This is a genomic window from Allobosea rubneri (genome assembly GCF_032464875.1).
Classification (GTDB): domain Bacteria; phylum Pseudomonadota; class Alphaproteobacteria; order Rhizobiales; family Beijerinckiaceae; genus Allobosea; species Allobosea rubneri.
On the sequence record NZ_JAWDID010000018.1, the window covers coordinates 56,065 to 100,520 of the forward strand.

At 69.4% G+C, this 44,456-nt stretch carries 36 protein-coding genes, 1 pseudogene and 1 riboswitch (1 of these 38 running past the window's edge); of the genes and pseudogenes, 25 read left to right on the top strand and 12 right to left on the bottom strand.

What is annotated here, in order from left to right:
• Nucleotides 1-67, top strand: partial view of a Cu(I)-responsive transcriptional regulator gene (cueR, locus tag RKE40_RS13830; RefSeq protein ID WP_316018816.1) — the 3' portion only. Its footprint begins 320 nt before the window's first position; only the last 67 of its 387 coding nucleotides appear in the window; its start codon lies beyond the left edge, outside the window; the stop codon is at nt 65-67.
• Between the two features lie 139 nt (nt 68-206).
• On the opposite strand, the gene RKE40_RS13835 is transcribed toward cueR, so the two are convergent.
• Complete coding sequence (locus tag RKE40_RS13835) at nt 207-488, bottom strand: hypothetical protein (RefSeq protein WP_316018817.1); 282 nt, start codon at nt 486-488, stop codon at nt 207-209.
• A gap of 207 nt (nt 489-695) precedes the next feature.
• Between RKE40_RS13835 and RKE40_RS13840 the strand changes: the two genes are divergently transcribed.
• From RKE40_RS13840 to RKE40_RS13855, 4 genes are all read left to right on the top strand, one after another.
• Nucleotides 696-2,120 (top strand): cytochrome P450, encoded by a 1,425-nt coding sequence (locus RKE40_RS13840; protein WP_316018818.1) that lies wholly within the window; start codon nt 696-698, stop codon nt 2,118-2,120.
• 262 nt (nt 2,121-2,382) lie between these two features.
• Complete coding sequence (locus tag RKE40_RS13845; protein ID WP_316018819.1) at nt 2,383-2,511, top strand: hypothetical protein; 129 nt, start codon at nt 2,383-2,385, stop codon at nt 2,509-2,511.
• A gap of 19 nt (nt 2,512-2,530) precedes the next feature.
• A complete protein-coding gene (locus RKE40_RS13850; protein ID WP_184231736.1) occupies nt 2,531-2,968 on the top strand; it encodes a glycine zipper domain-containing protein in 438 nt (145 codons plus the stop codon).
• Between the two features lie 101 nt (nt 2,969-3,069).
• Complete coding sequence (locus RKE40_RS13855) at nt 3,070-4,866, top strand: hypothetical protein (RefSeq protein WP_316018820.1); 1,797 nt, start codon at nt 3,070-3,072, stop codon at nt 4,864-4,866.
• 8 nt (nt 4,867-4,874) lie between these two features.
• Here the strand turns inward: RKE40_RS13855 and RKE40_RS13860 are convergent, their stop codons facing one another.
• Nucleotides 4,875-5,465 (bottom strand): hypothetical protein, encoded by a 591-nt coding sequence (locus RKE40_RS13860; RefSeq protein WP_316018821.1) that lies wholly within the window; start codon nt 5,463-5,465, stop codon nt 4,875-4,877.
• 256 nt (nt 5,466-5,721) lie between these two features.
• Between RKE40_RS13860 and RKE40_RS13865 the strand changes: the two genes are divergently transcribed.
• The 5 genes from RKE40_RS13865 to RKE40_RS13885 all read left to right on the top strand — a co-directional run bounded on the left by RKE40_RS13865 (nt 5,722) and on the right by RKE40_RS13885 (nt 18,965).
• Nucleotides 5,722-8,109 (top strand): hypothetical protein, encoded by a 2,388-nt coding sequence (locus tag RKE40_RS13865; protein ID WP_316018822.1) that lies wholly within the window; start codon nt 5,722-5,724, stop codon nt 8,107-8,109.
• Nucleotides 8,106-11,645, top strand: a complete 3,540-nt coding sequence (locus RKE40_RS13870; RefSeq protein ID WP_316018823.1) for a hypothetical protein — start codon at nt 8,106-8,108, stop codon at nt 11,643-11,645. Before RKE40_RS13865 ends, RKE40_RS13870 begins: the two co-directional genes overlap by 4 nt.
• Before the next feature lie 140 nt (nt 11,646-11,785).
• Entirely contained in the window at nt 11,786-13,276 is a 1,491-nt protein-coding gene (locus RKE40_RS13875; protein WP_316018824.1) for a hypothetical protein, read from the top strand.
• Complete coding sequence (locus RKE40_RS13880; protein ID WP_316018825.1) at nt 13,273-15,930, top strand: penicillin-binding transpeptidase domain-containing protein; 2,658 nt, start codon at nt 13,273-13,275, stop codon at nt 15,928-15,930. Before RKE40_RS13875 ends, RKE40_RS13880 begins: the two co-directional genes overlap by 4 nt.
• On the top strand, nt 15,927-18,965 hold the full coding sequence (locus RKE40_RS13885; protein ID WP_316018826.1) for a hypothetical protein: 3,039 nt from the start codon (nt 15,927-15,929) through the stop codon (nt 18,963-18,965). The genes RKE40_RS13880 and RKE40_RS13885 overlap by 4 nt, the downstream gene beginning before the upstream one ends.
• Nucleotides 18,966-19,295: 330 nt before the next feature.
• Here the strand turns inward: RKE40_RS13885 and RKE40_RS13890 are convergent, their stop codons facing one another.
• The 5 genes from RKE40_RS13890 to RKE40_RS13910 all read right to left on the bottom strand — a co-directional run bounded on the left by RKE40_RS13890 (nt 19,296) and on the right by RKE40_RS13910 (nt 24,732).
• Nucleotides 19,296-20,777, bottom strand: coding sequence for a hypothetical protein (locus tag RKE40_RS13890; protein WP_316018827.1), 1,482 nt, complete (start codon nt 20,775-20,777; stop codon nt 19,296-19,298).
• A 75-nt stretch (nt 20,778-20,852) separates the two neighbouring features.
• Nucleotides 20,853-21,410: a hypothetical protein gene (locus RKE40_RS13895; RefSeq protein WP_316018828.1), complete on the bottom strand. Its 558-nt coding sequence runs from the start codon at nt 21,408-21,410 to the stop codon at nt 20,853-20,855.
• A complete protein-coding gene (locus RKE40_RS13900) occupies nt 21,407-22,960 on the bottom strand; it encodes a hypothetical protein (RefSeq protein ID WP_316018829.1) in 1,554 nt (517 codons plus the stop codon). Before RKE40_RS13900 ends, RKE40_RS13895 begins: the two co-directional genes overlap by 4 nt.
• A 195-nt stretch (nt 22,961-23,155) precedes the next feature.
• Nucleotides 23,156-24,082 carry a hypothetical protein gene (locus RKE40_RS13905; RefSeq protein ID WP_316018830.1) on the bottom strand — a complete coding sequence of 309 codons (927 nt, stop codon included), beginning with the start codon at nt 24,080-24,082 and terminating at the stop codon, nt 23,156-23,158.
• A 50-nt stretch (nt 24,083-24,132) separates the two neighbouring features.
• Nucleotides 24,133-24,732: an OmpA family protein gene (locus tag RKE40_RS13910; RefSeq protein ID WP_316018831.1), complete on the bottom strand. Its 600-nt coding sequence runs from the start codon at nt 24,730-24,732 to the stop codon at nt 24,133-24,135.
• A 262-nt stretch (nt 24,733-24,994) separates the two neighbouring features.
• Between RKE40_RS13910 and RKE40_RS13915 the strand changes: the two genes are divergently transcribed.
• On the top strand, nt 24,995-26,011 hold the full coding sequence (locus RKE40_RS13915; protein WP_316018832.1) for a hypothetical protein: 1,017 nt from the start codon (nt 24,995-24,997) through the stop codon (nt 26,009-26,011).
• 31 nt (nt 26,012-26,042) lie between these two features.
• On the opposite strand, the gene RKE40_RS13920 is transcribed toward RKE40_RS13915, so the two are convergent.
• Entirely contained in the window at nt 26,043-26,531 is a 489-nt protein-coding gene (locus tag RKE40_RS13920; protein WP_316018833.1) for a MarR family winged helix-turn-helix transcriptional regulator, read from the bottom strand.
• A 307-nt stretch (nt 26,532-26,838) separates the two neighbouring features.
• Here RKE40_RS13920 and RKE40_RS13925 point away from each other — a divergent pair, with 307 nt between their 5' ends.
• The 3 genes from RKE40_RS13925 (at nt 26,839) to RKE40_RS13935 (ending at nt 29,455) form a co-directional block, all read left to right on the top strand.
• The gene (locus tag RKE40_RS13925; RefSeq protein ID WP_316018834.1) at nt 26,839-27,693 is read left to right on the top strand and encodes an ABC transporter ATP-binding protein; all 855 of its coding nucleotides are present in this window, start codon (nt 26,839-26,841) and stop codon (nt 27,691-27,693) included.
• Nucleotides 27,694-27,697: 4 nt separating this feature from the next.
• Nucleotides 27,698-28,453, top strand: coding sequence for an ABC transporter permease (locus RKE40_RS13930; RefSeq protein WP_316018835.1), 756 nt, complete (start codon nt 27,698-27,700; stop codon nt 28,451-28,453).
• A 78-nt stretch (nt 28,454-28,531) separates the two neighbouring features.
• Nucleotides 28,532-29,455, top strand: coding sequence for a LysR family transcriptional regulator (locus RKE40_RS13935; RefSeq protein ID WP_316018851.1), 924 nt, complete (start codon nt 28,532-28,534; stop codon nt 29,453-29,455).
• A 15-nt stretch (nt 29,456-29,470) separates the two neighbouring features.
• Here the strand turns inward: RKE40_RS13935 and RKE40_RS13940 are convergent, their stop codons facing one another.
• A complete protein-coding gene (locus tag RKE40_RS13940; RefSeq protein WP_316018836.1) occupies nt 29,471-30,442 on the bottom strand; it encodes a D-2-hydroxyacid dehydrogenase in 972 nt (323 codons plus the stop codon).
• A 193-nt stretch (nt 30,443-30,635) separates the two neighbouring features.
• On the opposite strand from RKE40_RS13940, the gene RKE40_RS13945 reads away from it, so the two are divergent.
• The 4 genes from RKE40_RS13945 (at nt 30,636) to RKE40_RS13960 (ending at nt 34,564) form a co-directional block, all read left to right on the top strand.
• The gene (locus RKE40_RS13945) at nt 30,636-31,628 is read left to right on the top strand and encodes an ABC transporter substrate-binding protein (protein ID WP_316018837.1); all 993 of its coding nucleotides are present in this window, start codon (nt 30,636-30,638) and stop codon (nt 31,626-31,628) included.
• Between the two features lie 101 nt (nt 31,629-31,729).
• A complete protein-coding gene (locus RKE40_RS13950) occupies nt 31,730-32,692 on the top strand; it encodes an ABC transporter substrate-binding protein (protein ID WP_316018838.1) in 963 nt (320 codons plus the stop codon).
• 124 nt (nt 32,693-32,816) lie between these two features.
• On the top strand, nt 32,817-33,614 hold the full coding sequence (locus RKE40_RS13955; RefSeq protein ID WP_316018839.1) for an ABC transporter permease: 798 nt from the start codon (nt 32,817-32,819) through the stop codon (nt 33,612-33,614).
• Entirely contained in the window at nt 33,611-34,564 is a 954-nt protein-coding gene (locus RKE40_RS13960) for a DMT family transporter (RefSeq protein ID WP_316018840.1), read from the top strand. The genes RKE40_RS13955 and RKE40_RS13960 overlap by 4 nt, the downstream gene beginning before the upstream one ends.
• 1 nt (nt 34,565) lies before the next feature.
• On the opposite strand, the gene cobD is transcribed toward RKE40_RS13960, so the two are convergent.
• On the bottom strand, nt 34,566-35,582 hold the full coding sequence (gene cobD / locus RKE40_RS13965; RefSeq protein WP_316018841.1) for a threonine-phosphate decarboxylase CobD: 1,017 nt from the start codon (nt 35,580-35,582) through the stop codon (nt 34,566-34,568).
• On the opposite strand from cobD, the gene cbiB reads away from it, so the two are divergent.
• A complete protein-coding gene (gene cbiB, locus RKE40_RS13970; protein ID WP_316018842.1) occupies nt 35,566-36,546 on the top strand; it encodes an adenosylcobinamide-phosphate synthase CbiB in 981 nt (326 codons plus the stop codon). The two genes, cobD and cbiB, sit on opposite strands and share 17 nt — an antisense overlap.
• On the opposite strand, the gene cobO is transcribed toward cbiB, so the two are convergent.
• Both cobO and cobU read right to left on the bottom strand, forming a co-directional pair.
• Complete coding sequence (gene cobO / locus RKE40_RS13975) at nt 36,543-37,154, bottom strand: cob(I)yrinic acid a,c-diamide adenosyltransferase (protein ID WP_316018843.1); 612 nt, start codon at nt 37,152-37,154, stop codon at nt 36,543-36,545. The genes cbiB and cobO overlap by 4 nt on opposite strands.
• 12 nt (nt 37,155-37,166) lie before the next feature.
• The gene (gene cobU / locus RKE40_RS13980; protein ID WP_316018844.1) at nt 37,167-37,679 is read right to left on the bottom strand and encodes a bifunctional adenosylcobinamide kinase/adenosylcobinamide-phosphate guanylyltransferase; all 513 of its coding nucleotides are present in this window, start codon (nt 37,677-37,679) and stop codon (nt 37,167-37,169) included.
• 120 nt (nt 37,680-37,799) lie between these two features.
• A riboswitch (cobalamin riboswitch) is annotated at nt 37,800-37,981 on the top strand.
• Nucleotides 37,982-38,019: 38 nt separating this feature from the next.
• Between cobU and RKE40_RS13985 the strand changes: the two genes are divergently transcribed.
• From RKE40_RS13985 to RKE40_RS14010, 6 genes and pseudogenes are all read left to right on the top strand, one after another.
• Complete coding sequence (locus RKE40_RS13985) at nt 38,020-38,193, top strand: CbtB domain-containing protein (protein ID WP_291636049.1); 174 nt, start codon at nt 38,020-38,022, stop codon at nt 38,191-38,193.
• Nucleotides 38,194-38,205: 12 nt separating this feature from the next.
• Nucleotides 38,206-38,961, top strand: a complete 756-nt coding sequence (locus tag RKE40_RS13990; protein WP_316018845.1) for a CbtA family protein — start codon at nt 38,206-38,208, stop codon at nt 38,959-38,961.
• Between the two features lie 48 nt (nt 38,962-39,009).
• A complete protein-coding gene (locus tag RKE40_RS13995) occupies nt 39,010-39,435 on the top strand; it encodes a DUF1636 family protein (protein ID WP_316018846.1) in 426 nt (141 codons plus the stop codon).
• Nucleotides 39,432-40,481 (top strand): cobalamin biosynthesis protein CobW, encoded by a 1,050-nt coding sequence (gene cobW / locus RKE40_RS14000; RefSeq protein ID WP_316018847.1) that lies wholly within the window; start codon nt 39,432-39,434, stop codon nt 40,479-40,481. Before RKE40_RS13995 ends, cobW begins: the two co-directional genes overlap by 4 nt.
• A 61-nt stretch (nt 40,482-40,542) precedes the next feature.
• Nucleotides 40,543-43,977: a cobaltochelatase subunit CobN gene (gene cobN, locus RKE40_RS14005; protein ID WP_316018848.1), complete on the top strand. Its 3,435-nt coding sequence runs from the start codon at nt 40,543-40,545 to the stop codon at nt 43,975-43,977.
• Nucleotides 43,974-44,456: pseudogene (locus RKE40_RS14010) on the top strand (precorrin-3B synthase); the annotation flags it as partial. The gene cobN and the pseudogene RKE40_RS14010, both read left to right, overlap by 4 nt.

Consider the following 44,456-nt stretch of genomic DNA (forward strand, 5'->3'; position numbering starts at 1 on the left):
TCTCGCCAGCCATTGCCATGGCGACGGCCGGCCGGACTGCCCGATCCTGGACGAGATCAGCAGCTGAATTCCCCGGCGATCGGCTTGAAGCCGACCGGTCGCCGTTTTTCAGCGTGCGATGAAAAAAGCAGTGCCGGCCTTTCGGGCCGGCACTGCTTCAATTGTCTCGGGTGCTGCGAAAGCCCGTTTCCGGGCGGCAGCGAAGCTCAGCGGCGCATCGCCTCGGCCAGGCGCGGCGAGAAGGTGCGGACCGGCCGACGGACCACGACGACCGCGCGATTCGGCGTCGTCACCATGGTGCGGTTGGCGGCCTTGCGAACCAGCGGCACGACATCGGAAACCGGCACGCCCATCAGATTGGCGGCGATCTCGGCCTGCTCCTCCGGCGAATCGCTCAGGCCCTGCGCGGCGGTGATCGCCTCGTCGAGGGTCGGCAGTTCGACGCGGGGCCGCAAAATGCGCGGCGGGGGGTTCTTGTAAGCAGGCATTAGGGTCGCTCCTTAGGGGCGAAGATAGGCATCCATTGTGCATCGCACAAGATTATGTCGGAGTTTGGCCGCAGCGCAGCAAAGCGAACAGCCCTGCACCGTTTGCATGACGGCGACCGAAAACGCGCCGTGACATGTCATCGCGCCTTCATCCGGCCCGAAAGTCCCGACAGGCTGCCTGACCTCGCCGCGGGAGAATCGTCACCGATGACCGCTCCAAACGCCGCAAACACCGCTAGGAACGTGCATGGCAGGCGCCCGCCCGCCCCGGTGCCGGGCGACCGCGAACTCAGCCGGCTGGAACTGCTGCTGCGCCTGCGTCAGAATCCCCTGACGATCTGGCGCCAGCGGCATTTCCGCGAGCCGATCGTCGCGGGCGAAGGGATATTCGGCTATGGCGTCGTCCTGTCCGCCCCCGTGGCCATTCGCCATGTCCTGGTCGAGAACGCCGCGAACTACCGCAAGGACGACCTGCAGCGCACCATCCTCGCGCCCGGCCTCGGCGAAGGCCTGCTAACCGTAGAAGGCGAGGCCTGGAAGCGGGCTCGCCGCACGCTGGCGCCGCTTTTCACGCCGCGCGCCGTCGCCGCTCTCGCTCGCAGGATGCTGGGCCCGGCTGAAGCGACCGCGCAGCGCATGGCGCGCCGGCGACCCGGCCGCGTCGTCGACATCGCGCAGGACATGACCCGCGTGACCTACGACATTCTCGCCGAGACCATGTTCTCCAATGCGATCGCCGGCGGTGCCGACGCTTTCGGCAAGGCGCTGACCCGCTATTTCGAGACCCAAGGAAAGATCGATCCGCTCGACATTCTCGGCGCGCCCGCCTGGGTGCCACGGCTCGGCCGCTGGATGGCGCGCCCGGCGATCTCGTTCTTCGAGACGCAGGTCGCCGCGATCATCGCCGAGCGGCAGGCGTTGCGCAGGCACTCTCCGCCACCCGACGGCGCGCCCGACCTGCTCGACGCGCTGCTCGCCGCGCGCGACCCCGAGACCGGGACCGGCCTTTCGGAGGCCGAGATCGGCGCGAACATCATCACCTTCATCGGCGCCGGGCACGAGACGACCGCCAATGCCTTGACCTGGTCACTGTTTCTGCTGTCGCAGGCTCCCGAGACGCAGGAGGCGCTGGAAGCCGAGGTCGACGCCGCCGGCGACGACCTCGCAGCGGCCGCCCTTTCCGGCTCCGGACTGGCGCTGACACGCGCCGTGATCGAAGAAGCGATGCGGCTCTACCCACCGGTACCGTCGCTGTCGCGCACCGCGCTGGCGGACGACGCGGTCGGCGGGCGCTGCTTCATTCCCAAGGGCGCGCTCGTGGTGATCTCGCCCTATCTGCTCCACCGTCACAAAACGCTATGGCGCGAGCCGGACCGCTTCCACCCCGAGCGCTTCATGCCCGGCGCGCGCGAGACGATCGAGCGCTACGCCTACCTTCCCTTCGGCGCGGGCCCGCGGGTTTGCATCGGGCAGCAATTCGCCATGGTCGAAGCGTCGATCGTGCTGGCGACGCTGGTGCGCACGCTGCGTTTCGAGCATGCCGGCGAGCCGCCGACGCCGGTGCACCATGTCACGCTCCGGCCGCGCCACGGCATGCCGATGCGCGTGACGTCGCGCAAAGGAATAGAGTAGGAAGCGCTGCGGAAGGCACTTGATTACCTTGCGTAATATCAGCAGATCGAGCGCGACCAATTAACCACAGAGGCCAAGAAAAAGACATTCCACAGACAAGATTTCGCCCTGTTCTGAGCAGGCCATAGAGGCAGCAGGCTTCCGCGGCAACGCCGCCCTGCACGGCCTCTGCTTCGTCAGAACCCGATTTTCAAGAGCGGTTCCGCCACTATTGGCACAAGTGACTGCCACATTTTGCACCACTTGCCCAGAAATGGGCGATATGGAACAGATGGCGCGTGTGGTGCTGCGTAATTTTTTGGTCGGCTTGGCGAAAGACGCCCTGCCGGCCGCAAAGGCTGTGACAGCTGCAAGCGCCATGTTTCAAGAAGCAACTTTTGCAGTGGGGTGACGTAATGCATGCCAAGACCATGAAAGTCGGAACCATCCTCGTCGCCGGCGCCCTTGCGCTGGGCGGCTGCACCGCGTCCCAGGAACGTGTCGCCACCGGCGGCGCTCTCGGCGCCGGCGCCGGCGCCCTGATCGGCGGTGCGGTCGGTGGCTGGCGCGGGGCGGCGATCGGCGCCGCGATTGGCGGCCTTACCGGCCTCGTCATCGCCGACGCGATCGAGCGTGAGCGCGCCCGCGAGGCCGCCTACATCGCCGCGCGTTCGGGCGCGAACACCCAGCGTTTCCGGAATTCGAGCGGCCAGGACGTGGTCGTGAAGGCGCGCACGGTGAAGACCTACAACAACAGCGCGGGCCAGCGCGTCCGCGTCGTCGAGCGCACCGTGACCCGCAACGGCCAGGCCGCCGGCACCGACACGGTCGAGGTCAACCTGGCGACCAACGAAGCCTCCGGCATCTGAGCCGGGCATAGCCGAGAAGAACGGCCCTCCCTCGCCTCGCGCGGGAGGGCCCCATGGGGACAGGGATGACGGGCAGAGCGTTGCCGAAGTTGGCGAGCTGGATGGCGACGGTTTGGCTGGCAGCCGCGTCACCGACCGTGACGGCGGCGCAGACTCAGACCTTCCCGGGATACAATCCGCAGGACCCGATCGGTTCGGCTGCGCAGGCCTTGTGGCAGCGCATCGAGAAGCAGTGCGGACCGCTGAAGCTTCCGGTCCGGATCGGCACGGCCTCGCGCCCGCAGCCCGAGAACGCGTTCTCGCGGGACCAGGGCAACAACGTGATGCAGCAGGTCCATGCCGCGTTCTCGCGCCTGGACGGCGTCCGGATGGCGCCCTTCCTCGACATCGGCCCGGTCCTGAACATCAGCGACACCGGCATCCTCGACAGCGCGCTCGCGGGCAACGCCAAGGAGCAGCTCAGCAAGATCGAGATCGAGATTAGGGCCACCGGCCAGCGCATCGGCCCCTCGACCCGGCTTTTGCTGTCGGCGCATGGCTGGAACGGCTATGAGAGCTGCTCGCCGAGCCTCGATCCCTTCACCGTCTCCGAGGAATTCATCGGCGAGATCTACCGCCGGACCGAAAACATCTTCGACGAGGTCGCCGAAGCGATCTGGGAGCAGTCGACCGAGACCTCCAACACCCTGGCGCTGTCGGCCCACATGCTGAACGGCGCGCCGGTCAATCCGGGCTGGCTCGAATTCTTCTCCGACCGCATGCGCCGGGCGCTGAGCAAGCAGGCCGACGAGGAGAAGAAGTCGCGGATCCGTGCGCCGCGCCACGTCTCCTTCGCCATGCTGCACGATCCTTCCTCGGAGGAAGCGCGGCGCTGGAGCGCTTCGGTCTCGGTCGAGCAGCGGCACAACGGCTTCCGCATCGCCGTCAGCGCCAACCGCAAGGACACGACCCCGGTGTTCAGCGGCGGCCTCGTCGCCTTCGACGACCTGCCGACCGCGACCCAATGGGCGGCACTCGGCTCCTCGCGCAACCAGAACGCCGTCTCGGCGCCGCGCCTGAGCGAAACGCCGCTGCGTATCGACGGGCGGGTCGAGGGTGGGCGCGGCCTGCAGCAATACGCCTTCTCGATTCTCCGCGAATCCTATGTCGAGGTCGACATCCCGCTGCCGAGCCTGCGCGGCCCCGGCAAGCTGCTCGTCGAGGTCTTCGCGCCGGGCCACCCGCCGCTGCGGACGATCCACATCGCCAATCCGAGCCGGCCGAATCTGCGCCGCTACCGACTCGGGGCGGGCCAGTACACCATCCGCGTCGCCAATACTGGACCGAGCCGACAGGAATACCAGCTGCGTGCCCGCGCGGTCGACACCAGCGACATGCTGCTGCCGGAAGCGCCGGGCCGCCTGATCCGTCGCTTCCAGAACTGGTATGCCAGCGTCGTCGAGGATGCGGCCACCGGCAAGCGCACCTGCTACGCCTACACCGCCGCCGCCGAAGCCGGGCCGACCAACTGGCGCGAGCAGGCGCCCTTCATCCTGCTCTCGGCCGAGAGCGAGGGCAGCGGCGCGATCCAGCATCTGCTCGACGACAAGCGCTACTACCGCCCGGGCGCGCCGATCGAGGCTTCGGTGACCGAAGGCGGCGATGTGCGCCCGCTCAACGCCAGCGCGCCCGGCAACTTCATCCGCCCGATGAAGGAGGGCTCCAACGGCCAGCCGATCCTCGATATGGACGCGGTCGCCGGCTACAACAAAGGCACGACCCTCGAACTCAACGGCACCACGCCCGACGGCAGGCCCGCCCATGTGGTCTATTCGCTGCAGGGCTACCGCGCCGCCGTCAACGCCATGTCGCTCGAATGCGGCCGCCGCGACCTCGCCAACGCCCTCGTCTGGAAGTAGCCGTCGGCTCAGGCGAGCGCCAGCGCCACGCGCGCCGGCGTCTCGGCCGGGCCGGGCTCGAACCGGATCAGGCCGCGCCGGATCCCGGCGCCGGATTCGCGCAGGACTGCGGCGAGCGAGCGGGCGGAGCGCTCGAACACGCCGAGCATCGACTCCACGAGACGTGGGTCGCTCCAGATCTCCGAAGCGCGCCTGCCAAAGGGCGCAAGGAAGGGCTCGATGCCGCTCCAGGCCAGGATCGTCTCGCGCGGCCTTGCGGCGCCTTCGCCGGCTCCGAGCAGGATGCGCTCGATGATCGGCGCCCAGACGCCGTCATCATAGCGGCCGATCGGCAGCAGGATGACGAGGCGATCCGCCCCCTCGAGCGCGGCACGCGCTTCGGAGCCGACCTGCGCTGGCTCGCGGAACAGGCGAGGCAACAGGCGCGGCGCGAGGAAACTCGCCTTTGTCTCTTGGGCGACCTCGGAATCGTCGAGGCCGGTCAGGACCAGACGGCGCCGGACGACCTCGTCGCCTGTCGGCGCGTCCGCGGGAGAAGCGCCCCACTGCGCGGGCAAGGCTGCGGGCAAGGCCGCGAAACAAACCGGCTCTGCCGCCATGAAACCGCTCTCCGTTCTCTACGCCTGTCGACAGGTCCGCCCGGACGAGCAGGACGAGGCAAGCCCATCCCGCAAAGTCGCACGTCCAACTCGGCAAGATTAGGGCGGGACCACTCGACCTCGCAAGCGACAGCATCCGCCAGCAACACGGAAGCTTCGCCGCCTGTCATGCCGCAACGTCTTGCAAGACGACGGACCATCGCGCAAGGTCCGCCACCGATATCCTCCCGCGCCAGTCTTTCCGGAGCCAGCCCCCGTGCATCTTTCCGTGGCGCCCGTCGCCATCATCTGGGACGGCTCACGTCATGTCGCCGCGGTCTGGAGCGAAGGCGCCCGCGCCCGCTTCCTTGCGGCTGAAGAGACCGGCGGCCGCATCACGCTGATTGCGGCTGGCGACGGCGAAGACGCACCGCTCTCAGGCAAGCTGCCGCCCGGCAGCCGCGTGCTTCATGCCGTCACCGTCCCGAGTGAAGGCGAGAGCCGCGTCGTGGCGATCCAGCTCGACGAGCGCCTGACGCCGGACCAGGCCGACCCGCAGGGCGCCGGCCTCGCTTTGCTGCGAGCGCATTCCGATGGCACCGCCGGCACGTTGGCGATCGAGCGCCGTTCCCTCGCTGAGCGGCCGCAGGACGCGCCGGAGACGCTCATTGCCAGTGGCCTGAACCAGGTCGCCGAAACCGGAGCGGGAGCTTTACGCCTGCTCGCCGGCCCGTTCATGCACCCGGCGGATGAGCGCGCCACACTGACCCGCGTCACCGCCATCCGCAACGACGGGCTGACGCTCGATTTCAGCGGCGAAGGCAGCGGCGGCGGCGTCCTGGTCGCGCATCTGCCGGCCGCAATGCGGCAAGCCCGACAGGCACTGGCGCAGCTAGATCAGGACCTGCGGCTCGCCGTCGAGGAGGAACTCGACGCGCTGGGCGCGACGCCCGCCGACTTGCGCGATACCGACGCCACCGGCCTCAACCGCGTCGCCGCCTTGCGGCGCGGCTTTCGCCTGCTGCGGCCGATCGCCAATGCGGACGGGTCCTGCCGCCTGAGCCTTCCCGACTGGCTCGAAGAGGACGAGGTCCTGGTCTTCGCCGAACCACGCCGCCAGCTCGTCTGGATCGGCGCCGGCGAGGCGGCAAACGGCGCACCGATGACCATCCGTTGGCAGGACGGAGAGCTCGGCGCGGTTTCGCACCGCGAAACCTATGCCGCTTCGGTCTCGACCGGGCTCACGCTGGGCGGTGGCACCGGCCAGGCCCTCGTCGTGGCGACGCCCGGCGCAGCAGCACCTCTGCGCGACGATCTCGCGCTCGCCGCCGGCCGGCTGGCCGACGGCCTCTGGCAGGCCACGCCGGCACGAACCGCCCAGCTGAGCCTGATCCTGGCGGAGATCGCGGCGGCACGGGCGCAGGCGCCGGCCGATGCGGGCCCTTTCGCCCGGATCGACGCGCGCGCCAAAGCCCCGGAGGCCGGCAGCAATCTGCTGGAGGCGGCAGCGGCCTTGACGGGCCTCGATCCGTCGCGAGCCGACGAGCTCTGTGAGCGCACGCTAGGCGAGCAGACCGCCATGCTGCTCTGGGCCGTGGAGCAGCCGAAGGTCGCGGCGCGCGCCTGTGCGGTGCGCCTGCTTCTGCCCGCGCCCGGGCCCGAGACCCCGCCGGCGGAGACGGAACGCCTGCTCGGCTGGTACGAGGAGCCCGTATTGCCGCAGCTCCTCGGTCGCGAAGCGATGACGCTGGCCGGCCAGGATCGTCGAGCAATGCGGCTTCTGCACGACATCGCGGCCTGCGCGCACCAGAGCTGGCTGGATACGAATGTCGTCGCCGAGGTCGAGCAGACGATCGCCGAAGCCCGCAAGCGCCGTGGCCAGCGCCCGCTGAGCAATCTCGACGGTCTTCTCCTTGAACTGCGCCGCAGAGCGCAACGCCGCCCCCTGGTCGCACCGGCGCTCGAGGAAGTCGCGCGCCGGCGCAGCGAACTCATCGAGGCCGGCGCGCAATCGGGCCAGTCTTCCGCGCTGCTGGCGGAGCTGGGCAAACGGCTGGGCGAGCTGACGCCCGGCGAGATCATGCTGCTGCACGAGCATTTCGCCGGCCTGCGCCGCGAGGCGGCGCAGAGTGCCTCGGCGGGCGCGCTGATCGGCGCCTGGGAGAAGGTGGCCGGCCTCGCGGGGCTCGCCGCGCGTAATGACCGTGCCGGCGATGCCCTGCGCGGCGCCTCGCGCCTCGCAGGCACGACCCAGGGCTTCGTGGCGACGATCGACGCCGTGGAAGGCCTGACACCGGCGCTCGGCGCGATCGAGGCGCAGATCGGCCAGGTTCTCGGCCAGGAGGATACCGCGGCGCCGCACGCGCTGGGTCTGCGTCGGGTCCTGGGCGGCTATGGCCGCCTGCTGCTGGCCGATCTCGCCTTGCGCGAGGCCGATGCCGCCTTCGCCGGCACGCCCTTCGCGGCCAAGGCACTCGCCGATACCGGCGACCCAGGATTCGGCGCCGCCTATCGGCGGCTGCGCGCCGGAACGAGCGATACGCTCGCCCGCTATCTCGCCGGGGCGGCAGCCGTCTCGGGCGTCGACCACGAATGGGGCGCCGCGCTCGGCCGCGCCACAACGCATGAGCCGGCGCCGACCGGAGCCGGAAGAGAGAACGGATGAGCGCCGCGTCCTGCTACAATCTCGAGACCCGGCTCGCGAGCTTCAGCGCCACCATCGCGCTCGACCGCAGCGAAGGCCTGATCGACATCCTCGCCTTCGAAGCGCCCGAGGACATGGTCAAGGCGGTCACGGTCTCACTGATCTCGCACGCCCCCAGCCTGCCGAGCGGCATCGACATCGGCTGGCTGCAGGGTGGCACGCTGCTGGACAAGGCGGCAGTGCGTGCCGGCGAGCGTCTGATGCTCGGCCTGCGGCGCGAGGCGGTGATGCGCGCCGTCGCGACCCACCGCCAGCAGGCCGATATCGAGAGTGACGCCAGTCTCGAGATCGCCTTCTCGACCATCGTCGAAACGCCCGGCGGCGCCCGCGCCTCGCCGCGCCGCGTCGTCAAGATCGCGGTGCTGGCCGGCGCCTCGCAGCCGGAATGGCGGATCGAGCCGGTCGAGATCGACCTCGATTCGCTCGCCACCGGCAAGACGCTCGGCGTCAGCCAGATCGCCATCGACATCCCCAAGGACATCGTGCTGGAAGGCAGGCGCGGCCTGACCATCGAGGCGAGCTGCTTCGGCCTGAAGGCGCAGAACCTGTCGCTCGCCATCGCCGCACCGATGGACCACTCGGTCTCGCTGCGACGCTACCCCGACGCCGGCGCCAGCACCTGCCGGCACCTGCTCTGGCTGGCCGACGCACCGGCGCTGGCCGGGCAGGAGGTCAGGCTCGACGTGACATTGACACGCGACGCCGTGCTCGATTTCGTCGACGAGACGATCCAGGCCAATCCGAAGGCGGCGTTGCAGGTCCGGTTGACCGCCAAGCTCGGCGGCTGGATCGCGCAGGATGGCTCGAGCCATGACCCCGACGGGCCTGCGAGGCCCTGGTCGAGCGCGCTCGAGGCGCGCTCGGTGCCGATCCGCAGTCAGAACCGTGGCGATGTCGCCCTGACGATCGCCGGTTCGCATCTCAGCTGCCCGCTCGGCACGACGTCCGATCTCGTGATCGAAGGCGGCCTCAACGCCGAGGTCGACCCCGACGACGAGACCTCGATCGTGCGCTGCGACGGGCTGGTGATCGACCTCAGGCGCTGGCCGCTGACCCGCACAGCGCCGCTGAGCGTCGAGGTGGTCAGCCGGATGGGCGACAACGAGGTCGCGGAGGCTACGACGCCTTTCCCGCTCGAGATCGTCCGCGAGGGCGATTTCGGCCGGCGGGGCCGCGCCGTCGTGCCGATGCAGAACCTGACCACCACGCTCTCGCGCGCCGTCCGGACCAGCGGCCCCAATGTCCTGCGCGGGCCGATCACGGTCGAGCTCACCATCGCGGCCGGTGATGATGGCGGGCAGCCGCTGGTGCGCGCGAGCCTTCCGGTGCGCTACAGCCGCCGCGTCCACAGGCTGCCGATCTGCATCGACCTCGGCGCCTCCGCGACCTCGATCTGGTCGGGAGCGCCACGTGCCGCCGGCCGCGCCACCGAGATCAGGCCGCTGGCGCTGGGCTCCTGGCTGGCGCGGCATGTCGATCCGCGCCATGGCGAGGCGGCGTTACAGGACGCAGGTGCCGCGCCGCTGATCCCGAGCCATGTCGGTCTCGATTCCGGCAATAACTTACGTGCCGACCATGCCCCGCACGCTTTGCCCGACCTTTCCCTGATCGGGTCCGACCGGGCGACCGTGGCACGGCGCCTCAAGGCCTTTTCGCGCCGCTACGACGTCTCCGCGCCGGCGCCCCCGGCTCAGGGAGGGCTGCCTGAGGGCGGCAAGCGTGTGGATTCGCTGAAGCATGCCCTGACCTCGGGCGCCGTCTCGCTGACGCTGCCCGAGCAGGTCCATCGCTACGACGCGGCGGCGGAGCGGGTCGTAGCCACCAATACGGTCGAGATCGCGCCGCTCGTCGCCGACGTGCTCGACGAGCTGGTCGACCTTTATGTGCTGCGCCTCGGCGCGGACCGACTGCGGGTCGAGGATCATGCCCCTGCGCCGATCGTGCCACGCATCCTGATCTCCTGCCCGAGCGGCATTGGCGACGAGATCGCCTCGCGCTACCGGGCGGCGCTGGAACTGTTCTCGCAGCGGCTGGAGCGGCTTTTTCCCGGAGCCACGAGCTTTGCGGACGCTGCCGTCACCGTGCCCGAAGCAGTCGCGGCGGCGCGCTATGTCGCGAGCCTGCCCGAGGTCCGCGCCGCGGTGCCGGACCAGGGCGAAGCGCTGCTGGTGACGCTCGACATCGGCGGTGGCACCAGCGACGTCGCACTCGCGCGCCTGCGGCGCGACGGCGACCGACTGACCAACCAGACGCTCGCGACCTTCGGACTGCCGGTCGGCGGCGACATGATGGACGAGGCGCTGGCCGAGGCCGCCGCCTTGCTGATCGACAAGGCGATGGAAGGCCAGGAGGCGCATTGGCAGCCGGCCTTCGCGGAGGCCTCTCTAGCGCGCGCCGTACAGCGCCAGGACGCGGCGGCGCTCACCGCCAAAGCCTGGCTGCGCAATGCCGTCAAACGGGCCAAGGCGAACCTCGCCGCGCGGCTCACGGCCAAATCGGAGACCGCGCGGGCGCCCTATCGCTGGAATCCCGAGGCGCCGGATGAGAGCCTCGACCTCGTCCTCGCTGAATTGCGGGGCGATGGCGAGGCCGCGGGCCTGTTCGTCGCGCAAGGCGAGCCGGCTCTGGCCGAGGCGGAGCTGCCGTCCGGCCTGCGCCTTGCGCTCGACCCCGCCGACCGCGCGGGGACGCGACGCCTCATCCTGAAGCTGCCGCGCACGGCTCTCGAAAAAGGGGCCGGCGCAGCGTCCGAGCGTCTCAACGAGATCGCCGCCGTGCTCGGCGGTATGCTGCCGCGCATGGCGCGCGCCGCCGGCCCGAATCCGCAGCAGCGGCCGACCGTGGTGATGGTGCCGACCGGCCGCGCCGCGCTCTGGCCGCCGATCTTCGAGGCGATCGCCCAGGAAGCGCAGGCGAGTCACGCCGCCCTGCCGTTCGAGCGCCCGTTCTCGCCGGCGGCGATGAAGAAGGCGGTGATCGCGGGCGCCGCGATCCTCGGCATCGAGGGCGACATGGCCGGCAGCGCCGTGCTGCACAAGAATCCGCTCGGCATCGCCGCCATGGCGGTGCAGATGCGCGACCTCGGCGCCACAGGCCTGCGCACCGAATTCGCCGCCGAGCGCATCCATTATCTCGGCTACGACATGGGCTCGGGCGACCGGCTCCATGCCGAGCATGACGAGATCGCCCCAAGCCTCGGCGGACGGGCCAATCTCGGCCGGCGTTTCCAGTTCGTGCGGACGATCCCGGGGCTCGACCCCCAGGGCAAGGCCTTGTCGCGCCTGCGTCCGCTGCTCGCCGGGCAGGACCCGATGGTGCTGCTCGAGGGCGATTCGATCGTCGAAGCGCATCGCGAGGGGCTGGACGGGTTCGGCACCTGCGAGATCGTCTCCGAGGTGCTGTCGCCGACCAGCCGGAAGGTCACCGTGCTCGCCGCCAATGAAGGCTGGGAAGCCTGCTGGCGGATCGAGCACGACCGCGTCTCGCGCATCTATTGAGGCGGGGACGATCGTGACGCTCCCCGCTGCGAAAACCGCTCTGACGGCAGCAAGGACGAGCTGGCCTCGCTCCCGCGCTGCGCTTCCACCCGTTTCCAGCCTTTTCCGCAGCCTTTCCCGACGCCAAGTGAGCTGATGCCATGGCCCTGCCCGACCTGATGGACCTGGTGATGCATGATCCCCGCAGGCTGACCTGCCTGCGCGCGGTCGCCGGCGAGCCGGGCGAGGCTATGCCGGGCATCGAGAACCTCTGGCGCAAGCCGGTCTTCGCCCTGACCCAGGCGGGACAGCCGACCAAGGATGCGCGCCTCTCGCTGGAAGACCTGATCGATCGCAATCGCGGCATCGCTCTGATCGACGGCGGCAGCGGGCCGCAGCCGATCGACATCCCCTTCACCTCGATCGTGGTGCTGACCGCCGAAGCCTTGCCAGGCGCACAAGAGCTCGGCCGGTTCCTCGCCGACCGGATCGAGCAGCGCTTCCGCGACGTGATCGACCCCGATATTGGCGTCACCATCCATGTCGAGCAGAGCATGCACGCAGCGGCCCCGGTCGCGGTCTATTTCGGCCATGGCGTGCACGCGCCGCCGCAGGGCGGGCTGCTCCCGCATGGCGAGGTGATCATCAAGCAGAACGCCGATATCGCCATCGGCCAGCCTATCATCGGTGCCAACACCGCCGGCGGGCTCTATCCCGGCCAGTCGCGCTTCGCCTTCTCGCGCAGCGAGATGCTGACCCCGGCCGTCCATCCCGACCTGCCGGCCGGGACGATCTTCTTCCTCGGCCGCTACCCGGTCGATTCCTCGGCGCGCGAGGCCGGCGGCCTGCCGCTGCTCACCGCCCTGCCCCAAACGCCGGAGGCACGGGCACAGGCGATCCAGGTCGAGACGCTGGCGACGCCGATGCAGGGCGGCATCGATGCCCGCTTCGAGATTCTCGGCATCCGCCCGCAGACCGGCCGCGTCTCGCTCGGCATGGTCGACGTCATCCTCGACCGCCGGCCCTGCCGCCTGCACCAGCAGCCGCCCAGGGGCCCGCACCTTGCCGTGCTCGGCCTCGCCATCCCCGAGAATTTCGGCGGCCGGCGCATGGCGCGCTACTGGGTCGAGCGCAGCCATGGCGGGCGACTGATGTCCTCGGCGATGCTCGCGCCGCGCGACAGCATCGTGGTGCAGGGGCGCGACGCGCGCCGCTATGACCGCCGCGAGCTGCGCTACAGCCGCGCCGGCGGCGAGTTCCGGGCCGAGAGCATCGGCTTCGACAATCGCCGCCGCTCGGTGCTGATGCTGGAGGAAGGCGAGCTCGGCTATATCGCGCTACCGCGCGAGCAGACCGCGATCGCCTTCGGCCCCGACCAGTCCTCGCGCGGCTATGGCAGCTTCGACTGGCTCGGCGAGGCCGTGCGGGTGCAATTCGGCTCCGGCGTGGTCGAGCGCCTCGACAATCTCTATGATCACAACCCGGTCGGCTTCATCGCCGCGGTGCCGGGGGGCGTTGCGGTACAATCGGCCGGCGACATCTGGATCCTCGGCGACCGCAAGGCGCAGCCGGCCGGCACCTGCACCATCCCCGCCAACGGCCCCTTCGTGCTCGGGCCGCTTGTGGTGGAGCTTCGGGGGGCGACGCCATGAGCCATCCGCTCTTCCGCGGCCTCAAGCGCAGCATGGTCGCACTTGCCGTCGGGCTCGTCACCATCGCCGGCTTCCTCTGGCTCTCGGGCGGGCTGATCGGCGAGCTCGCCGCCAGCCGGGCCTGGATCAAGCAGCCCGACTTCACCGAAACCAGCCGCTCGAACGAGGACCTGTTCGCGCAGGCCGTCTCGACCGGCCTCATCTGGCTCGACCCGGCCGGACCGACGATCCGCTCGCAGCCCTGCGAAGCGCTGTACGATCCGTCGCTGACCTTGCCGACGCCGCAGGGCACCAAGGAATTCTCGCGCACCCTGCTCGACCGGCTCTGCAACCTGCCGGCCGGCCAGCAGATCCGTTCCGAGATGCTGGCCTGGAACAACTCCTTCCTGATCGCCGCCGCCCGTGACGACCGCGCGCCCGACCGGCGCTGCGCCGACGGCACGCCGCTGAGCCTGCCGGTGGTGCCGGCCGGCTGCCGGCCCTCGAGCTGGACCGCCCGCGTCGCCCAGACCACCGATCTCGCCGCGCCGCTCAACGTGATGCCGAATGCGGTGCCGCCGCCGCGCGACTTCTCCGATTTCGCCACCCGCCGCGCCAACCAGCTCTCGGACTGGGCGCTGTTCGGCCCCCTGCGCGAGCGCGACGACCGCCTCGCCCTGTCCTCCCGCCTGCCGGCGGGCAGCCGACGCATCACCGTCGACATGATCCTGGAGCCGAGTCGCATCGTCGTCGGCAATGAGCGGGCCAATCTCGACCCCAAGCGCGACCAGCAGACCGTGCGCCTCGCCGGGATGAGCATCGCCGCCGAGCGCATCTGCTCCGACAGCGACGAATTCGCGACCTGCGTCGAGGAGGCGGCGCAGGGTCTGCCGCATGGCTGGCGCTTCACCATCACCGGCCAGCGCCGGCGCGAGACCGAGATCACGGTCGAAGGTTCGCCGGTGCGCGCCGTGCCGCCGCGGGCCCGCGAGATCCTCGGCGGCACCGGGGTGCAGGCTGAGGACGGCAAGGTCAAGCTCTGGCGCTCCTCGCATATCGAGGCCGATTGCGAACGCGCCAAGGCCAAGCTGGTCTGCGAGCTCGGCTGGCGCGGCGCCGTAACCCAGAGGCGCAGCGGCGCCGGCCGGGCGCTCGCCTTCGCCGACGGCACGCCGGCGCTCGACGCCAATGGCGTGCCGCTGCCGATCGTCGACGAGCTCGGCCTGACCGCGATGATCGGCTATGGCGCCGGCGATGTCGGCTCGCTCTCCGCCGCGCTGGGCCGGGCCCGGACCCGCGAGAACCTCGTCCTGACCATCGAGCCACGCCTGCAGAAGCTGGTGCAGGAAGCGGTCTACACGCAGATGGGCGAGCGCATCGCCCGCGGCAAGCGCCCGCGCAAGCCCGGCCCGCTGCCGGTCAACCTCGCGCCCGAGCAGGAGCCGCCAGACCAGGGCGATGGCCGCGCCGTCGTGCTGCTGATGGATGCCGGCGACGAGCCCGGCGCCGTGCTCGGCATGGCGAGCTGGCCGGATTTCGTGCCGGGCATGCATAGCTGGGACATCCAGGCGCTTTCGACCGGCCGCGATAGCGATAGCCCACTCGCCGGCCATGGCTGGCGCGCCGGCGACGTCCACACCATGCCGGGCTCGACCTTCAAGCTGGTCACCGGCCTTGCCGGCATCCTCGCCCTGAAGGAGCAACCGCGCCTCGCCGACATCATCATGGGCCGCACGCCGCCGGCGCAGCAGGCGCAGATCTTCGGCATCCCCGGCGGCGGAACGCTCAACGTCGACGGCGTGCAGATCGCCAACTATGGCGGCGCGGGCTTCAATGTCGGCATCCTGGCGCCGTCGCAGACCGGTTGCCCCGACGGCGGACGCGGCGCGCAGATCGGCTTCTGCGAGGCCCTGATCAAGTCGTCGAACCTGTGGTTCGCCGGCGTGGCGCTGACCATGGACGGCAGTAAGGTCGGCGGCAGGCCGAGCACGGTCCTGGCCCGCACCGGCACGGTCCTCGCCCGCATGACCGAGCACCTCTACCCGATCACCCAGCCCGGTCAGCTCGCCCAGCCCGGTGTCGACCTGACCCGCGGCATCGTGCCGGGCGCGCAGCGCCTGACGGGCGAGGCGCTCGACCTCGCGGTCGAGGACAAGCGCAACGCCCGCCGCATCGACCTCGTGACGAACTCCTACGGCCAGGGCGTGCGCGCCACCCCGATCGCGATGGCTTCGATCTATGGCTCCCTCGGCGCCCGCAAGGTGATCCGCCCGCGCGTGCTCAAGCCGGTCGGCGACGTCGCCGAGACGCCGCAACCCAACGAGGGCGAGCCTGTGATCCCCGGCATGGACCCGCGCCAGGCCGAACCCTTCCTCGACGGTGCCCAGCGCGGCCTGTTCGGCGTGGTCAACTCGCCGGGCGGCACCGCCGCCGGCGTGATGGCGAGCCTGCCGCCGGAGATCAGGCGCCGCATCTTCGGCAAGACCGGCACCGCCGACACCACCGACGGCATGAACTCGGCCTGGTTCGCCGGCTGGATGAACGATGTCGCCGGCAGGAAGCGCGTCGCCTTCACCTGCCTGGTCTCGCATACGCGGGAAACCGGCGGACGTGCCTGCGGCCGGCTGATGGCCGGGCTGCTCGGCAAGGTCGCCGCGCTCGGAGACAAGAAGTGAGCGAGACGACCGCATTGCGCCAGCTCTTCGGCCGCTGGCTCCAACTCCGCCCTTTCCGCCTGCCGCGCATCCGCCTCGGCTCCACCGGCGGCGCGGTGACCGGCCTCGTCCTGCTCGCCGCCTGCCTCGCCGTGCTCGGCTTCTGGTGGCACAACACCAGCTACCTGATCGAGACGGCGCGGCCGGTGGTCAGCCTCGAGCGGCTCGATCTCGCCTTGGCACGCGGCGAAACCGTCGCGATCGGCCGGCGCGAGCTGCTGCAGCCGCAGCGCTTCGATTCCGCCGAGACGCGCCATGTCGCCTTCACCCGCCTACCCGACGGGCGGGTCAACATCCGCAATGTCGCCAACAGCCGTCGGCTCTGGCTCGACTATGCCAATGGCTCGGGCAGCTTCTCGTCGCGCTGGCGTTTCCAGCCCGGCGACCGCATCGCCGCCGGGGCGCTGGCGATCACGGTCGACGAGGCCAGCCCGGGCAATCTGCAGCTGACCCTGACGGAGGCCAGCAAGCCTGGCCCCGGCCGCAAGCTGACGGTGCAGCGCACCGGTCCGGTCTCGACCTTGCGGCTCGACGGCAATGCCCTGCCGGTCTGCCAGCCGCGCAGCACCGCCGACCGCATCCGCGAGGTCGTCACCGGCATGATCGCCACCGACGAGCGCGGCGAGGACCGGATCGTCCAGATCGGCGGACGCCTGACCTGCACTGTGAGGGAGGAGGCGCATGTCGCCGCCGGCGCCCTGCCCTTCAAGGCGCTGACCATCGTGGCGCGTGGCGGCGGCTTCTTCCTGGCGCCGGGCGACGCGGTCGACGCCCCGCGCCCGCCGGTGGTCTTTGCCCGCGGCAACCAGCGCGTCACCGATTTCGGCGACATCGCCTGGGAGCTCGATCCCGAGGGACCTGCTCGGCTCAGCCATCTGATCATCGGGCGTACGCGCTATGCGGTCGATATCGGGGAGGAAGCCGGCGGGCGCCTGCCGCTGCGGCTGACCCCGCTCAGCAAGACCCACCGCTTCGACCCCGCCGATGCCGAGCAACTGCGCGAGGCCTCGACGACGGAAAGCGTCAGGCCGGTGATCACACCGCCGCGTCAGCCGATGTCCGGTGCGGAGATCGGAAATCCGCTGAGTTCGCTCAACGGCGTCGAGCGGATCGTGCGCCTTGTGCTGACGCTGGGCCTCGCCGCCTTCGGCATCCTGTCGGCCATGCATCAGGCCAGCGCCTTCCGGCGCAGCGCCATCCTGGTCAGGTTGGTCGGCGCGCTCGGCGCCACCGGCTTCATCGCCGCGACGACGATGCTGGTGCTGGCGCCGGAACTGTCTCGGCTGGGCGGCGCCTCGATCTCCTATGAAGGCGCGCTGCACGCCACCATCCTGGCTTATGCCATCGCCTGCCTCCTGCTGATGGTCGGGCCGCGCTTCACCACGCCGATGCGCGTCGCTTGGCTGGGCCTGCTCGGCCTGTGCTGCCTCGGCAGCCTGACCCTGCTGGCCCTCGGCATCGACGCCGAGAAGACCGACTTCACCATCCATGCCGAGAAGAACAAGCTGCTGTTCTTCGACCTGATCCCGGTCGTCGCGGTGGTCGTTGCCCTGCAGCCGCAACGCGCCATCGCCGCCCTGCCGCGCTCGTTCTTCATGGGAGTCGGCTTCAAGGACCAGCTGCTGCGCGCGATTCCCGCCTTCCTGATCCTGGTCGCCTTCGTCGCCTGGGGCGTGCTCGGCACCGAAACCGGCGTCGCCGGCTTCCAGCCGGTCGAACTCGGCAAGATCGCGCTCGTCCTGGTGCTGGCGCATATCTTCCTCGGCTTTTCGCGGATCGACTTCTTCTACAACCAGCGCCACTACATCTCCTGGCTCGGCGTCAGCCTGGCGACGGTGCTGGTCTTCATCCTGTTCCTGACCGCGATCCCGTTCCTGAAGAGCGACTATTCCCCGGCGCTGATCATCATCATCACCACCGTGGTGCTCGCCTTCGCCTTCCTGCTGCCGAGCACGCTGAAGCGCCTGTTCGAGATCACCCGCGTCTTCCTGCGCCGGGCCGATGCGCCGCAGCGCAAGGTCCGCAAGCTCGGCTGGCCGCGCGGCGGCGTGCTGGCGCTGGTGCTGGTGATCCTGCTCGGCATCAACGCCGCGCTGATCTACGCCTTCCCGGGCCTCGTCACCTATGCGATCTCCGGCCAGTGGAACCTGCCGAAGGAGCGGCTGGCGGCGATCGACGTGCTCGAGAAGGCCCGCGGCGGCGCCTTCCGCGTCCCTGCCGAACGCCTCCTGACCTGGTACGATCTCGACCACGCCAAGCTGCGTAGCGCCGCTGCCGGCGAGACCCGCAATCCCGACGTGATCCATCGCGATCTCGGCTTCCAATTGCTGCAGTCGAAGGTGGCGCTCGCCGAGATGCCCTGTACGCTGGCGCGGCTCGATCTCGGCCTCGACAAGACGCCGCCGGAAGTCCGCCGGGCGCTCGACGAATTACCGCCCTCGCCGGTCTCGCTCTGCGCCATGCTACCGGGAGCACGCGCGACGCCGATCGCCGAGCGCAAGAGCGAGATCGTCGACGAGACGGCGAGCCGCTTCACCGTCAGCGACCTCGTGCGTGTGCCGGTGGTCCAGAACGACTTCATCGCCACCTTCATGATGGTCCGTTTCGGCCTGCCTGCAGGCCTTGCCCTGCTGGCGGCGCAGGTCGTCACCGCCTTCGGCCTGCTGACGCTCGCCGTCGGATTGATGCGCGAGCGTGCCATGGGCTCGGCTCAGGAAGGCGCCAACAAAGGCATGGCGATCATCCTGGTCGGCATCGTCACCATCTTCGCGCTGCACTGGAGCATTTCCTGGGGCAATGCGCTCGGCCTCTTGCCGGTGATGGGCCAGCCGATGACCTTCATCGCGGCTGCGACCTCGCATCACATGCTGATGGCGCTGCCCTCGATCGCGATCGCGCTGATCGCCGGGCGCCTCGCCGCGATCCGCCAGCTCTCGCCGACCAATGATCCGCCGCCCTGGGGTCTGTGGCGCGGGCTGACGCGGGCGGGGCTGTAACGCCCCCTGCGCCATCGCTCCGGCTGACGCGGGTGGCTGCAGCAGCGATTTGCGCGAGATGAGGCGACCGGCGGCGCTCGGATGACGCAGGTCGCAGATGCGCGGGCCGGGTGCGGGCGTCGTGAACCGGACCGGCTCATGGCAACGGAGCGAAAAGCGGAAGCCGCTCTTCGAAAAACTCCGAATGCGATAGGTCGCTGTGACCGCGTCAGAACGGAGGCGCGGCGCCTAGAGCATTTCCGCCATTCCGCGAATTGCGGAAATGCTCTAATCCTTTGTTTTATCGCACTTTCCTCAGGCGAACTGGTACCCACTTCGCCTGAAAATGCTCTAGCGGCGCTTGATCTCGATGGCGAGCGGCTTCGGCTCCTCGATCCGGATCACCGGAAAGGCCGTGATGCCGCTGCGGATCGCCGTGGGGTTGAAGACGAGGCGCGTGGCGCTCGATTTCGAGGCGACGACGGCAGGGCCGGTACCGGGCTGGAACTTGCCCTTGGCGGGCGCGACCGGCTCCAAGGCCAAGCCGCAGATCTCCTGGCCATCGATCTGGATGCTGGCCGCCTCGGCGACCTCGACCGCGCTCTCGCTATAGCGCGGGCTCAGTTCGTAGATCTGCGCATCGCAGCTGCTGCCGGACGGAGGCGACAGCATCACCAGCCGCGCCAGGGCCGGCCCGGAGGCGGCCGCCGGCGCGTTGTTCTGAACCGCCGCGCTCTGCTGCTGTGCAGGCTGCGACTGGGGCTGGCTCGGCCTGCTCTGCCCGCTCGCGCCGGTCGAAGGGGTCGACAGGGTCAGGGTCGGCGGCCCCTGATCGGACCCGCTCGGCCCGGGATCGCGCAGCGCATACCAGGCCGCGCCGGCACCGCCCGCGAGCAGGACCACGGCCGCGGCTGCGATGACCGGCAGGCGCGACGAGGAAGGCCGCGAGGCTTCCTCGCCGAGCACCGAACGCCGCGAGCGTGGCGCCATATCCGCCATGGGAGGTGCTTCATCGGCTGGGTGCGGCTGAGCGATCGTCTGCGGCGGCGGCTCGGCCGCGCGCGGCGCCTGCGGCTCGGGCGGCTGCTCTGCCGGCTCGGGCTTGAATGGCTTCAGGGCCATCGAGGCGGAGACCGGGGCCGTGGGCCTTTCCGGCTCCGGTGCCGCCATCTGCGGCTGGAACGAGCCCGAGCGCAGATAGAGCTCGATCGGGGCGACGATGTCGGCAAGCGAAGCGACGATCGCGATATGATGCGGCTGGTTGCCGAGAATCTTGCCAAGGATGCCGGCGGCACGCTCGGCCTCGTCGCCATGCGGCACCAGCGCGAGAACCGGGGTCGCGCCATGCTCGGCATCGGCGAAGAGGTGCCGAGAGCGGTCGATCTTCGTGGTGAGATGGTATTCCTGCTGGGTGACTCGCGCCTCGGCGGCGGTATCGGCGACGGAGAGGTCGATCGCACCGGTGCCCCAGATCAGCAACCTGGCTTCTGAGGCCTTGTGCGTCACCGCCTCGCCATGGGCGAGCGCGCAATGCGCAGCCAGCGTCGGCACCATCCAGCTCTTGCCCTGATCGATCGCACCAGACGCGGCAAGGCGATAGCTCCCGCCATCGGGCAGGCCTAGAATCTGGCGCAAGGGTTCCCCGGGCCGCAGCAGATTGCTGTACTGCGTGCTCCAGGGCTCGCACACTTCCGAGCTCTCGGTCGCGAGCACGACCCGCGAGACCGGCACGCGGGCCGACCAGGCGAGCTTCTTCAGGACGATGGGCTGGTCGGTGGTGGGCACGACGACGAAGACGCCGGAACGCCTGACGTTCTGTTCTCCTGAAGCCATTTCCCTCTCTCGCCAGACTCTGCCGCTGCGGAAGCCAAGCCGTCCTCGCCGCCTCCAAGCGGCGTATACTTGACGTTACAGCAGATAAACGCCCGCGAGCGGGTTGGCGAGCATCAATCGCAGCAGATCGCGCTCGGCGTCCTGGCGCGGCAGGTCGATGACGATGTGCTTGTCGACCGGCGCCGGCAGGGACAGGCGGACAACGCCCTCGATCGAGACCACTTCGATCATGGTCGGGGCCGGCACCGAGTCCGACAGGCACTGGATGACGAGCGCCGGCGGGGCGTCGTCCTCCTCGATCACGTCGAGCTCGAAGGAACCGATGCGCCGGTGCGTCGCGCTGCTGTCGTAGGCGGCGGCGGCGAGCTCGCTGCGCGCCACCGCCTGGAAGGACAGCAGTCGGCGATAGAGCCTTGCCGCCTCGGGATCGGTGCGGATGGCGCGCTCGGCGGCGAAATTCACAGGATCGCCCTGGACCCGGCGGGCATGAGCCCAGAGATCGGCTCGGCTGATGCTCGCAGCCGCAGTCTCCTCCGCCTCGGTGCTGGCAAGCGCGGCCAGAACCAGCCGGGCGGCGGCACGTCCGATGCGCGGATCTTCCTCGCTCGGACCCTGGGTAGCGAAATCTGTCATGGCCGTTTCACCCGCCCCTGATAGCGCTGCGAAAACACTTCGGTGAAGCGCGCCTCGTCGAGTGCGGCCTGGGCAGCCAGGTCCGCGGATTCTCCGAAGCGCCTTTGTTGCCTGACGATCCGCTGCAGGGCTCCTGCAACGGTTCTCAGTGCTCCCCCATGCCTTGCGAAGATCAGTGCCAGTTTCGCATCGTCGATCCGGAAACTGGCGCGATCATGGCGCCAGCGCCGCAGAACCTTCTGTCCCTCGGCCAGGACCGCCGCATTGGCGGGCCCTTCGAGCGCCTCGAGCGCAACGCCGATCAGCAACAATTCGTCGAAGCGCTTGCCGAGCGCGCCCAACGCCTGGGCGATGCCGGGATAGTCGAACGGGTCGGGGGTCTGGTCGACCTGCCCGCGATTGGAGCCTGCGACGCGGCGGCTGGCCTCGACCAGCCGGTTCTCCCAGGGTGCCACCGCCCGAGAGCGCGCCAGCGTCAACGGCTGCTCATGGGCGATCGGCAGCAAGGCGAGCGCCCGGCCGACGGATTCGCGTTCCTCCTTGTTGAGGAATTTCGGATCAGCGGGCAGGCGCATCAGCGCGGCGTAGACACGCTCGCGCACCACGCCGTCCTCATCCTCCTCCTCGGGCTCGTCGTCGTCCTCCTCGTCAATATCCTCGGGCTCGAGCTCGCCGAGGACCGCCTGGTGGTCGAGCCAGGCGATCAGCGCTTCCTCCGGGTTCTCGGAGGGCTGGCGCGCCATCAGGCTGTCCATCGAGGCCGGCGCCATGAAGTCGCGGCGACCGACACTGGAACGCTCCTCGCGGATCAGCGCGCTGAAGCGCTCGGCGAAGCGCGCAAAGCTCCAGGTCTCGCCGTGCAGCAAGGCGAAGCTCCAGAGCGAGACGAGGTCGTCGGGATCGAATTCGCGCTGGCGCTCGCGCCGGCCGCTGGCGTTGAGGAAAGCCTCGCGCTGGCGGATCAGGTCGGCGAAGGCGAGCAGCGGCAGATGCCGCCTGCGCCACGCCCGCATGAAGCGCGCCGGCTCCTGCACCGCCCGCTTCAGCCCGTCCTCGTCGAAGACCGCGAGGGCGAAGACCGCGTCGAGCGCGCTGCGCAGCGCCGCGAGCCCCCCCTCCGAGCGATCATCCGCCTCGGCCGCGAACAGGAAGTCGGCCAGCCCCAGCGCCCGCCGCACCCGGCTCCAGGAGAAGGAGCGGGTCTTGCCGGCGCCGTAGGACAGGACGACCTCGGTGGCGGAGGCCTCGATCGAGGCGCCGGCCAGCTCGGCGCCGACAGGCTTCTCCTGCCGCAGCGGCCGGAGCAGGATGCCGCTCTCGTCCAGCAGGCAGCCGATCGCGGCGTCGCGTGCCGGCATGCGCGGCCCGGCGGTCAATGCCCCCAGTGCGAACAGCACCTGCAGCATGTCCCAGAGCGGCAGGTCGGCATTTTCCGAGCCGCCACCAGTGATCGCAAGAACGAACTTCTCAGTGTCCCGGGCGGAGAAACGGCGCGAAGAGGCAATGGTGCCGATCTCCGCGACCCGTGCCGGGTCGATGCCCCAATCCATTTGCAAATTGCCCGCATCCAGCATCGGACACGATCATCAGGAGCGGAAACCCAGCCCTTCCGCCTGCGCCGTCCACAATGCTAATTTCTGCCACATTTAAAATAACAAGCCACCCGGCACCTGTCGACCGGGTGGCATCTTCGTATAGCCGCGCCGGCAATAATGGTTACCCGGCCGCTATTTTCAGTCAAATTGTCAGCGGGTCGAGACCTTGCTCACGGTCAGGCGATTACCGGTGAAGGTGATCTGGCCGTTGAGACCGACCAGTTCCATCATCAGACGGAAATTGCGGGTCAGGCGAGCCGAGTCCGAAGAGGTGCTGTAGAAGAAGTCGGCCGAGTTGCCGGTCATCCGCACGGTGCGGTGGCTGCGATAGCAACCCCAGCGCACGAACTCGCTCTCGATCCGGTCGACTTCGGAGGTCGTGAACTCGCGCAGCTGGATCTCGAAGTCGGTGGGCAGGTTGGCGCAGCCATCGCCCTGGGCCACGGCGACACCACCGCCGACACCATCCTTGCCGCCGCCGGCAGCGACGCCGGGCTGACGGGCGAAGCCCTCGAGCTTCAGGGCGATGGCGGCGCCGAGATCGGTCGCCAGCACGCGGGAATGGGTGCCGACGGTCTCGAGCAGGCATTCGGCGCCGCAGGGATTGGGCAGCGCCGGCAGCTGGAAGCCGCCGACCTCGAAGGCCGCGATGAATTGGCCGCTGCGCACGTTCAGGACGCGGCCGGCGATGCGGATCTCGGGGAAGCGGATGTCGGCCGCGACCGAGCGGCGCGCCGAAGCGTAGATCTGATAGACCACCATGGCGTCAATCGGCGTCGAAACCGAACGGGCGATCTCGATCAGCTCGGCGTCGCGGCGGCGGACACGGCCGGTCGGCGTGATGCCGAGGGCCAGGCTGGTCTCGTCATAGACCTGGAAGCCGCGGGTGTTGAGATACTCCGAGAGCTGGAGCTGCACCCGGTTGAAGATGCGGTTGTTGCGCGGCACCGTATCGGGATCGGCATCATCCGACATCACCAGGAGGTTGATGCGGGAATTCGTGGACTGGGCGCTGGCGGCGGCTGCGAAGGAGAGCAGCAGGGCGAAGCCGAGCATGAGACGCTTGAAGAAGGCCATGGTGGTTACCCCTGGAGGCAGGCGGTTGAAGCGATAAGGCGACCGGCACGTCAGCCGGTGATGGCGATGACTTCGACGCGGCGATTGACCGGCGAGAAGGGGTTGCGCGGGTTGCGCAGCATGTCCGGGCCGAAGCCATGGGCCTGCAGCCGGTTGCCGTCGACACCGCCATAACCCATCAGCCAGTTGGTGACCGAAGCCGCACGATCCTGGGACAGGGCGACATTATAGTCGTAGTCGCCGTCCTGGCTGGTATGGCCGGCGATCAGGAAGCGCTGATCGGCGAGGATCGGATCGCGCAGCGCCACCGCCAGGCGCGCCAGCGCCTGCTGTGCGCCCGGGCGCAGGGCGGCGGAATCGTTGGCGAAGAAGACCGTGACCTCGACGCGGCGGCTCAGATCGATCTCGATCTCCTGCACCACGCCGGAGGAGCGGGTACGGACGCGACGGGTGACCGGCGCGCTGCGCCGGCCGGGGCTGCGATCATGGGGAGCGAGCGAGCGCAGAATGCTGGTAGCCGCCTGATCAGTCTGTGCCAGCGCGGGCACGGAGGCCAGCAAAGGCAGAGCCGCGAACAATCCGCCCAGTGTCCGGCGCGTCATGTTCTGATCAAGCTCGATGCTCTCGTGGTGATTATCTGCGATCTTCACGATCGGTTCCCCCGTGTTGCCTTGCCGTATAGTCATATTGCCTCGCCAGTGCCACGGCCAGCCCTTGGAGGGCCGGGCGCCGCATCGGCATTGCCCGAACCTTGCACGCTTCAGCTGCGTTTTCGCGAATGCCGTGATTTTTCTCGACGAGGCAGGGGAAGAAGGTCTCGAATGATCGGGTCGCAGGCCTCGCCTGCGAAAGCAGCCCAAAGCCGGCCAAGGACCCGGCAACGTGCTCGCCACTTTCATGAGGAGACCCGAAATGGGCTTCCAGACCGACATCGTCACCGCGATCCGCAGCGAGAGCCGCAAGTGCCTCGCCGTCGCCGCCCTCGCCATCCTCGTTTCGGCCGGCGCCGCGCTGGCCCAGCCTGACCGCGACGGCGCCGCCGCCAGCCAGATGCCGAGCTTTACTGAGACGGCCCCCGCCGGCGCGCCGAAGATCGCGGAGCGCCCGCAGTCGCTGCGCCTCGAATTCTCGGGCCGCACCGTCACCATCGGCGTCGTCCAGGCGGCCCGCGAGATCATGACGACGGGCGCGATCCCCTTCGCGCCGGGCAGCTGGGAGGTCACCCCCGAGGCGCAGCGCGCCGTCGGCCGCCTGCGCAACGAGTTACGCGGCAATGTGCCGAAGGGCGCTCCCTTCGCGATCCTGGTTTCCGGCGGCGACGAGGTCGTCAATTATCGCCGGGCACGCGGCCTGCGCACCGCGCTGATCGAGCAACAGCTCGAGGAAGCCGCCCAGATCATGATCGCGGCGCGCGCCGCCGGCGAAGGCCAGAGCGCCGATGACGGCAAGGTCCGTGTCGACCTCGTGCCGCTCGACCCCAGCCGCTGCGGCGGCTGCGGCAACACGCCGTTCCGCACCGTCGCCCTCGACACCGGCGTCTCGAAGCTGGTTCGCGCCACCTCCGAGGACGTCATCATCGCGGCTTCTTCGCCGAACACCGCGGACAAGCAGAGCAACGAGGTCACCGCCGTACCGCTTCCCGCACCGCGGCCCCGCCTGAGCGAGGAGCGGCCCGCCGCAGCTCCGGTGCCCGCGCCGCAGCGCGCCCGCGCCGCCCGTCCCGAGGTCCCCGCACTCGACATGCCTGCCGCTCCGCCGCGTCCGGTCGCCCGCACCGCGATGGTCGAGCGCGACAGCTACCAGGCGCCGAAGCGCCAGGCCGCGCGCCGCCGCGGCTGCCCGCTGCCCGACATCATCATCGACGACTATTATCCCGGCGGACCGCTGGTCGGCTGCGACGGTTCCTATGGCCCGCGCCCGCGCTGGTGAATGAGGTCGCGGCAGCCAATGGCCGCCGCGTTCATTCCTCTGCCGAAGCCTGGGAGCGGGGTTCGGCGAGATTGCGCTGGACCATCCCGAGATAGGTCAGGAAGCGCTCGCGATCCTCGGGGGAGAAGCCCTCCGTCGCCTTTTCGACGACGCCGACCGCGAGCGGCAGGAGCTGGGCCTTCAGCGCCCGGCCCTTCGGTGTCAGCCAGACGTGCAGCTTGCGGCGGTCGACGGCGTTGCGCTCGCGTACGACGAGACCGCTCTTTTCCATGCCGGCGATGGCGCTCAGCGTCGTCGGCTCCATCGTGCCGATCCGGCGCGAGAGCTCGCGCTGGGTCAGCCCATCCTCCTGCCAGAGCACGCGCAGGAAGTACCACATGCCGAGGGTGACGCCGTGCGGCTCGATCCGCTCCTGCAGGTAACGCTGTGAGGCGCGGTGCGCCATGCGCAGCTGGTAGCCAACACTGGTCGCAAGGGGCAGCTCCGGCTCGTCCCCGGCGCCGTCATTCGGTTCGGCCATGCGCGAATCGTCCCCGCGCGCGACATTGCGCCGCCCAACTATAGCCGATGCGCCGGCGAGCGCCCATCTGGCCAGCCCCTCGTCAAAAGTTTGGCGAGGTCAACCAAGATAGTCTTGGACCCGCAGGCCCCGCGCTCGCTAGGCTTCTGCCAAGATCGGCCGCCATTCGCCACGAGCGGCCACGAGGGGATGAAACGATGCCGCCGTTGCCGACGGCCACTGACGCCACGCCGCTCCGGAACCGCCCGCATCGGCGTGGGCGGCGGGCGCCGCGATGACCGGCGAAACGCAAGGAGACGGGACCGAGATGGCTGCCTCGACTGCCAGGCTGCGACTGGCCTCGAGCCAGACGACCAACGACCTCGTCCTCGACGACGTCACCATGCGCTTCCAGACCCGGGAGGGCACGATCACCGCGGTCGATCGGGTTTCGCTGTCGATCGAACGCGGCGAGTTCGTCTCGATCATCGGCCCGTCCGGCTGCGGCAAGTCGACCCTGTTCAACATCCTCGGCGGCCTGGTCAGCGGCTATGACGGCACGGTCTCGGTCGCGGGCGAGACGGTCAGCGGCCCGCATCCGGCGATCGGCATGGTCTTCCAGGAGGAATCGACCTTTCCCTGGCGCACGGTGATCGACAATGTCGCCTTTCCGCTCGAGGTGAAGGGCGTCGCCAAAGCCCAACGCTACGCGACGGCGCGCAAGTTCATCGACATGGTCGGGCTCGCCGGCTTCGAGCAGCGCTATCCGGCCGAGCTTTCGGGCGGCATGCGCCAGCGCGTCGCCATCGCCCGCACTTTGGTCTTCGAACCGAAGATCCTGCTGATGGACGAGCCCTTTGCGGCGCTCGACGAGCAGACGCGGCTCCTGCTCGGCGACAAGGTCTTGAACATCCAGCAGGATCTCAAGCAGACCACCCTGCTGATCACGCACAACATCACCGAAGCCGTGCAGCTCTCCGACCGGGTGGTGATCATGAGTTTCCGGCCGGGCAAGGTGAAACGCATCGTCGATATCCGCCTGCCGCGGCCGCGGCGCGGCGATGTCGTCGGCAGCGATGCCTTCGGCCGCTATGTCGCCGAGATCTGGAACGATCTGCGCGAGGAAGCGTCGCGCGGCATGGCGGAATCGGAAAAGGGCGCGCTCGGCCGCGCGGGACGCTGACGCCGTGTTCCTGACCCGCATCCCGCCCATCGCCTTTGGTCTCGCCACGCTAGGCCTCGTCCTCGGCGTGGTCGAGATCCTGCTGCGCCTGCAGGTCCTGAACCAATTCGTCATCCCCCTGCCCTCGGCCGTGTTCGGCAGCTTCGGGCGCCTGTTCAGCGAGGAGGAGCTGGCGCGGCGGCTGCTCCTCACCGGCGCGGAAGCCCTGACCGCGAGCGTGCTGGTCGCGATCGTCGGCATCGGGCTCGGCATGCTGCTCTACCGCTTCCGAACCTTGAGGCTCGCGACAGAGCCCTGGGTCGCGGCCGTCGCGGCGGCGCCCATCGTGCTCGCCTACCCGCTCTTTCTCGTGATCTTCGGGCGCAGCGCCGCGACCATCGTCGCCATGGGCTTCGTTGCCGGGCTTGGCCCCGTGATCCTGAAGACGCTGGAAGGGCTGAACGGCGTCAGGAAAAGCCTGATCAATGTCGGGCGCAGCTATAATCTGACGCCCGCGCAGCAATTTCGCATGATCCTGCTGCCGGCGGCAGTGCCGACCATCTTCGTCGGCGTACGGCTCGGGCTGATCTTCGCCCTGATCAACCTGATCGGCGTCGAGTTCCTGATCAATTTCGGCGGGCTCGGCCAGCTGATCAACGATCTCGCCGAGCGCTACGACCTGCCCGGCATGTTCGCGACGATCATCTTCGTGATCCTGGTCAGCGTCGTGATCTTCGCCGCGCTGGAACGGATGGAGCGCTGGTTCCGGCCGGTGCAGTAGCCGCGTCGGCACGGGCTTGTTGGCACCGATGGCAGGCAGCATAGTGCCCGCGCCGCCAACGCTATCCGGGAGGTCCCGATCAATCTCCGCCAGCTCCGCTACTTCGTCAGGATCGCCGAGGTCGGCAACATCACGCGGGCGGCAGAACAGCTCAATGTCGCGCAGCCGGCACTGGGCCTGCAGATCCGCCAGCTCGAACAGGACCTGAAGACGGAGCTGCTGCTGCGGCATTCGCGCGGCGTCGTGCTGACCGCGGCCGGAAAGCTCCTGCTCGAGCGGGCGACACGCATCCTGCAGGATGTCGAGGAAGCGCGCCGCGACGTCCGCGCATTGTCCGGCAGCGAACAGGAAACGCTGGTCCTCGGCCTGACCCCGAGCATCATGCTGCAGATCGGGCCGGACCTCCTGGTCGACGCCAAGAACGAGATTCCCGCGATCTCGCTCAGCCTGGTCGAGGAACTGAGCCATGTCCTGGTCCAGGCGCTGGAGCGGGGCGAGGTCAACATCGCCTTCGCCTACGGCGTCGAGGAGCGGCCGGGGATCGAGCGCCGGCCGATCCTCGAAGAGGAACTGCTCTTCGCCACTGCGCCGGGCCCGGACGCCGTGCCGGAGACGATCACGCTCGCCGAGGCGCTCAGCCACGAGCTCGTCCAGGCCGGCGAGCGCGACCAGGTTCAGAAGCTGCTGAAGCAGGCCGCCGAGCGCTTCGCGCTGCCGCTCAGCATCCTCTACGAAGCGCAGTCGATCCCGGCGATGCGCACGCTGGTGGTGCGCGGCGCGGCAGCGAGCATCATGCCCTATGGCACGGCGATCGAGGAGCTGAAGGCCGGCAAGCTGATCGGCCGGCGCATCGTCGACCAGCCGATCAAGCGCACGCTCTACCTCGTGCGCGCCGCCGGCGGCCAGGCCTCGCGCCAGAACGAGGCGATGGAGCGCTTCCTCGGCACGGTGACGGAGCACCTGCTGGAGTCGCTCGGCCCGCTCGCGAGGCGCATCGGCTAGGCCGGGCGCTTCCGCTCACACCACCTGATTGAAAAGCTGCGCCTCGCCGCGCTCGAGCCGTCCGAGGTTCTCCAGCAGCATGTCGACGATATTGCCCTCATAGGCGCGGGTCTCGCCGGCGCTGTGCGGCGTGACCAGCACGTTGGGGAAGGTCCAGAGCGGCGAATCCGCCGGCAGCGGCTCCTCATGGACGCAGTCGATGCCGGCGCCGGCGAGGCGCCCCGCGGCCAGGGCCGCGATCAGCGCCGCCTCGTCGACGACGCGGCCGCGCGCGACATTGATCAGGAAGGCCGAGGGCTTCATCGCGGCTAGAGCAGCGGCATCGATCAGCCCCTCGGTCTCAGGGGTGAGCGGGCAGGTCAGCGCGACGATATCGGCCGCGGCCATCACGCTCGCGAGCTCGGCAGGCGGCACGATCTTCTCGATCCCCGGTTCGCTGCCAGCACGCCGGCGCACGCCGATGACGCGCATACCGAAGGCACCGGCCAGGGCCGAGAGCCGCAAACCGATGCGGCCGAGGCCGACCACGACAAGCGTCTTGCCGCCGAGCTCGTCCTCGCGACGGCTGCGATCGCCGATCATCGGCCGCCAGAAGTGCCTGGTCTGGTTGTCGCGCGCGAGATGGAGCTGGCGTGCCAGGGCCAGGATCAGCGACATCGCATGCTCGGCGACGGCACGCTCATTGCTGCCCTGGCCGCTTGCGAGGCGGATGCCGCCGGCGGCGAGACGCTGCTTGTCGAACTGGTCGGTGCCGGCGCTGACCGACTGGATGAAGCGCAGCTTGCCGGCGAGATCGAGCATCTCGTTGCGCCAGAGGCCGGAAACGACGAGCACATCGGCCTCGTGCGCCCGCGCCTTCAGCTCGTCGACGGTGCGGACCTCGAAGCTCGTCGCCTGCCTGTTCCGGGCCAGGTACTCGTCCCGGAGCTGATAGGCGGCGTGGCCGAAGCCGATGGTCAGGGCGTTCTGCTTCGGCCAAGGCTGCATGTCATCTTCTCCGGGGTATCAGAATCACGACAGGCTGCGACGATAGCCTGCGATCCTACCCCCGTCGCCATAACCTCCCGCCATATCGGCAGCGTCTCCCAGACAGCCAGCGGAAGTCTTTGTCGCCTCCGGCCGCCGGCGGCATTCTGGCCAAAATGACGGGCGCTCGCGAAGCCCGCGCCGGGAGGATGGCTTGTCGAAACTGCGCCTGTCCGTCGCCATCGGCGACTATGACCGCAACCGCCCGCTGATCGACGGCGCCGTCCAGATCGACGGCGTCGATCCGGTGTTCATGACGCTGGCGCCGGAGGAGATCTTCTTCCGCGCCTTCCGCCATGCCGAGTTCGATGTCTGCGAGGCTTCGCTGTCGAGCTTCACCGTCAAGACGGCGCAGGGCACGAACCCTTATGTCGGCGTGCCGGCCTTCCTCTCCCGCGCCTTTCGCCATACCGGCATCCTCGTCCGCAAGGATCGCGGCATCGAGAAACCCGAAGATCTCAAGGGGCGACGGATCGGCTGCCCGGAATATCAGCTCACCGCCTGCGTCTGGATCCGCGACATGCTGGAGCAGGATTATGGCGTGAAGCCCTCCGACGTGATCTGGGTGCGCGGCGGCATCGAGCAACCGGGCCGTCCCGAGAAGATCAAGGTCGAGCTACCGGCCGATATCCGCATCGAGCAGGCGCCGGAGGACCGTTCGCTCAATGCCATGCTGATGGCCGGCGAGATCGACGGTTTCATCGGGCCGCGCGCGCCGTCCTGCTTCGACGAGGGCCACCCGCAGGTCGGCCGCCTGTTCCCCGATCCGACGGCTGCCGCCGGCGACTATTTCCGCCGCACCGGCATCTTCCCGATCATGCATGTGCTCGGCGTGCGCAAGACCATCGCCGAGGCGCAGCCCTGGCTGCCGGCGGCCCTGCTCAAAGCCTTCGAACAATCCAAGAAGCTGGCGCTGGTCAGGCTTTCCGACACCTCGGCCACCAAGATCACCCTGCCCTTCGTCGAGGAGCAGTTGCAGGGCGCGCGCGCACTGCTCGGCGAGGACTTCTGGTCCTATGGCGTTGCGCCGAACCGGCATGTGCTGGATGCTTTCCTCAAGGCCCACCACCGGCAGGGCCTTTCGGCACGGCAGCTTCGCATCGAGGAGCTGTTCCATCCCGCGACGCTGGAGGGGTTCAAGATCTGATTTCGCATGCGGCGCGCGCGCCCGCAGGCCGCCGACAGAGCGGTGAGCGCGAGAGCCGATCCAAAAAGCATCGCCCGACGATGCGACAGAGGGAGGATGGAATGACCAAGATCAGGCAATTGGGGCTGGCGCTCGCCGCCTTCGGCCTCGCCGCCGGCATGGCCCTGCCGGCGGCGGCGCAGGACAAGCTCAAGCTCGCCATCGGCCAGCGCGGCAACTGGGACACCTCGGTCTCCGAGGTCGGCACCAGGCTCGGCATCTTCAAGAAGCACGGGCTCGAGCTCGAAATGCTCTACACCCAGGGCGGCGGCGAGACCCAACAGGCGGTGCTCTCCAACAGCGTCGACATCGGCGTCGCGGTCGGCATCATGGGCGCGCTCGGCGCCTATTCGAAGGGTGCGCCGATCCGGATCATCGGGGCCGAGACCACCGGCGGCCAGGACCTGTTCTGGTATGTGAAGGCGGATTCGCCGATCAAGACGCTGAAGGATTTCGAGGGCAAGACCGTCGCCTATTCCACCAACGGCTCCTCGACCCATGGCGTGGTCAACGCCTACATCAAGGAAAACAACATCAAGCCGCGCCCGACTGCGACCGGCGGCCCGGCGGCGACGCTGACGCAGGTGATGTCCGGCCAGATCGATGTCGGCTGGTCGGCGCCGCCTTTCGGCCTGCAGCAGCTCGACAAGGGCGAGATCCGCGTCATCGCGACCGGCAACGACACCCAGGCCTTCAAGAGCCAGACGGTTCGCCTGCTTGTCACCAACACCGCGACGATGCAGGCGAAGAAGCCGGTGCTCGAGCGCTTCATGAAGGCGTATCGCGAGACCGTCGACGCCATGTACTCCGACCCGGCGGCGCTGAAGCACTATGCCGATTTCGTCGGCATCCCAGAGGCGATCGCCAAGCGCACCCGCGACGAGTTCTTCCCGAAGACGGCGATCGACCCCGACAAGATCGTCGGCCTGGAGACGATCGTGCCGGACGCGGTGACGCTGAAATACACCGCGCAGCCGCTGACCAAGGAACAGCTTTCCGAGCTGATCCAGATCCCGCCGCGCTGAGGATGCATCTGCGGCAGCAAGCCTTCCGCGTCATTCCGGCCGGCGCGAAGCAGCGCAGCGCCGGAATGACGGCAATGTCGATCAAACCGATCCGACGGCAGGAAGAGCGGAGGTTGGGCGCCCCATGACGATGACGGCCACGACGCCAATCTCGCCCTCGGGCGTTGCCAACAGCGAAGCGCGCGCCGTTCTGATGACGCGCCTCGCCATCATCGGAACCGTGCTGCTGCTCTGGGAGGCGATGGCGCAGTCGGGACTGCTCTACAAGGACGTCGTTCCCTCGCTGGTCCGCATTCTGCGCGAGCTCGGGCTGATCCTGCTCGACCGGCGCTTCTATGCCGATCTCGGCGTCACCGCCGGGGAGGTCGCGCTGGCGACCCTGATCGGCGGAGGGGCGGGCATCCTGACCGGCATGGCGCTCGGGCGCAGCCGCTTCCTGGCGCAGGCCTATGAGCCCTTCCTGCACTATCTCGGGCCGACGCCGAAGATCATCTTCTTCCCGATCCTGATCATGTGGTTCGGCGTCGGGCCCGGCTCGAAAGTGGCGATGGGGGCGCTCTCCTGTTTCTTTCCGGTCGCCATCAGCGTCGCCGGCGGCATGCGCGAGATCGACAAGGTGCTGATCCGCGTCGGCCTCAGCTTTCGCCTGACCTCGCTGCAGATGGTCTCGAAGATCTACCTGCCGGCGATGCGGGCGCCGGTGATCAACGGCATCAGGATCGGCCTCGGCGTCGCCATCATCGGGACCCTGCTGGCCGAGACCAAGCTCGCCAATCAGGGACTCGGCTATGCCGTGATCCAGACCTATGCGACCTTCAACATGCCGAAGATGTACGCACTGCTGCTGATCGTCTTCATGCTGGCCGTCGGCATCAATGTCTGGCTCGGCCGCTATACGGAGCTGCGGACGGTGAAGGCTTGACCACGACACCTGCCAAGACTGGCGCTGCCAAGACCATCCCTGCCGGGAGCCCGGCGATCCCGGCCTCGGCCTGGTGGCTGGCGGCGCTGCCGCCGCTGTTCTTTTCCGGCAATTTCCTGCTCGCCCGGGCGATGCGGGACGCGATCCCGCCCTTCCAGATGTCGTTCTGGCGCTGGGCGGTGGCGCTCGCGATCCTGCTGCCCTTCTGCCTGCCGGCGATCCGGGCGCAATGGCCGCGCATCAGGGCGAACCTGCCTTTCCTCGCTCTGCTCGGCGGGATCGGCGTCACCGCCTTCAACTGCTTCGTCTACGCGGCGCTGCACCACACCACCGTGGTCAACGCAGCGCTGGTCAACTCGCTCCTGCCGATCGCGACCTTCCTGCTCGCCTTCCTGATCCTGAAGCAAAGGCTGGCGCCCCGGCAGATCCTCGGCATCGCGGTCTCGCTGGCAGGCGCGGCCGTGGTGATCGCCCGCGGCGATCTTGCGGCGCTGCGCAGCTTCTCGCCCAATCCCGGCGACCTGCTCGTGCTCGGCGGGATGAGCTTCTGGGCGCTCTACACGGTGCTGATCCGCTGGCGGCCGCTCGGGCTCGAGCCGATAGCGCTGCTCGGCATCACCGTCGGCTTCGGCGTCCTGTTCCACCTGCCGCTCGTCGCCTGGGAGTATCGGAACCTCGGCGGCTTCACGCTCGACGCGGCCAGCGCCGGAACGATCCTCTATCTCGCGATCTTCCCCTCGATCCTGGCCTATATCTTCTGGAACCGCTCGGTCGCGGTGCTCGGCCCCGGCCGGACCGGCATGTTCATGCACCTCTTGCCGATCTTCAGCGCCGTGCTCGCGACACTCTTCCTTGGCGAGAGACTCGCGCTCTATCACGCCCTCGGCTTCGCGCTCGTCGTCGTCGGCATCCTGATCGTGACGCGCCCGCCCGCGGCAAAATCAGCCTGAATCAGGCGAGCACCTCGGCCAGCCGCACCCATCCCGCCTCGTCGCCGGGCAAGCCGAAGCGCAGGCGCGACGGATCGGACTGAAAGCGCCTGACATAGATGCCGGCGCGCCCGAGCCGCGCGAAGAGCTGCGGCGCATCGGGCGTCTCGAGCAGGCGATAGAGCGCCGTGCCGCCGACGACGCGACCACGCCTGGCGAGCAAAGCGTCGAGCCGGCGCGCATCATCGCCCCGCTCCCGCTCCTGCGCCGCGAGCCAGCCGGCATCGGCGAGCGCCTGCGCGCCGATTTCGAGTGCGGGTCCCGCCACAGCCCAGGGGCCGAGCATGGCGCGCAGGGCCTCGACATGCCTCGCCTCGCCGATCGCGAAACCGAGCCGCAAGCCCGCCAGCCCATAGGCCTTGCCGAAGGAGCGCAGCACCAAAGCGCCTGGCGGCAGCGCCGGAACGAGGCTGATGCCGGGCTGGAAATCGGCGAAGGCCTCGTCGATCACCAGCAGGCCACCGCGCGCTGCAAGACTGCCCGCCACGGCCGTCAGCGCCGCAAGGCCGAGGGCGCGGCCATCGGGATTGTTGGGATTGACCACGACCACGACATCCGCCCCGTCGGCCTCCGCGAGATCGGCGATCTCGCGGACCTCGCAGCCGGCCTTGCGCCAGGCCAGCGCGTGCTCGCCATAGGTCGGCCCGAGCACCGCGACGCGCGCCTGCGGGACGAGGCGCGGCAAGAGCTCGATCAGGATCTGCGTGCCGGGGGCTGCGACCACGCCGCTTTCCGGACGAACGCGATAGGCGGCGCGCGCGGCCGCCAGCAGCGCCGCCTCTTCGCGCGCGCCGGGCAGTCGCTGCCACAGGCTTAACGGCAGCGCCGGAAGCGGATAGGGGAAGGGATTGATACCGGTCGAGAGATCGATCCAGGGCTCCGGCGCATCGGGAAACAGCGCCTTGGCCGTGGCGAGATCGCCGCCATGCCAGATCGCCTCTCCCGCCCCAGCCCCGTCCGCCATGATCTTCCCCGACACCTTGCCGCTGCTCCTCGCCGCCCTGCTGATCGAAGCGGCGCTCGGCTATCCGGCGCGCTTGTACGCATGGATCGGCCATCCCGTCACCTGGATCGGGGCGCTGATCGCATCGCTGGACCGAGGGCTGAACCGCGAGAGCGCCGCCTTCGCCGCAAGGCGCCTCGCCGGCATCGTCGCGCTCGCCATCCTGCTCTGCGTGACGCTGGCGGCGAGCCTTGCCCTGGTCTGGCTCTGCCGCCTGGCCGGAGCCTTTGCGCTGCTGCCACTCGCTTTGCTGGCCTCGACATTGCTGGCGCAGCGCAGCCTCTACGAACATGTCGCCGCCGTCGCCGAAGGTCTCGAGAATGGCGGACTGCCGGGCGGGCGCAAGGCGGTCGCGATGATCGTCGGACGGAATCCGGAGAGTCTCGACGAGGCCGGCGTGGCGCGGGCCGCGATCGAGAGCCTGTCCGAGAATTTTTCGGACGGAATCGTCGCGCCGGCCTTCTGGCTCGGTGTCGGCGGGTTGCCGGGCGGAGCGCTCTACAAGGCGATCAACACCGCCGATTCGATGATCGGCCATAAATCGCCGCGTCATCTCGCCTTCGGCTGGGCGGCGGCCCGTCTCGACGATCTCGTCAACCTGCCGGCCTCCCGGCTGACCGCGCTGCTGCTGATCGTCGCGGCGGCACTGGACCGGCAGGCCGATGCTTTCGCCGCCTGGCGCGCCGTGCGCCGCGATGCGAGGCGCCACCGCTCGCCCAATGCCGGCTGGCCGGAGGCGGCGATGGCCGGAGCGCTCGGCCTCAGGCTCGCCGGGCCGCGCTTCTATGGCGCCGTCAGGGTCGAGGATGGCTGGATGGGCGACGGCCAGGCCGAGGCGACGGCAGCGGACATCAGACGGGCTCTTGCCCTCTATCGCCGCGCCTGTCTGCTGCTCTGGGGGCTGGCGGGGCTTGGAAGCCTTGCCGCCATCGTCCTCTAGAACTCGATCCCCTCCTGCGCCTTCACGCCGGCGGCGAAGTGGTGCTTCACCAGCGTCATCTCGGTGACGAGATCGGCGGCCTCGATCAGCTCCGGCTTGGCGTTGCGACCGGTGACGACGATGTGGAGATCGGGCCGGCGCGCCTGCAGTACCGCCACGACCTCGGCGAGCGGCAGGTAGTCGTAGCGCAGGGCGATATTGAGCTCGTCCAGCACCAGGAGCCGGATGCTCTCGTCAGCCATCAATTCCCTGGCCTTCTCGAAGGCGCGCGTCGCGGCGGCGATGTCGCGCGCCTTGTCCTGCGTCTCCCAGGTGAAACCCTCACCCATGGAATGCCAGGAGACCTGATCGCCGAAGGCGTCCAGCGCCTTGCGCTCGCCGGTCGACCAGGCGCCCTTGATGAACTGGACGACGCCGATGCGCCAGCCATGGCCGAGCGCCCGCAGGATCAGGCCGAAAGCGGCGGTCGACTTGCCCTTGCCGGGCCCCGTATTGACGATCAGCAGGCCCTTTTCCAGCGTCTTGCCGGCGACCTCGGCGTCCTGGACCGCCTTGCGCTTCTCCATCTTCGCCTTGTGGCGGGCGGCTTCGCCGTCATCGATCGTCATGGCTTTTCTCTGCTACTTCACCTGCATGGGCAGACCGGCGACCATGAAGACCACGCGCTCCGCCTGACTCGCAAGCCGCTGGTGCAGGCGCCCCGCCTCATCGCGGAAGCGGCGGGCGAGTGCATTCTCCGGCACGATGCCGAGGCCGACCTCGTTCGAGACCAGCACGATCGGGCCCTGCGCCTCACGGCAGGCGGCCATGAGCTCGCCGGTCGCGATGGCGATGTCGCGCTCGGCCAGGATGAGATTGGTCAGCCAGAGCGTCAGGCAGTCGACCAGCACGGGCTGCCCCGACGGTACCGCACGCAACGCCTCGGGCAGCGCCATCGGCGCGTCGACCGTCCGCCAGTCCTGCGAGCGTCGGGCGCGGTGCTCGGCGATCCGCGCGCGCATCTCGTCGTCATAGGCCTGGGCGGTGGCGATGTAGACCCAGGGCGCCGGCAGGGCCTCGATCAGCGCCTCGGCATGCCGGCTCTTGCCGGAGCGGGCGCCGCCGAGAACGAGGGTGAGCGGGGGAAGGGGCATGCTTGCGGTCTCCGGGTCATACTCGGACTCGCCCCGAGCATCTCGTTCAGGAGATTCCCGGCTCTCCGCTTCGCTTCGGCCGAGAATGACGGCACTGCATTGCACAGCGCCCGCCGGATGGCTAATGATCCTGCGGACGGTGCCTCGGCGACGAGGTGAAAAGGGAACGCGGTGCGATACCGCGGCTGCCCCCGCAACTGTAAGCGGCGCGTCCTGCGCCATCGGCCACTGGGTTTCCCCGGGAAGGCGGAGCAGGACATCAAGCTGCGAGCCAGGAGACCTGCCGTCTTTCGATGTCGTCCAACAGGCTGCCGGTGGGGTGGCCAGGAAGTGAACCAAAATGAATACGGCTACCGTCTCCAGCCAGGCCAGCGTCTCCGAACGCGCGAAAGCCGTCGCTGCCGCACTGATCCTCGGCTTCGTGCTGGTCTACACCGTCGGCTTCGCGGCCTCCGCGAATGTCCACAACGCGGCGCATGACGCCCGCCACGGCCTTGCCTTCCCCTGCCACTGACGGGGAAGCATCATGGTCACACGTGTTCTCACGGTCAGTCTTCTGGCCGGGCTTCTGGCTGGGCTGCTGATCTCGGCGCTCCAGCACGTCACCACGACGCCGCTCATCCTCAAGGCGGAAACCTATGAGGCGGCGCTGCGCGCGCAGCCTGCACCGACGCTCGCCGCCTTCAACGACGAAGCCCGCATCCACCTCGCGCACAACAATCCGGCCGCCGGTGCTGAGCATACCGGCGAGCATGAATGGAAGCCGCAGGACGGCTTCCAGCGCACCGCCTTCACCAGCCTGGTGACGATCGGCACCGCGATCGGCTTCGCCGCCCTGCTGCTCGCCGGCATGATCGCGGCCAATGAGCGGATCGATGAACGTCGGGCGCTGGCCTGGGCCGTCTGCGGCTTTCTCGCCTTCGGGCTCGCCCCGGCGATGGGGCTCGCGCCGGAACTGCCGGGCGCCGCCGCTGCCGAATTGCAGCACCGGCAGCTCTGGTGGCTGATGACCGCCGCCGTCACCGCCGGCGCGCTCTTCGTCTTCCTGCGGGTCGAGGCCTCCTGGGCAAGGGCGCTCGCCGTGCTCGCTTTGCTGCTGCCGCACCTGATCGGTGCGCCGCATCCGGCGGCGCCGGAGAGCAAGGTCCCGGCCGAGATCGCGGCGCATTTCGCGGCGCTCTCGCTCGCCATCCAGGCCGCGCTCTGGCTCGCCACCGGCTTCGCCGTCGGCGTGCTCTGGCCCTGGGCCACGCGCCGCAGCGCCGCCACCGCGGCGGCCTGACGCCTCGCGCGGCCGGAAACGGCCGCGCCAGCCCAAGGAAGTACTCTCATGCTCGAAGGCGATCTCGCCCTCGCGACCGTCGCCCGGCAGGAGCCGGGCTGCACCATCCATGTCTGCACCGTCTGCCGGCGCCAGCGCGAGGATCTGCCTGATGGCTTCGACCAGCCGGGCATCGCGCTCGCGGCGGCGCTCGGCGAACGCATGGCCGGCAGCGGCATCGCCGTCGTACCGGTCGAATGCCTCGCAGTCTGCAAGCGGCCCTGCACCATCGCGCTCGCCGCCGATGGCAAATGGACCTATCTGATCGGTGACCTCGACACCGACAGCCATCTCGACGAGATCGCCGGCGCGGCGGAGAGCTTTGCCGCCAGCGCCAACGGTATCGTTCCCTGGAAGGAAAGACCCGCCTCGTTCCGCAAGGGCGTGGTCGCGCGCGTGCCTCCTCTGCCACGCCAGCAAGGATCAAACGAATGAACGTTCCGCAGAACCCCGCGCTCGGCAAGGTGCCGTGCACGATCATCACCGGCTTCCTTGGCGCCGGGAAGACGACCCTCGTCCGGCATTTGCTCGAGAATGCCGGCGGCAAGCGCCTCGCTGTGCTGGTCAACGAATTCGGCGATCTCGGCTTCGACGGCTCCTTCATCGCCGGATGTGGCATCGAGGGCTGCTCGGAGGAGGACATCGTCGAACTGCCGAATGGCTGCATCTGCTGCACCGTTGCCGATGACTTCGTGCCGGCACTGGAGAAGCTGCTCGACCGGCCGAACCCGCCGCAGCACATCCTGATCGAGACCTCGGGCCTCGCCCTGCCGAAGCCCCTGGTCCAGGCCTTCAACTGGCCGGCGATCCGCTCACGCGTCACCGTCGATGGCGTGATCGCCGTGGTCGACGGGCCGGCCGTCGCCGAGGGTCAGTTCGCCGACGATCCCGAAGCCCTGAAGGCGCAGGCGGCTCAGGACCAGTCGGTCGACCACGACAACCCGCTGGAGGAGGTCTTCGAGGACCAGATCCTTTGCGCCGACCTGATCCTGCTCAACAAGAGCGACCTCGTCGATGCGGAAGGGCGCGAACGCGTCAAGGCCGAGATCGCAGAGCATCTGCCCAAGGCGATCAAGGTGGTCGAGACCGCCCATGGCAAGGTCGAGCCGGCCCTGATCATCGGACTGGGCGCCGCTGCCGAAGCCGATCTCGCGGCACGCCCCTCGCATCATGGCGAGGGCGAGGACCACGATCATGACGATTTCGACAGCATCGCCCTGCCGCTGGCCGAGGCCACCTCGCCGGAGGAACTGGTCGCCCGCCTCGCCAAGGCGGCCGAGGCCGAAGGCGTGCTGCGCCTGAAGGGTTTCGCCGCCGTCCCCGGCAAGCGGATGCGGCTCGTGGTGCAGGGTGTCGGCCGGCGCATCGGCCACCATTACGACCGCGCCTGGGAGGCTGACGAGGCCCGTGACGGCAGGCTCGTCGTCATCGGCCTCAAGGGTTTCGACCGGCAGGCCGTGGAAGCCGCCCTCAAGGGCTGATATCGACGCTGGCCGGCGGGCTCCTTGAGCCTTCCGGCCAGCGTGTTCAGAAAGTGATGCGATGCATCTGCTTCCGACCAGCGAGGTGAGGCTCGACGATGGCGAGGACGCCGTCGACCTCGCCCTGCCGCCGGGAGACATCATCGTCCTCTCCTTCAGCGACAGCGATCTCTCGGCCATGGCGGCCGCCGCGCATGGCGGCCGCGCCATCCGCCTCGTGCCCCTGCGGCGCTTCAAGCATCCGCTCTCGATCGACATGCTGATCGAAAAGACGCTGAGCCGCTCGCGCTTCGTGCTGCTGCGCTGCCTTGGCGGGCTCGATAGCTGGCGCTACGGGATCGAGCAGGTCGGCGCCGCCTGCCGGCAGAAGGGCGTGGTGCTCGCCGTGCTGCCCGGCGACGACCGGGAGGATGAACGGCTGGCCGACCATGGCACGGTGCCGCCGGATTTCGCAGCCACGCTGCTCGGCTATTTCCGTGTCGGCGGCGGCTCCGAGAACATGCGGCGGCTGCTGGAGCTGGTGGACGGCCATCTGCAGGCGAAAAGCCTCCCCTCTGATCGGTCTCCCCTGCCGCTCCCCCCGATCTTCGCCCTCGGCCCCGAAGCGGCGCCCTTGCCCTGGCGTGAGGCGCTCGCCGCCTTGCCGGCCGAAGCGCCTCTCGTCCCCGTGCTCGTCTATCGCTCGGGCGTCGCCGCGGGGGACACCGCCATGGTAGAGGCGATCGTCGCCGCCCTCGCCGCACGCGGCCTCGCAGCGCTTCCGCTCGCCCTGACCAGTCTCAAGGATGAGGCCGTCGCAGCCGGGCTCGCCGGACTGATCGCTGCACGCAAGCCGGCCCTGATCGTTACCACCACCGCCTTCTCGGCGCGCGAGGGCGATAGCTTCGTGCTCGACGCCGCCGATTGCCCGATATTGCAGGCCGTCCCGGTCGGCAGCCTCCGCGATGCCTGGGAAGTCTCGCCGCGCGGACTTTCCGCCGCCGACCTCGCCATGCAGGCGGCGCTGCCGGAGTTCGACGGCAGGCTTGGCGCGATCCCCGTTGCCTTCAAGCAGGAGATCGCCGATCCAGCGACCGGCCTGACATTGCGGCGGCTCACACCTGATGCCGACGGCATCGCGGCGCTCGCCGATCTCGCCGCGAACTGGGTCGCGCTCGGCCGCAAGCCGCGCAGCGAGCGCCAAGTCGCGCTGGTGATGTCCGACTATCCCGCACGCGGCGGCCGCGCCGGCTTCGCCGTCGGGCTCGATACGCCTGCGAGCGCGCTGGCGATCCGGGAGTTTTTGGCAGAGGCGGGGTATGATGTCGGTCCATCTCCCCTCGACGCCGTCGTCCCGGGCGACCGCAGGGAGACCCGGGACCCATGCCTGAGCCCCTCCGCCAAAGGTCCAGGCATGGGTCCCGGATCTCCGCTTCGCTTCGTCCGGGACAACCGCGCAGAAGGTGGAAGGGTCAGTGCCGACATAATGACCGCACTCACCGAGGGCCCCGCCGACTTCACCGTCCCGCTTGCCGCCTACCGCGCCTGGCTCGCCACCATTCCGGCGACCGCCCGCGACGCTCTTCTCGCCAGCCATGGTCAGCCAGAAGCCGATGCAGCCTGCGACGGCGAGGCCTTCCGTTTCCGGATCGTCCGTTTCGGCAAGCTCGCCATCGCCCTGCAGCCGGCCCGCGATACGACGCCGGACCGCAAGGCGCGCTATCACGACCCGGATACGCCTCCGGGGCATGCCTATCTCGCCTTCTATCTCGGTCTGCGGGAAATCGAACGGGCCGACGCCCTGATCCATCTCGGCACCCATGGCACCACCGAATGGCTGCCGGGCAAGGCCGTGGCGCTTTCGGCTTCCTGCTGGCCGCGCCTCGCCATCGGTGCCCTGCCGGTGATCTATCCCTATGTGGTCGACGACCCCGGCGAGGCGGCCCCCGCCAAGCGCCGGCTCTCGGCCCTGACGCTCGGACACCTCCCCCCGCCGCTTGCCGCTAGCGAGGCTGCCGGCGATGCGGCCCTGCTCCGCGATCTCGTCGAGGAATATGCGCAGGCGCAGGTGCTCGATCCGCGCCGGGCCGATATCGTGGCGCGCGAGATCTTCGACCGTGCACAGGCGAGCGGCCTCGCCGCAGCCTGCGGCGTCACGCCGGACCAGGACATGCCGAGCGCGCTCGCGTCGCTCGACGCGCATCTCTGCGACCTCGCCGAGATGCAGTTCCGCGACGGGCTGCACGTCTTCGGCAGCTCGGAGGCCGATCCAGTCTCCGCGGCGAACGAGCGGCGCAACCTGCTGCGGGCCCTCGATGCCCGGTTCGTAACGCCCGGCCCGGCCGGAGCACCGCAGCGCGGCCGGCCGGACGTGCTGCCGACCGGGCGCAACCTCTCGACGCTCGATCCGCGCGCCGTGCCGACGCGCGCCGCCGCCAGACTGGGGGTGCTCGCGGCCGAAGCCGTGGTCGCGCGTCATCTGCAGGAGCAGGGCGATTATCCGCGCCGCATCGTCATGGATCTCTGGGCCTCGCCCACCCTGCGCTCAGGCGGCGAGGACATCGCGCACGCGCTGCATCTGATGGGTGTCGCGCCGATCTGGGACCATGGCTCGACGCGGGTCACCGGCTTTGCGATCACGCCGCAAGCCAAGCTCGCCCAGCCCCGGCTCGACGTGACGATCCGCATCTCCGGCGCTTTCCGCGACACGTTCCCGGCGCAGATCGCCCTGCTCGACGCTGCCGCCAGGGCCATCGCGGCGCTCGACGAGCCGGACGAATGGAACGAGCCGGCCGCCGCCCGCCGGCGCGGCGAGACCGGCGCACGGATCTACGGCGCGGCGCCCGGCCGCTACGGCGCCGCCATGGCCGACCGGGCGCTCGACGGCGACTGGCGTTCGCGCGACGAACTCGGCGCCGCCTATCTCGCGGCCAGCGGCCATGCCTATGGCGGGGTTGAGGGAACCGGGCGGGCCGATGCCGGCTTCGCCGCGCGGGTCGCGGGCGCCGACGCTTTCATCCATGCCAGCGACTCCGCCGGACGCGACATTCTGGAAGCGACGAGCGCCGCCGATGTCATCGGCGGCTTCGTCGCGGCGATGCAGGCTCTGGGCGGAAACGCCGCGACCTACAGCCTCGACACCTCCGATCCGCAGGCACCAAAGGCGCGGACGCTCGCCGAGGATGTCTCGCGCATCGTCCATGGCAGGCTCTGCCATCCCCGCTGGATCGAAAGCCATCTCGCCCATGGCTGGCGTGGTGCGGCCGAACTCGCCGAGGCGGTCGATGCGCTCTTCGTCTACGCGGCGAGCACGGACGCCGTCTCCGACGCCCTGTTCGATGCGGTGTTCCAGGCCTATTGCGGCGATCCGGCCGTCTGGCGAGCACTGGAGGAAGCCAATGCGCCGGCCGCCGCCTCGATCCGCTCGCGCCTTGCGGAGGCTCAGGCGCGCGGTCTCTGGCAGAGCCGACTGAATTCCGCGGCGCTGCTCGCCGCCGAGCGGGAGGCTGCGGAATGAGCCTGCCCACTCCCGAAACGATGCGCCGCGGCTGGTGCCCCGGCACCTTGCGGCCGATGCAGACCGGCGATGGCTGGCTGGTGCGGCTCCACCCGCCGCGCGGAAGACTTGCACCGGCGCAGCTGGCCTTCGTCAGCGAATTGGCGGTCCGCCATGGCAACGGCCAGATCGAGATTTCGAGTCGCGGCAACCTCCAGCTGCGCGGCGTGCGCGAAGCATCGCATCCGGTCCTGGTCGCGGAACTGCTCGAAGTCGGGCTGGTCGACGAGGCGACAGGGGACGGGCCGCACCGTTTGGTGCTGGCTTCGCCGCTCGCCGGCCGCGAGGCGGGCGAACTGCTCGACGCGGCCGCCCTCGCGGCAGCCGTCGAAGCCGCGGGCCGGCGCATCGTCGGACTGCCGGCGAAGTTCTCCATCGTGGTCGATGGCGGCGGCGCTCTGGCGCTCGACGGCTTTGCGGCGGACCTGCGATTGCGCGCC

Bases quoted from the DNA above. Each gene is read 5' to 3' on its own strand.
- RKE40_RS13835 (WP_316018817.1), bottom strand. From the start codon at position 488: ATGCCTGCTTACAAGAACCCCCCGCCGCGCATTTTGCGGCCCCGCGTC.
- RKE40_RS13840 (WP_316018818.1), top strand. From the start codon at position 696: ATGACCGCTCCAAACGCCGCAAACACCGCTAGGAACGTGCATGGCAGG.
- RKE40_RS13845 (WP_316018819.1), top strand. From the start codon at position 2,383: ATGGAACAGATGGCGCGTGTGGTGCTGCGTAATTTTTTGGTCGGCTTG.
- RKE40_RS13850 (WP_184231736.1), top strand. From the start codon at position 2,531: ATGAAAGTCGGAACCATCCTCGTCGCCGGCGCCCTTGCGCTGGGCGGC.
- RKE40_RS13855 (WP_316018820.1), top strand. From the start codon at position 3,070: ATGGCGACGGTTTGGCTGGCAGCCGCGTCACCGACCGTGACGGCGGCG.
- RKE40_RS13860 (WP_316018821.1), bottom strand. From the start codon at position 5,465: ATGGCGGCAGAGCCGGTTTGTTTCGCGGCCTTGCCCGCAGCCTTGCCC.
- RKE40_RS13870 (WP_316018823.1), top strand. From the start codon at position 8,106: ATGAGCGCCGCGTCCTGCTACAATCTCGAGACCCGGCTCGCGAGCTTC.
- RKE40_RS13875 (WP_316018824.1), top strand. From the start codon at position 11,786: ATGGCCCTGCCCGACCTGATGGACCTGGTGATGCATGATCCCCGCAGG.
- RKE40_RS13880 (WP_316018825.1), top strand. From the start codon at position 13,273: ATGAGCCATCCGCTCTTCCGCGGCCTCAAGCGCAGCATGGTCGCACTT.
- RKE40_RS13890 (WP_316018827.1), bottom strand. From the start codon at position 20,777: ATGGCTTCAGGAGAACAGAACGTCAGGCGTTCCGGCGTCTTCGTCGTC.
- RKE40_RS13895 (WP_316018828.1), bottom strand. From the start codon at position 21,410: ATGACAGATTTCGCTACCCAGGGTCCGAGCGAGGAAGATCCGCGCATC.
- RKE40_RS13900 (WP_316018829.1), bottom strand. From the start codon at position 22,960: ATGGATTGGGGCATCGACCCGGCACGGGTCGCGGAGATCGGCACCATT.
- RKE40_RS13905 (WP_316018830.1), bottom strand. From the start codon at position 24,082: ATGGCCTTCTTCAAGCGTCTCATGCTCGGCTTCGCCCTGCTGCTCTCC.
- RKE40_RS13915 (WP_316018832.1), top strand. From the start codon at position 24,995: ATGGGCTTCCAGACCGACATCGTCACCGCGATCCGCAGCGAGAGCCGC.
- RKE40_RS13920 (WP_316018833.1), bottom strand. From the start codon at position 26,531: ATGGCCGAACCGAATGACGGCGCCGGGGACGAGCCGGAGCTGCCCCTT.
- RKE40_RS13925 (WP_316018834.1), top strand. From the start codon at position 26,839: ATGGCTGCCTCGACTGCCAGGCTGCGACTGGCCTCGAGCCAGACGACC.
- RKE40_RS13940 (WP_316018836.1), bottom strand. From the start codon at position 30,442: ATGCAGCCTTGGCCGAAGCAGAACGCCCTGACCATCGGCTTCGGCCAC.
- RKE40_RS13950 (WP_316018838.1), top strand. From the start codon at position 31,730: ATGACCAAGATCAGGCAATTGGGGCTGGCGCTCGCCGCCTTCGGCCTC.
- RKE40_RS13955 (WP_316018839.1), top strand. From the start codon at position 32,817: ATGACGATGACGGCCACGACGCCAATCTCGCCCTCGGGCGTTGCCAAC.
- cbiB (WP_316018842.1), top strand. From the start codon at position 35,566: ATGATCTTCCCCGACACCTTGCCGCTGCTCCTCGCCGCCCTGCTGATC.
- cobO (WP_316018843.1), bottom strand. From the start codon at position 37,154: ATGACGATCGATGACGGCGAAGCCGCCCGCCACAAGGCGAAGATGGAG.
- cobU (WP_316018844.1), bottom strand. From the start codon at position 37,679: ATGCCCCTTCCCCCGCTCACCCTCGTTCTCGGCGGCGCCCGCTCCGGC.
- RKE40_RS13985 (WP_291636049.1), top strand. From the start codon at position 38,020: ATGAATACGGCTACCGTCTCCAGCCAGGCCAGCGTCTCCGAACGCGCG.
- RKE40_RS13990 (WP_316018845.1), top strand. From the start codon at position 38,206: ATGGTCACACGTGTTCTCACGGTCAGTCTTCTGGCCGGGCTTCTGGCT.
- RKE40_RS13995 (WP_316018846.1), top strand. From the start codon at position 39,010: ATGCTCGAAGGCGATCTCGCCCTCGCGACCGTCGCCCGGCAGGAGCCG.
- cobW (WP_316018847.1), top strand. From the start codon at position 39,432: ATGAACGTTCCGCAGAACCCCGCGCTCGGCAAGGTGCCGTGCACGATC.
- cobN (WP_316018848.1), top strand. From the start codon at position 40,543: ATGCATCTGCTTCCGACCAGCGAGGTGAGGCTCGACGATGGCGAGGAC.